At 59.5% G+C, this 56,576-nt stretch carries 52 protein-coding genes and 1 pseudogene (2 of these 53 only partly in view); 22 read left to right on the top strand and 31 right to left on the bottom strand.

Features of this window, described 5'->3' with window-relative positions; translation table 11 throughout:
* The 4 genes from AC1RL4_RS03445 to AC1RL4_RS03430 all read right to left on the bottom strand — a co-directional run.
* Positions 1-626: the 5' portion of an acetyl-CoA C-acyltransferase gene (locus AC1RL4_RS03445; protein WP_028940626.1), read on the bottom strand. Its footprint begins 568 nt before the window's first position; only the first 626 of its 1,194 coding nucleotides appear in the window; it begins with the start codon at positions 624-626; its stop codon lies beyond the left edge, outside the window.
* 12 nt (positions 627-638) lie between these two features.
* Positions 639-1,400 (bottom strand): SDR family NAD(P)-dependent oxidoreductase, encoded by a 762-nt coding sequence (locus AC1RL4_RS03440; RefSeq protein WP_019578846.1) that lies wholly within the window; start codon positions 1,398-1,400, stop codon positions 639-641.
* 16 nt (positions 1,401-1,416) lie between these two features.
* Positions 1,417-3,081 (bottom strand): AMP-binding protein, encoded by a 1,665-nt coding sequence (locus AC1RL4_RS03435; protein WP_019578845.1) that lies wholly within the window; start codon positions 3,079-3,081, stop codon positions 1,417-1,419.
* Positions 3,082-3,248: 167 nt separating this feature from the next.
* Entirely contained in the window at positions 3,249-4,265 is a 1,017-nt protein-coding gene (locus tag AC1RL4_RS03430) for an AraC family transcriptional regulator (protein ID WP_230173647.1), read from the bottom strand.
* Positions 4,266-4,418: 153 nt separating this feature from the next.
* Here AC1RL4_RS03430 and AC1RL4_RS03425 point away from each other — a divergent pair, with 153 nt between their 5' ends.
* From AC1RL4_RS03425 to efeO (AC1RL4_RS03395), 7 genes are all read left to right on the top strand, one after another.
* Entirely contained in the window at positions 4,419-6,122 is a 1,704-nt protein-coding gene (locus AC1RL4_RS03425; RefSeq protein ID WP_230173645.1) for a molecular chaperone HscC, read from the top strand.
* A complete protein-coding gene (locus AC1RL4_RS03420; protein ID WP_230173643.1) occupies positions 6,119-7,828 on the top strand; it encodes a J domain-containing protein in 1,710 nt (569 codons plus the stop codon). Before AC1RL4_RS03425 ends, AC1RL4_RS03420 begins: the two co-directional genes overlap by 4 nt.
* Entirely contained in the window at positions 7,825-8,832 is a 1,008-nt protein-coding gene (locus AC1RL4_RS03415) for a YiiG family protein (RefSeq protein ID WP_230173641.1), read from the top strand. The genes AC1RL4_RS03420 and AC1RL4_RS03415 overlap by 4 nt, the downstream gene beginning before the upstream one ends.
* A 117-nt stretch (positions 8,833-8,949) precedes the next feature.
* Positions 8,950-9,795 (top strand): iron uptake transporter permease EfeU, encoded by an 846-nt coding sequence (gene efeU / locus AC1RL4_RS03410; protein ID WP_230173638.1) that lies wholly within the window; start codon positions 8,950-8,952, stop codon positions 9,793-9,795.
* Between the two features lie 8 nt (positions 9,796-9,803).
* The gene (gene efeO / locus AC1RL4_RS03405; RefSeq protein ID WP_230173630.1) at positions 9,804-11,003 is read left to right on the top strand and encodes an iron uptake system protein EfeO; all 1,200 of its coding nucleotides are present in this window, start codon (positions 9,804-9,806) and stop codon (positions 11,001-11,003) included.
* 18 nt (positions 11,004-11,021) lie between these two features.
* Complete coding sequence (gene efeB / locus AC1RL4_RS03400) at positions 11,022-12,320, top strand: iron uptake transporter deferrochelatase/peroxidase subunit (protein ID WP_230173628.1); 1,299 nt, start codon at positions 11,022-11,024, stop codon at positions 12,318-12,320.
* A 26-nt stretch (positions 12,321-12,346) separates the two neighbouring features.
* Complete coding sequence (efeO, locus tag AC1RL4_RS03395) at positions 12,347-13,171, top strand: iron uptake system protein EfeO (protein WP_028940634.1); 825 nt, start codon at positions 12,347-12,349, stop codon at positions 13,169-13,171.
* A gap of 89 nt (positions 13,172-13,260) precedes the next feature.
* Here efeO (AC1RL4_RS03395) and pssA read toward each other — a convergent pair whose 3' ends face one another.
* On the bottom strand, positions 13,261-14,604 hold the full coding sequence (gene pssA, locus AC1RL4_RS03390) for a CDP-diacylglycerol--serine O-phosphatidyltransferase (protein WP_019649652.1): 1,344 nt from the start codon (positions 14,602-14,604) through the stop codon (positions 13,261-13,263).
* Between the two features lie 228 nt (positions 14,605-14,832).
* Here pssA and AC1RL4_RS03385 point away from each other — a divergent pair, with 228 nt between their 5' ends.
* The 3 genes from AC1RL4_RS03385 (at position 14,833) to AC1RL4_RS03375 (ending at position 16,842) form a co-directional block, all read left to right on the top strand.
* Positions 14,833-15,396 (top strand): TetR/AcrR family transcriptional regulator, encoded by a 564-nt coding sequence (locus AC1RL4_RS03385; protein WP_019578835.1) that lies wholly within the window; start codon positions 14,833-14,835, stop codon positions 15,394-15,396.
* Positions 15,397-15,452: 56 nt separating this feature from the next.
* Complete coding sequence (locus AC1RL4_RS03380; protein ID WP_028940636.1) at positions 15,453-15,929, top strand: nuclear transport factor 2 family protein; 477 nt, start codon at positions 15,453-15,455, stop codon at positions 15,927-15,929.
* Between the two features lie 133 nt (positions 15,930-16,062).
* The gene (locus AC1RL4_RS03375; RefSeq protein ID WP_230173627.1) at positions 16,063-16,842 is read left to right on the top strand and encodes a TSUP family transporter; all 780 of its coding nucleotides are present in this window, start codon (positions 16,063-16,065) and stop codon (positions 16,840-16,842) included.
* Here AC1RL4_RS03375 and nudC read toward each other — a convergent pair.
* The 3 genes from nudC to AC1RL4_RS03360 all read right to left on the bottom strand — a co-directional run bounded on the left by nudC (position 16,810) and on the right by AC1RL4_RS03360 (position 19,449).
* Positions 16,810-17,640, bottom strand: a complete 831-nt coding sequence (nudC, locus tag AC1RL4_RS03370) for an NAD(+) diphosphatase (protein WP_018929118.1) — start codon at positions 17,638-17,640, stop codon at positions 16,810-16,812. The genes AC1RL4_RS03375 and nudC overlap by 33 nt on opposite strands.
* A 6-nt stretch (positions 17,641-17,646) precedes the next feature.
* Positions 17,647-18,459 (bottom strand): crotonase/enoyl-CoA hydratase family protein, encoded by an 813-nt coding sequence (locus AC1RL4_RS03365; RefSeq protein WP_096480248.1) that lies wholly within the window; start codon positions 18,457-18,459, stop codon positions 17,647-17,649.
* 216 nt (positions 18,460-18,675) lie between these two features.
* Entirely contained in the window at positions 18,676-19,449 is a 774-nt protein-coding gene (locus AC1RL4_RS03360) for a class I SAM-dependent methyltransferase (RefSeq protein WP_018929116.1), read from the bottom strand.
* Between the two features lie 298 nt (positions 19,450-19,747).
* Between AC1RL4_RS03360 and pncA the strand changes: the two genes are divergently transcribed.
* Positions 19,748-20,377 carry a bifunctional nicotinamidase/pyrazinamidase gene (pncA, locus tag AC1RL4_RS03355; protein WP_019578833.1) on the top strand — a complete coding sequence of 210 codons (630 nt, stop codon included), beginning with the start codon at positions 19,748-19,750 and terminating at the stop codon, positions 20,375-20,377.
* A gap of 104 nt (positions 20,378-20,481) precedes the next feature.
* Here the strand turns inward: pncA and AC1RL4_RS03350 are convergent, their stop codons facing one another.
* Positions 20,482-21,783 (bottom strand): ATP-binding protein, encoded by a 1,302-nt coding sequence (locus AC1RL4_RS03350; protein ID WP_230173596.1) that lies wholly within the window; start codon positions 21,781-21,783, stop codon positions 20,482-20,484.
* A 3-nt stretch (positions 21,784-21,786) separates the two neighbouring features.
* Positions 21,787-22,488, bottom strand: coding sequence for a response regulator (locus tag AC1RL4_RS03345; RefSeq protein ID WP_007939075.1), 702 nt, complete (start codon positions 22,486-22,488; stop codon positions 21,787-21,789).
* 251 nt (positions 22,489-22,739) lie between these two features.
* Here AC1RL4_RS03345 and AC1RL4_RS03340 point away from each other — a divergent pair, with 251 nt between their 5' ends.
* The 3 genes from AC1RL4_RS03340 to AC1RL4_RS03330 all read left to right on the top strand — a co-directional run bounded on the left by AC1RL4_RS03340 (position 22,740) and on the right by AC1RL4_RS03330 (position 27,754).
* Positions 22,740-23,897 (top strand): efflux RND transporter periplasmic adaptor subunit, encoded by a 1,158-nt coding sequence (locus tag AC1RL4_RS03340; RefSeq protein ID WP_019578831.1) that lies wholly within the window; start codon positions 22,740-22,742, stop codon positions 23,895-23,897.
* A gap of 14 nt (positions 23,898-23,911) precedes the next feature.
* On the top strand, positions 23,912-27,010 hold the full coding sequence (locus AC1RL4_RS03335) for a multidrug efflux RND transporter permease subunit (protein WP_230173594.1): 3,099 nt from the start codon (positions 23,912-23,914) through the stop codon (positions 27,008-27,010).
* Between the two features lie 102 nt (positions 27,011-27,112).
* On the top strand, positions 27,113-27,754 hold the full coding sequence (locus tag AC1RL4_RS03330) for a DUF1345 domain-containing protein (RefSeq protein WP_230173592.1): 642 nt from the start codon (positions 27,113-27,115) through the stop codon (positions 27,752-27,754).
* A gap of 72 nt (positions 27,755-27,826) precedes the next feature.
* Here AC1RL4_RS03330 and AC1RL4_RS03325 read toward each other — a convergent pair whose 3' ends face one another.
* The 3 genes from AC1RL4_RS03325 to AC1RL4_RS03315 all read right to left on the bottom strand — a co-directional run bounded on the left by AC1RL4_RS03325 (position 27,827) and on the right by AC1RL4_RS03315 (position 33,519).
* Complete coding sequence (locus AC1RL4_RS03325; protein ID WP_230173590.1) at positions 27,827-30,373, bottom strand: autotransporter outer membrane beta-barrel domain-containing protein; 2,547 nt, start codon at positions 30,371-30,373, stop codon at positions 27,827-27,829.
* 197 nt (positions 30,374-30,570) lie between these two features.
* Positions 30,571-32,538 carry a hypothetical protein gene (locus AC1RL4_RS03320; protein WP_230173589.1) on the bottom strand — a complete coding sequence of 656 codons (1,968 nt, stop codon included), beginning with the start codon at positions 32,536-32,538 and terminating at the stop codon, positions 30,571-30,573.
* Positions 32,539-32,682: 144 nt separating this feature from the next.
* Positions 32,683-33,519, bottom strand: coding sequence for a hypothetical protein (locus AC1RL4_RS03315; RefSeq protein ID WP_493119090.1), 837 nt, complete (start codon positions 33,517-33,519; stop codon positions 32,683-32,685).
* Between the two features lie 239 nt (positions 33,520-33,758).
* Between AC1RL4_RS03315 and AC1RL4_RS03310 the strand changes: the two genes are divergently transcribed.
* From AC1RL4_RS03310 to AC1RL4_RS03290, 5 genes are all read left to right on the top strand, one after another.
* Positions 33,759-34,784, top strand: coding sequence for a LacI family DNA-binding transcriptional regulator (locus AC1RL4_RS03310; RefSeq protein WP_230173579.1), 1,026 nt, complete (start codon positions 33,759-33,761; stop codon positions 34,782-34,784).
* Between the two features lie 97 nt (positions 34,785-34,881).
* Positions 34,882-35,664, top strand: coding sequence for a sugar phosphate isomerase/epimerase family protein (locus AC1RL4_RS03305; RefSeq protein WP_028940645.1), 783 nt, complete (start codon positions 34,882-34,884; stop codon positions 35,662-35,664).
* Positions 35,657-36,697, top strand: a complete 1,041-nt coding sequence (locus AC1RL4_RS03300; RefSeq protein ID WP_028940646.1) for a sugar kinase — start codon at positions 35,657-35,659, stop codon at positions 36,695-36,697. Before AC1RL4_RS03305 ends, AC1RL4_RS03300 begins: the two co-directional genes overlap by 8 nt.
* A gap of 52 nt (positions 36,698-36,749) precedes the next feature.
* Positions 36,750-38,048, top strand: coding sequence for an MFS transporter (locus tag AC1RL4_RS03295; protein ID WP_230173578.1), 1,299 nt, complete (start codon positions 36,750-36,752; stop codon positions 38,046-38,048).
* Positions 38,049-38,060: 12 nt separating this feature from the next.
* Positions 38,061-39,062 (top strand): 2-hydroxyacid dehydrogenase, encoded by a 1,002-nt coding sequence (locus tag AC1RL4_RS03290; protein WP_019578819.1) that lies wholly within the window; start codon positions 38,061-38,063, stop codon positions 39,060-39,062.
* Between the two features lie 31 nt (positions 39,063-39,093).
* Here AC1RL4_RS03290 and AC1RL4_RS03285 read toward each other — a convergent pair.
* The 5 genes and pseudogenes from AC1RL4_RS03285 to AC1RL4_RS03265 form a co-directional block, all read right to left on the bottom strand.
* A pseudogene (locus AC1RL4_RS03285) lies at positions 39,094-39,261 on the bottom strand (methionine adenosyltransferase); the annotation flags it as partial.
* Positions 39,194-39,496, bottom strand: a complete 303-nt coding sequence (locus AC1RL4_RS03280; protein WP_019578818.1) for a methionine adenosyltransferase — start codon at positions 39,494-39,496, stop codon at positions 39,194-39,196. The pseudogene AC1RL4_RS03285 and the gene AC1RL4_RS03280, both read right to left, overlap by 68 nt.
* Positions 39,497-39,604: 108 nt before the next feature.
* A complete protein-coding gene (locus AC1RL4_RS03275; RefSeq protein ID WP_096480253.1) occupies positions 39,605-40,489 on the bottom strand; it encodes a ribose-phosphate pyrophosphokinase in 885 nt (294 codons plus the stop codon).
* Positions 40,486-42,003 (bottom strand): thymidine phosphorylase family protein, encoded by a 1,518-nt coding sequence (locus AC1RL4_RS03270; RefSeq protein ID WP_096480254.1) that lies wholly within the window; start codon positions 42,001-42,003, stop codon positions 40,486-40,488. Before AC1RL4_RS03270 ends, AC1RL4_RS03275 begins: the two co-directional genes overlap by 4 nt.
* Before the next feature lie 130 nt (positions 42,004-42,133).
* Complete coding sequence (locus tag AC1RL4_RS03265; protein ID WP_429571108.1) at positions 42,134-42,352, bottom strand: DUF2933 domain-containing protein; 219 nt, start codon at positions 42,350-42,352, stop codon at positions 42,134-42,136.
* Here AC1RL4_RS03265 and AC1RL4_RS03260 point away from each other — a divergent pair.
* Complete coding sequence (locus tag AC1RL4_RS03260; RefSeq protein WP_231380569.1) at positions 42,275-42,469, top strand: hypothetical protein; 195 nt, start codon at positions 42,275-42,277, stop codon at positions 42,467-42,469. The genes AC1RL4_RS03265 and AC1RL4_RS03260 overlap by 78 nt on opposite strands.
* On the opposite strand, the gene AC1RL4_RS03255 is transcribed toward AC1RL4_RS03260, so the two are convergent.
* From AC1RL4_RS03255 to AC1RL4_RS03210, 10 genes are all read right to left on the bottom strand, one after another.
* On the bottom strand, positions 42,460-42,678 hold the full coding sequence (locus tag AC1RL4_RS03255) for a hypothetical protein (protein ID WP_019578814.1): 219 nt from the start codon (positions 42,676-42,678) through the stop codon (positions 42,460-42,462). The two genes, AC1RL4_RS03260 and AC1RL4_RS03255, sit on opposite strands and share 10 nt — an antisense overlap.
* Positions 42,675-44,858 carry a heavy metal translocating P-type ATPase gene (locus AC1RL4_RS03250; protein WP_028940649.1) on the bottom strand — a complete coding sequence of 728 codons (2,184 nt, stop codon included), beginning with the start codon at positions 44,856-44,858 and terminating at the stop codon, positions 42,675-42,677. The genes AC1RL4_RS03255 and AC1RL4_RS03250 overlap by 4 nt, the downstream gene beginning before the upstream one ends.
* Positions 44,859-44,883: 25 nt before the next feature.
* The gene (locus tag AC1RL4_RS03245) at positions 44,884-45,153 is read right to left on the bottom strand and encodes a DUF5676 family membrane protein (protein WP_018929095.1); all 270 of its coding nucleotides are present in this window, start codon (positions 45,151-45,153) and stop codon (positions 44,884-44,886) included.
* On the bottom strand, positions 45,150-45,836 hold the full coding sequence (locus AC1RL4_RS03240; RefSeq protein ID WP_019578811.1) for a methyltransferase family protein: 687 nt from the start codon (positions 45,834-45,836) through the stop codon (positions 45,150-45,152). Before AC1RL4_RS03240 ends, AC1RL4_RS03245 begins: the two co-directional genes overlap by 4 nt.
* Positions 45,837-45,933: 97 nt before the next feature.
* Positions 45,934-46,332: a hypothetical protein gene (locus AC1RL4_RS03235; RefSeq protein ID WP_019578810.1), complete on the bottom strand. Its 399-nt coding sequence runs from the start codon at positions 46,330-46,332 to the stop codon at positions 45,934-45,936.
* Between the two features lie 104 nt (positions 46,333-46,436).
* Positions 46,437-46,835 (bottom strand): hypothetical protein, encoded by a 399-nt coding sequence (locus AC1RL4_RS03230; protein WP_028940651.1) that lies wholly within the window; start codon positions 46,833-46,835, stop codon positions 46,437-46,439.
* A gap of 96 nt (positions 46,836-46,931) precedes the next feature.
* Positions 46,932-48,119, bottom strand: a complete 1,188-nt coding sequence (locus AC1RL4_RS03225; protein WP_028940652.1) for a pyridoxal phosphate-dependent aminotransferase — start codon at positions 48,117-48,119, stop codon at positions 46,932-46,934.
* A 40-nt stretch (positions 48,120-48,159) separates the two neighbouring features.
* Entirely contained in the window at positions 48,160-49,785 is a 1,626-nt protein-coding gene (locus AC1RL4_RS03220) for a methyl-accepting chemotaxis protein (RefSeq protein ID WP_138867494.1), read from the bottom strand.
* 359 nt (positions 49,786-50,144) lie between these two features.
* A complete protein-coding gene (locus AC1RL4_RS03215; protein ID WP_230173576.1) occupies positions 50,145-51,287 on the bottom strand; it encodes a glycerate kinase in 1,143 nt (380 codons plus the stop codon).
* Between the two features lie 266 nt (positions 51,288-51,553).
* A complete protein-coding gene (locus AC1RL4_RS03210; RefSeq protein WP_096480259.1) occupies positions 51,554-52,681 on the bottom strand; it encodes a sugar diacid recognition domain-containing protein in 1,128 nt (375 codons plus the stop codon).
* A 169-nt stretch (positions 52,682-52,850) separates the two neighbouring features.
* Between AC1RL4_RS03210 and AC1RL4_RS03205 the strand changes: the two genes are divergently transcribed.
* Positions 52,851-54,161 (top strand): MFS transporter, encoded by a 1,311-nt coding sequence (locus tag AC1RL4_RS03205; protein ID WP_230173574.1) that lies wholly within the window; start codon positions 52,851-52,853, stop codon positions 54,159-54,161.
* Positions 54,162-54,402: 241 nt separating this feature from the next.
* Here the strand turns inward: AC1RL4_RS03205 and AC1RL4_RS03200 are convergent, their stop codons facing one another.
* The 3 genes from AC1RL4_RS03200 to AC1RL4_RS03190 form a co-directional block, all read right to left on the bottom strand.
* Entirely contained in the window at positions 54,403-54,762 is a 360-nt protein-coding gene (locus AC1RL4_RS03200; protein ID WP_028940658.1) for a DUF6124 family protein, read from the bottom strand.
* Positions 54,763-55,114: 352 nt separating this feature from the next.
* Positions 55,115-55,489 carry a VOC family protein gene (locus tag AC1RL4_RS03195; protein ID WP_230173573.1) on the bottom strand — a complete coding sequence of 125 codons (375 nt, stop codon included), beginning with the start codon at positions 55,487-55,489 and terminating at the stop codon, positions 55,115-55,117.
* Entirely contained in the window at positions 55,486-56,202 is a 717-nt protein-coding gene (locus AC1RL4_RS03190) for an SDR family oxidoreductase (RefSeq protein WP_028940660.1), read from the bottom strand. Before AC1RL4_RS03190 ends, AC1RL4_RS03195 begins: the two co-directional genes overlap by 4 nt.
* Positions 56,203-56,302: 100 nt before the next feature.
* Between AC1RL4_RS03190 and AC1RL4_RS03185 the strand changes: the two genes are divergently transcribed.
* Positions 56,303-56,576 carry the 5' portion of a LysR family transcriptional regulator gene (locus AC1RL4_RS03185; protein WP_230173569.1) on the top strand. It continues 626 nt past the right edge of the window, so the window shows 274 of its 900 coding nt (coding positions 1-274); it begins with the start codon at positions 56,303-56,305; the stop codon falls past the right edge of the window.

The raw sequence follows: 56,576 nt of genomic DNA, 5'->3' as shown, positions 1-56,576 counted from the left end.
ACGGTGAGCGGCACGATCTCGGCGTTAAAACTACCTTCCTCGATCGCCTGTTGGGCGCGGGTGGTCGACGCGATGGCAAACGCGTCCTGATCTTCACGGCTGAAGCCATTGGTCTCGGCACAATCCTCGGCAAAGGTGCCCATCAGGCGGCCCTTGTCGTAGGCGTCTTCGAGGCCGTCGAGGAACATGTGATCGAGCACCTGGCCATGGCCCATGCGGTAACCGCTGCGGGCGCGGTCCAGCAGGTACGGCGCGTTGGACATGCTTTCCATGCCGCCAGCGACCACTACGTCGGCGCTGCCGGCGATCAGCATGTCGTGGGCCAGGATCGTCGCTTCCATGCCCGAGCCGCACATTTTGTTCAGCGTCGTGCAGCGGGTCGATTTATCCAGCCCGGCGCCCAGTGCCGCTTGCCGCGCCGGGGCCTGGCCGAGGCCGGCGGAGAGCACGCAGCCGAACAGCACTTCTTCGACGGATTCAGGGGCGATACCGGCGCGTTCGACCGCGGCACGAATCGCTGCGGCGCCCAGCTGTGGCGCGGTCAGGCTTTTCAGTTCGCCCTGGAAACCGCCCATTGGGGTGCGGACGGCGCTGACGATAACAATCGGATCGTTGGATTGTGTCATGACAAATTCTCCTTATTTGGCGGCCATGCGCAAGGCACCGTCGAGACGGATCACCTCGCCGTTGAGCATGCTGTTTTCTATGATATGCCTGGCCAGCGCGGCGTACTCGCTCGGCTTGCCCAGGCGTGGCGGAAACGGCACCCCAGCAGCCAGTGAATCACGTACTTCCGGGGTCATGCCGGCCATCATCGGCGTTTCGAAAATGCCCGGTGCGATGGTCATCACGCGGATGCCGAAGCGCGCCAGTTCACGGGCGGCAGGCAAGGTCAGGCTGGCAATCGCGCCTTTGGACGCCGAATACGCGGCCTGGCCGATCTGGCCGTCGAAGGCCGCCACCGATGCGGTGTTGATGATCACCCCGCGCTCGCCGTCTGCATCGGCTTCGGTCTCGGCAATCGCCGCAGCAGCCAGGCGCAGCATGTTGAAACTGCCGATCAGGTTGACGTTGATCACCTGGCTGAAACTGGACAAGGCATGGGGGCCGGTCTTGCCAAGGATCTTCTCGCCACGGACGATACCGGCGCAATTGACCAGGCCATTGAGGCCGCCAAACGCTTTGACCGTCGCCTGCACCGCCGCTTCTGCCGCCGCTTCATTGCTGATGTCGGCTACCACGCTTTGCGCGCCGAGACGTGCAGCCTGCGCCGCGACGGCTTCGGCATTCATGTCCACCAGCATCACCTTGGCACCGGCCGCCACCAGCATTTCAGCGGTGGCGGCACCGAGGCCGGAAGCACCGCCGGTGACGAGAAAAACCTTGTTTTCGATCTGCATCATTGTTTCCTTGGATTCAAGCTGAAACGTTCTTCGCGGCGGCCTCTTGAGCCTTGGCGATTTCCTGGTTGCGCAAGATAAAGCGCTGCAATTTGCCGCTTGGGGTTTTCGGCAATTCGCTGACAAATTCGATTTCACGGGGGTACGAGTGCGCCGCCAGACGCTTGCGCACGTGTTGCCGCAGCTCTTCGGCCAGCGCAGGTTCGGCACGGTATTGCGGGCTGAGCACGACGAAGGCTTTGACCAGTTCGGTGCGCTCCGGGTCGGGCTTGCCGATCACCGCCGCCTCGACCACCGCCGGGTGTTCGATCAGCGCGCTTTCCACGTCGAACGGGCCGACGCGGTAGCCCGAGGTGGTAATCACGTCGTCGCTGCGGCCGACGAAGCTGATGCTGCCGTCCGGGTTCCACTCGACGGTGTCGCCGCTCAGGTAATAATTGCCGACGAACGCTTTGGTCGGTACGCCTTCGTAACCGCCGAACCAGCACATCGGCGACTGGGTGCGGTCGATGGCCAGGATTCCTGGCTGGCCGACGCCGAGTTCTTTGTATTCGTCATCCAGCACCACGATGCGGTGGCCCGGCGAGGCAAAACCGGCGGCGCCCATGTGGATCGGATGTTCCAGGCCGTGGTGATTGCACAGGACCATGCCCAGTTCGGTCTGGCCGTAATGGTCGTGAATCACCACGCCGAGGTTGTCGGCGAACCAGCGGATCACTTCCGGATTCAGCGGCTCGCCGGCGCTGCTGACGATGCGCAGCTTGCCCTTGATCGAACGGGCGAACTCATCGCCACCGGCAATCAGCAAGCGGTAGGCGGTCGGTGAGCCAGTGAGGTTGGTAATCCCGTATTTGTTGATCACCCGGCAGGTGCTTTCGAGGGTGAACGGGCCATCGTAAAAGGTGATCGGATGCCCCATCGCCATCGGCCCGGTGACACCGAAATAAATGCCGTAGGCCCAACCCGGATCGGCAACGTTCCAGAAGGCGTCTTCGGGGCGCAGGTCCACTGCGTCACGGGTGTAGCTCTGGAAGGCGACAATGGCTTTGAGCGGCACCGACAGCGCTTTCGACGGGCCGGTGGTGCCCGAGGTGAACATCAGCAGAAACGGGTCTTCGCCGGTCAGCAACACCGGTTCGCAGACGCTGGAGTAGTTGGCCAGTTCCGCCCAGAAACTGAAGTCGCCGCGCACGATGCCCTGCCCCTTGGTGCCACCGACGGTGACGATGGTCGGGCAGTCGGCCACTTCAGCCAGTTTCGGGCGATTGACCGCATCGGTGACCACCACTTTGGCGCCGGAACTGTTCAGACGGTGTTCGATGGCTTTGGGGCCGAAGGCGGTGAACAGCGGCTGATAAACCGCACCGATGCGCCAGGCGGCGAACACCGTGATCAGCAATTCGAAGTTGCGGGGCAGCAGGCCTGCGACCTTGTCGCCCTTCTTCACGCCCTGGGCCACCAGAAAATTGGCGAAGCGCGCGGCCTTGTCCTGCAAGTCGCTGAAAGTATAGGTCGCGCTGCTACCGTCGCGGCCTTCCCAGAACAGCGCAATGCGCCCCGGCAAGGCATGCCGGTCGCAACACTCGACGCAGGCGTTGAGCGCGGTCAACGACCCTGTGAGCGCGGCATCGACGGTGTGCTGATAATTGAACTGTGACGTAGCAGACAAGTAATCGCGCATTGCCAGAATCCCTCTGTATTTTTATTAGGTTGGGGGAACCGTAATCAACAGGGAAATACTCGCTCTGCGCGGGGAGCGGGACAATGGTCAAAGCTATCAAGTTGCGTGACTGGTTTGGCCAAGGTCACTACCTACCTCATTCCCACGCAGAGCGTGGGAACGATCGATCAACTGGCCTCGTTAAGAATCAAACTCCGATAATGCCCAGGATTGGACCCCGACCACTTGCGAAACGCCTTGTAGAACGAGCTGGCATCGGCAAACCCCAAACGAGTGGCGATTTCAGCGAAGCTGATGGCCGGCTCGGCCAGCCAGACGATGGCCAGTTCCTTGCGCACACTGTCCTTGAGCCCCTGATACGTCTGCCCTTCTTCGGCCAAGCGGCGACGCAACGTTGAGGCCGACATGCACAGTTGCTGCGCCAGTGCTTCGGTTTCCGGCCAGCGCTCGGCGGGCAATTGCCGCAGATCGTGCTTGATCCGGCTGGCCAGGCTCTCAGGGTCGCGGTACTTGACCAGAATGTTCGCCGGCGCATGGGCCAGAAAGCGCTTGAGCTCTTCAGCGCTGCGCTTGATCGGCAAATCCAGGCAATCGGCGGAGAAAATCATCCGCGTGCGTGGCCGGTCAAATCGCAGGTTCTCGGAAAACATCACTCGATAGTCATCGCAAAAATCCGGCTCCGGGCAGCGCAATTCAATGGCCAGGATCGGAATCCGTCGGCCCGCCAGCCAGCAGGCGACGCCGTGCACGATCATCCAGTAAGTGAAATAGGTGAAGGCGCGGCGCGGTTCTTCGTCGTCCTCCAGCAGGACGATTTCCGCCAGGCTTTGCTGGCGAACAAGTTGTGCGGGCAGGCGTTCGAGCATCAACGACAGAAAGCTCAGGCCCGAGGTCAGCCCGGCGGCCAGGCTTGGCTGAACCATGGAGCAGCGACAGAGAAACTCCAGGCTGCCGGACTTGAGCTTGCGCGGGTCCATGCCAAAAAACTCATCGTCCCCACGCCGGGCCAGCAAACGCCACAGGCGCGCATAGGCGGTGGCCGGGACACGGGCGTCGGTGCTGTCCAGCAGCGCCGGATCGATGTCGACCTTGTTCAACACCTCTACGGTGGCGGCGCCCGGGGCGCAACTTTGCAGCAGCGCTTCACGCACCAGTTGAATGGAGATGGTGTCCTTTTCCGACATAAACGTCACTCGGGTGTACTGGTTAATCTGTTGGCCATCTTAGGCAGCACAGAGTAAAAAGCCAGTCTTGCGCGAAACCGGCTCAATTACCCGGTTTTGTGGCCGATAGGCTGTTGCCGGGAATTCCCGAATGGACATGGAGTTGTAAACGTTATGATCGTCGGCATTGATTTGGGCACCACCAATAGCCTGGTTGCCGTTTGGCGCAACGGCGCGCCCGAACTGGTTCCAAACGCCCTGGAGAGTCTGCTGACCCCAAGCGTGGTGGGCCTTGACGACGAGAACCGGGTGCTGGTCGGTCAGGCTGCCAAGGAACGTTTGCAGACTCATCCACACCTGACGGCGGCACTGTTCAAGCGACACATGGGCAGTGCTCATGAACTTCGTCTCGGCACCCGTTCGTTCCGCCCGGAAGAGCTGTCGGCACTGGTGTTGCGCTGTCTGAAGGAAGACGTCGAACGCCGTTATGGCGAAACGGTCACTGAAGCGGTGATCAGCGTACCCGCCTATTTCAACGACGCTCAACGCAAAGCCACGAAAATCGCTGGCGAGTTGGCTGGCCTCAAGGTCGAACGGCTGATCAACGAACCGACAGCCGCGGCCCTCGCTTACGGACTGCATCAGCGCGACAGCGCCAGCTCGTTTCTGGTGTTCGACCTCGGTGGCGGCACCTTCGATGTGTCGATCCTCGAACTGTTCGACGGCGTCATGGAAGTGCGCGCCAGCGCGGGCGACAATTTTCTCGGTGGGGAAGACTTCGACACCGTGCTGGTTCAGGCCTTTGTCACAGCACACGCCAACCATCGCGACATGCCTTCACTGACGGAACCGAATATCGCCCATCGCCTGCGTCGCGAAGCCGAGCGCGTGCGTCATGCCCTTGGCCAGGCCGACAGCGCGACCTTCGTCCTGCGCCATGGCGCCGGTCAATGGGAGCAGACGTTCACCCAGACGCAGTTGGCCGAACTCTACGCGCCGCTGCTCGTGCGCCTGCGCACACCGATCGAAACCGCACTGCGCGACGCACGCATTCGGCCATCGGAGCTGGACGAAGTCCTGCTGGTGGGCGGCACGACCCGCATGCCGATGATCCGGCGGATGGTCGCCGGATTGTTCGGCCGGTTTCCTTCGATTGCGCTTAACCCTGACGAATCGATTGCGCTGGGTGCGGCGGTGCAAGCAGCCCTCAAGGCTCGGGATGCTGCACTCGAAGAGGTGGTATTGACCGACGTTTGCCCATACACCCTTGGCATCGAAACCGCGATCAGCGTGGGCGAAGGCGTGGAATCGGGTCATTACCTGCCCATCATCGAGCGAAACTGTGTGGTCCCCGTGAGCCGGGTCAAAACGGTCTGCACTCTTCGTGATAGTCAACGTATCGTGCTGCTGAAGATCTTTCAGGGCGAAAGTCGTTGGGTAAAAGAAAACATCCACCTGGGTGAAATGGAAATTGAAGTGCCAGTGGCGCGAGCTGGCGAGATCAGCATCGACGTACGCTTCACTTACGATAACAACGGCCTGCTCGAAGCCGAGGCACTGATACAAAGCACCGGCGAGCGCCGGACGCTGGTGATCGAAAATAATCCCGGCGTACTCGCCCCCAAAGAGATCCAGCAACGCCTGGCCGCACTGGCCAACCTCAAGGTTCATCCGCGTGAACAACAGGTCAACAGCCTGCTGACTGCGCGCCTTGAGCGGCTGTATCAGGAAAGCCTCGGCGATTTGCGCCAACGGCTCGATCACATGGCCAACCGCTTCAAGCAAATACTCGACACTCAGGACGAACGAACGATACGCGATCTGCGCCTGCAACTGACGCAACAGCTCGATGAACTGGAACAAGGCCTGTGGCGATGAATTGCTGGGCCATTCTGGGGCTGGAAGCCGATGCCGATTCACGCAGCATCAAACGCCAATACGCAACGCTGCTCAAAGTACACCGTCCGGATGAAGACCCGAGCGGTTTTCAGCGTCTGCGCGAAGCTTACGAGCAGGCGATGGAATGGAGCCGCCGCGAACCGGCGATACCGTCGTTCAGTCAGCGCGAACCCACGGTTGAACTTCAGCCACCTGCACCGTCGTTTGACGCAGGGCCCAGTTTCGAGCTGGAACATATACAGTTCGAGCAGCACGCCGGAGCGCAACGGGCGGAGCAGTTACTGGAAGACGTTACTGTAGACCGACTCGATGAACGTCTGGCGCAGGCACGCGTGTCTCACTGCAGCCGGGAGTTCGAAGATCAGTTGCTGATGATGTGCCTGTCACCGCGCGACGACAGAATGTTGCTGGCAGCCTGGGGACTGGAGCAGTTCAACTGGTTCAGCGCCTGGCAACGCCAGGATCTATCACCGCAAGCGCTTGAGTTGCTGCTTCACGCTTACTGCAATCATGTGGAAAAGTGCTTGCGCGAGTTGCTTGACGCTGGCCAGGCCGACGCATTCATCGAGCGTTTTCTGGCGCTCAAACAAGCCGACTGGTTGCAGCCATTCGAACGCCACGACTGGTTTAATGAAACCTTGGCTCGCTTACTGGTGGATTCGAGCTTTTGGTCTACGCACGTGTTCGAAACGCTGTGTACACATCAGCACTGGGACGCCGCCGCGAACGAAGCCGAAACCGAAGGGCGTTGCCCGCCACCTTATTGGACGGCACTGTTACAGCGCCGAGATAGTCAGGTTTTTATTGAAACCCTGGAACGCCTGGCCGTCCTGAATGATCGTGAGCCCCAGAGCCGCGCAGCACGTTTGTTACTGACGCCGATGACCGACGCCGAGCGAAGCGCCTTCGCACGGCGTTTTTTTGAAGCGGACTGGAATGCCTGCCGCATGCTTAGTGCGAAGCTCCAGCGCCTGGCCCCGGCGCGATGCCGCGAAATGCCAAACGGCGATCCGTATTTCTGGAAGCCCCTCGTTCAGCCCCTCCAGGCCTGGCCCATGTTTGCCGGGTTGTTTGGCGCATCGCTCACTTGGGCAGCCGTCGAATACCTCAGTGATCGATCCGGTATCGGTGCAAGCTTTGCCGCGATGTTGTTCTGGCTGTGCGTGCTGGCTACGCCCGGCGCGGCATTGCTGTGGATCTGGCGCCCGATGGCGGACCGACTCTGGTCATTGGACGTGCGTTTGAGTCGCGCTGTTTCACCTCGATTCAGTTTCAGACGCCCTGCACCGCTGGTGCTGCGCGAGTTGCTGCCCTGCTGGCTGATGGGGGCCTGGGCATGGGCCTGTTGTGGCGCGCCGGCATTTGTCAGCTACATCGTGGTGCTACTGACGCTAGGTGCTTTGAGCCGTGTCGTCTGGCCAGAAACGCTGCACATCAAGCCCCCCAAGGTTCGGCGACCCGCCTTGGGACCCGCACCGTCGATTGCTCTGATGATTGGGGTCATTGGTCTGACGCTCCTGTTTTACATCGTTGCCAGAAGTCAGTTGATGGGGCCGGATCAAGGATTGCAACCTTTTCCCAAACGCAGTTGCAGTGGCCCCCTCGACAGTCGTCAGGAATGCCGGATCGCCCCCACCCGGGAGCAATGGTATGGGCAATCAGGCGCGCAGGAGGGGCAACGATGAACAAACGCGTTAAGGCAATCGCAATTACCGCCGTGCTGACAATCACCTTTCTCGGAATGTTGAGAGAGCATCAAAGCACTCTTCTGACCCCGATTCAGCGCTGGATCCATCAACCCGACCTCGCCGAGCGAGAAAAGTCCATCGCCCTTCGCCCGTTGATTTCCTGCCTCAATTCAGTCGACGGTCGCTGGCGTCATGCATACACCAACTACCTGAAGCGGGACCGCCCAGTCGATCCAACCTTGAAAAAGCGCTTTCCCGAAGACTTCGACCAGATGGTCAGCGTTCGCGAGCAGCTCAACTACCCAAGCGTCCACGATGCTTATGGTTGTCGGTTGAACACGCTGCAAAAGGACAATCTTCAAAAATCGGCACCTGAGTTGCTAGCCTTGCAAAATCGCTTTGAAACGACTCTGACGGCCGCCAACGAAGCTGCCAGGAGCTTCGACTTTTTCAACTCCAAGCCCCTCTATTCAGTCAGCCCTGCGGATAAGGCCGAGCGCGACAATCTGTTTATTCCTCTCGTCAATGACTACCTGAACGCTTCTGACCAACTACGCCGTGAGCTTGATGCCGAGGACCTGGGGTTGCGCAAGGTTCAGCTTGAGCAACTCAAGACCCGGGATCAACTCAAGTACGCGCACATCCTCACCTACATGCTGGAAGCGCGAACCCTCATGCTCAAGCTCGACAACGGTGTTCGCGATCGCACCTTTACCGCCAGTGATCTAAGCGACGCAACACTCCCCCTGCAACAGGCCTGGGACGACGGCAGCCGTTACATGCAAGCCAACTCCGCAACCAGCAACGCCGATTACCCGGAAAACATCTGGAACTATGTGCGCTCGCCCGGTAAGCACTATCTGGATGCCGTTAACAAGCTGCACGACGACTGGGTGGCCAAGGCCTCGCCGCAACAGTTGAGTGATGACTTCGAACGAATCGGCCGTCGCTACGATCAGTTGATCGAGGTCTACAACGATCGGGTGAACTCACTGCTTTAGATGACGCTTTAACAATGCGTTCAGCTTAGGTTCAGGCAAATGTCAATTATTGGCATATGAGAATGAGTTTCATCATGTTACAAATTAGCACCCTATCTAATGACTCCCCGGTGCTGAATGCTCGTTCCTTTTCTGATCATGCTGCGCGAAGGCATCGAAGCCGCGTTGATCGTTGGCATTATCGCCAGTTACCTCAAGCAGACCGGTCGTGGCCAATGGATGCCGGCAGTGTGGGTCGGCGTATTCCTCGCCGCCGCGCTGGCCCTGCTGGTCGGCGGTGGCCTGGAACTGGTCAGTGCTGAATTCCCGCAAAAGCAGCAAGAGCTGTTTGAAGGTGTGGTCGGTTTACTGGCCGTCGGCATTCTCAGCTCCATGGTGTTCTGGATGCGTAAGGTGGCGCGTTCGATCAAGCATTCGCTGCACGTTTCCCTCGATCAGGCGCTGACCGGCTCCAGGCATCAAGTGACCGCGCTGATCGCCATGGTGTTTTTCGCCGTCGCCCGGGAAGGCCTGGAAACGGTGTTCTTCCTGCTCGCCGTGTTCCAGCAAAGCGAAGGCCCGGCCGCACCGCTCGGCGCCCTGCTCGGCCTGGCCCTGGCGATCATCGTCGGCTTCCTGATCTACACCGGCAGCCTGCGCCTGAATCTCTCGGCGTTCTTGCGCTGGACCGGTTTGTTCATCCTGGTGGTGGCCGCCGGGATTCTCGCCAACTCGGTGCAAGCCCTGCATGAAGCCGGCGTGTGGAATCACCTGCAAACCGTGCTCTTCGATATCAGTGCCACGTTGCCGATGGACGGCCCGCTGGGCTCGGTGCTGGCCGGGATGTTCGGTTACCAGGACGCACCGACGGTCAGCACCCTCGGGGCATATCTGACTTATCTGTTGGTGGCACTGGTGATGTTTTTTCTCCCGGCTCCCGTAGCCACGTCTGCGCAAACACCCTCCTCCGTTTCCAGCCAGTAAGGGCCTTCATGTCAACGCCAGTTCCTCCAGTGGCTTCCCCTCCCCGCGCCTTGCGCTGGGCGGTAGCCGGTTCGGTGATCGTGATGATCGCCGCCGGTGGCCTGTTCTACTACGCCTCGAAAATGGCCGCCGCCAAGCGCCAGAGCAACCACGACCAAGTGCTGGTCACCCTTCACCCGCATAGCTGCGAACCGAATGCGCTGACGGTTCCGGCCGGTCGCACCAGTTTCCGTATCGTCAATCGCTCGGACCGTGCCGTCGAATGGGAAATTCTTGACGGCGTGCTGGTGGTCGAAGAGCGCGAGAACATCGCCCCTGGCCTGAGCCAGGTGATCAACGCCAACCTGTTGCCCGGCGACTACGCCATCACCTGCGGCTTGCTGAGCAACCCGCGCGGCACCTTGCATGTCAGCCCGACCGCCGCATCCGATGCGGCGGCCAAGGCGCGTCCATCGATGGTGGCGTTCATTGGCCCGCTGTCGGAATTCCGCGTGTACCTGAGCAGCCAGAGCATCGCATTGATCAAAGCCGTCGCCGCGCTTGAGCAAGCAATCGAGGCCGGCGACCTGAGCCAGGCGCAAGCCTTGTATGTGCCGGCTCGCGCAGCTTATCAACGGTTGGCTCCAGCAGCCCAGCGCCTGGCGGAGCTGGACAACGCGATCAATGCCCGCGCCGATTACTTCGATAAGCGCGAGCAGGATCCGGGCTTCGTCGGCTTCCACCGCCTCGAATACGCGCTGTTCCAACAACGCAACCTCGACGGTCTGACGCCTGTTGCACAACGCCTGAGCATCGATGTCGCCAACCTCAAACAGCAACTGCTGGCCCAGTCGCTGCCGCCGGAACAACTGGTGAGCATGCTGGTGCGCAACCTCAACAGCCTCGCCGAGGTACGCGCCAGTAGCGGCGAAGAAGAACGCTACAGTCACACCGACCTGAACGGTTTCGCCGCCAACCTCGACGCGGCGCGCAAAGTCGTCGACCTGTTGCGGCCATTGCTGAGCAAATCTGCCGCTGAACTACTGGCAAAAATCGACAGCGCGGTCACGGCCTTCGACGCCGAACTCAACGGTCTCAAGGTCAAGGATGGCTACGCCAGCTACGACACTGTCAGCGCCGAACAGCGCAAACGTATCGCCGACAAGGCCAAGGTTCTGGCCGATGCACTCGATGGAATCGATCCCGCCCTTGGCCTTTCCGGCCTGTAAGCAGAAGACCTCAGACAGATGAACGACTCAGAACAGTTTTCAGCACAACGCCGTCGTGTATTGATGGGTATGGGAGCCGCCGGTGTGGCGATAGCCGGTTCGGCCCTGAGTTGTCCGGCCATGGCCGCCAGCCCCGCGCAAGTCACCGAAGCACCCAGCAGCGACAAGACCGAGGACCGCCACGCCTTCCACGGCCCGCACCAGACCGGCATCGTCACCCCGCGCCCAACATCCGGCATGCTGGTGTCGTTCGACGTATTGGCCAACGACCGCGCAGATCTGGGGCGGCTGTTTCGCACGCTCAACGAGCGTATCGCGTTCCTGATGCAAGGCGGTCCGGTGGCCGAGGTCGACCCCAAACTGCCGCCGCTGGATTCGGGGATTCTTGGCCCGGTGGTCACACCGGACAACCTGACCATCACCGTATCGGTGGGCGAGTCGCTGTTCGACGAGCGCTTCGGTCTGGCCGGCGCCAAGCCCAAGCGGCTGATCCGCATGGTCGGTTTCCCCAACGACGCACTGGAGGCCGACTGCTGCCACGGCGACCTGAGCCTGCAGTTCTGCTCCAACACCGCCGACACCAACATCCACGCCCTGCGCGACATCGTAAAAAACCTGCCGGACCTGTTGCTGGTGCGCTGGAAACAGGAAGGCAGCGTACCTCCGCAAGCCCCGACGAAACCCGGTGTGCCGGCGCAAAGCGCACGCAACTTTCTGGGTTTTCGCGACGGCTCGGCCAACCCCGACTCCAACGACGCCAAGGCCATGGACCGCATCGTCTGGGTCCAGCCCGGCAGCGACGAACCGGCCTGGGCGGTCAACGGTAGCTACCAGGCGGTGCGGATCATCCGCAACTTCGTCGAACGCTGGGACCGCACGCCGCTGCAAGAACAGCAAAGCATTATCGGCCGGGTCAAGAGCACCGGAGCACCGATGGATGGTGCGCATGAAACCGAAGTCCCGGATTACGCCAAAGACCCGGAAGGCAAGCTGACCAAACTCGACGCCCATATCCGCCTGGCCAACCCGCGCACCGCCGCAACCCAGGCCAACCTGATCCTGCGCCGGCCGTTCAACTACTCCAACGGCGTGAACAAGAACGGTCAGCTGGACATGGGTTTGCTGTTCATCTGTTACCAGGCGGATTTGCAAAAAGGCTTCATCACCGTGCAGACCCGACTCAATGGCGAGCCGTTGGAGGAATACCTGAAACCGGTTGGCGGCGGGTACTTCTTCACCCTGCCGGGTGTGACCGGCGACAAGGACTTCATCGGCCGCTCGCTGCTCAACGCCACACAACCCAAAGCCTCAGTCTGATCCTTACAACTCCACGGAACCGCCCCATGAAAAAGTCGCCCCTCGCGTTACTGCTGACCCTTGGTTTGCTCAACACCCCGTTTTCGGCTTTCGCGGCGACGGCGCCGCTGGAGTTGGTGGGGCCGATCTCTGATTACAAGATCTACGTCACCGAACAACTGGACGAACTGGCCAACCACACTCAGCAGTTCACCGACGCAGTGAAAAAAGGCGACCTGGCCACCGCGAAAAAGCTCTACGCACCGACCCGCGTCTATTACGAGTCGATCGAACCAATTGCCGAGTTGTTCAGTGACCTCGATGCGTCCATCGACTCGCGGGTCGACGACCACGAAAAAGGCGTGAAGGCCGAAGACTTCACCGGTTTCCACCGCATCGAATACTCATTGTTCTCGGAGAACAGCACCCAGGGCCTGGACGAGCTGGCCGACGGTTTGAATAAAGACGTGAAAGACCTGCAAACCCGCGTCGCCGGCCTGACCTTCCCACCGGAAAAAGTCGTCGGCGGCGCCGCTGCGCTGCTTGAAGAAGTGGCCGCCACCAAAATCTCCGGCGAGGAAGATCGCTACAGCCACACCGACCTCTATGATTTCCAGGGCAACATCGACGGCGCGAAGAAAATCGTCGACCTGTTCCGTCCGCAGATCGAGAAGCAAGACGCGGCATTCATGGCCAAAGTCGACAAGAACTTCGCTACGGTGAACAAGACGTTAGCCAAGTACAAAACTACGGGGGGTGGTTTTGAAACGTATGACAAGGTGAAGGACAGCGACCGCAAAGCGCTGGTCGGGCCGGTGAATACACTGGCTGAGGATTTGTCGATGTTGCGGGGGAAGTTGGGGTTGAACTAGATATCGGCGTTGTCTGTGGAAAGATCGCAGCCTTCGGCGGCGCCCACAGGCGCGGAGCTGCCGAAGGCTGCAATCTTTGCTTTTGAACCCTACAAAATCCGATACAACAACCGCTCAATCCTGACGCGACTCACACGCTTGAGAAACTTGGCCACCCCCGCCGGGTAATCCGGCAGCGTTTGCAGATCCAGGTAACGCTCAATACGGCGGGTATGCTGGAAAATCTCCGCCAGTTCCTTGCCACGCGGCTCCAGCAACTCGCCTTTCGGATCATCAATCAGCAACGCGTTTTCCAGGTCGAGACGGAACGCCCGTGGATTGAGGTTGTTGCCGGTCAGCAAGGTGTAGCGCTGATCGATCCACATGCCCTTGAGGTGATAGGTGTTGTCACCATCCTTCCACAGATGCAGGTTCAGCTTGCCGCTGTCGATGTTGCGCTGATGACGCTTGGCGAAACGTCGCAGGCTGATTTCGTAGAGGTATGGCAGCGCCGCGATCACCTTGAACGGCTCGCTGGGCGGGATGTAGAAATCGTTGGCGGTCTTGTCGCCGACGATGATGTCGATCTTCACGCCGCGAGCCAGGGCCCGATTGATTTCCCGGGTCACCGCCAGCGGCAGGTTGAAGTACGGCGTGCAGATGGTCAGCTGATGCTGCGCACTGGCGATCAGCTCGCAGATGACTCGACTCAACGGGTTGTTCTTGCCCACACCGAGCAACGGACTGACCGATAAACCGCCCTTTGCCGTGCTACCCGCCGTGGTGTCGTACGCCGCGTGCTTGAGACGGCTGCGCAGGTCGCCGATGTCGTGGCGCAGACTGCGGGTGGTCGGCAGGTTCGGCAGGTCGAGGCGATGCACCGCTTTGGAGGTGATCAAACCGTGCTGGATCAGGTGATGCATCGAATCGGCCAGCGCCTGATTCTGCAGCAGGTGATAACGGTCGAAGCGGTACTTGTCGAATTTGTGCAGGTAAACGTTGTTCAGGCTCGCGCCGCTGTAGATCACGCAATCGTCGATCACGAAGCCCTTCAAATGCAGTACGCCGAACAGCTCGCGGGTTTGCACCGGCACGCCGTACACCGGCACTTCGCTTTCGTGGGTGCGGGTGGTTTCCTGATACCAGGCTGAGTTGCCCGGTTGCTTGCCGGCACCGATCAAGCCGCGCTGGGCGCGCAGCCAGTCCACGACCACCACCACGTCCAGTTCCGGACGCGCCAGTTTGGCCGCGTGCAGGGCATCGAGGATTTCCTGGCCGGCCTCATCCTGTTGCAGGTACAGCGCAACGATGTAGATGCGCCGGGTCGCCTGAGCGATTTTTTCCAGCAGGCAACGACGGAACTCGGCAGCGCCAGAGAGGATGGTGACGGCATCGGCGGTCAGCGGAAAACTGCGCAATTTAGGCAGCAGAGAACGTTTGAAAAGCAACGGCATAGGGCTCGCAAAGGGTCGAATCCGAAGAGCCTGAGAGCTTACACCATGGATGGGTTTGGGTCTTGTTACTGTCTGTAAAGACCTCTTCGCGGGCAAGCCTCGCTCCTACGGTTTTTCGTCGTTTGGAACACAAATCCTGTAGGAGCGAGGCTTGCCCGCGAAGGCAATTTCATAGGCGCTACAAATAACTACTTGACCATGAAGAACGATCATTCTACTGTTAGCCCCATGAACGAAATCACTAGCAATGACACACGCGACATCATTCTGGATGTCACCGAAAAGTTGATCTACAAAAGTGGCATCGCTGCCACCGGCATGGATCTTCTGGTGAAAACCGCCGGAGTCTCCAGAAAAAGTATTTACCGCTACTTCGCCAACAAGGAGGAGCTTGTCGTCGCGGCCCTGCAACGCCGCGATGAGCGCTGGATGCACTGGTACCGGAGCGAAGTCGGCAAGGCCCAAACCCCGGCCGAGCGGCTGCTCAACCTGTTTACCGTGCTCAAGGCCTGGTTCGCCTCCGAAGGCTTCCGCGGCTGCGCATTTATCAATACCAGCGGCGAAACCGGCGACCCGCAAGACCCGGTTCGCCTGGTCGCCAAAGACCACAAACAGAAACTGCTCGACTACGTGCGCGAGCTCTGTACCGAATATGGCGCAACAGACCCGGAGACGCTGGCCAGACAGCTGCTGATCCTGATCGACGGTGCCATTACCGTAGCGCTTGTGATGGGTGATCACAGTGCCGCCGATAATGCGCAATGCATGGCGCGAAAGTTATTGGACCTGTAACACTTTAAATAAGCCCGACAACTTGTTTGAACGTTAATTTGATAGGGAGACTTAATATGTCTACTGCCGAAGTTCGTCCGCCATTGCCGCCGTTTACCCGTGAATCGGCCATCGAAAAAGTTCGCCTGGCCGAAGATGGCTGGAACTCCCGTGACCCGGAACGGGTGTCTCTTGCCTACACCCTGGACACCCAGTGGCGTAACCGCGCCGAGTTCGCCCACAACCGCGAAGAAGCCAAAGCTTTCCTGACCCGCAAATGGGTCAAGGAACTGGACTACCGACTGATCAAGGAACTCTGGGCCCATGGCGACAACCGCATCGCCGTGCGTTACGCCTACGAATGGCACGACGATTCGGGCAACTGGTTCCGTTCCTACGGCAACGAGAACTGGGAGTTCGACGAGAACGGCCTGATGTTCAACCGCTACGCCTGCATCAACGACCTGCCGATCAAGGAAAGCGAGCGCAAATTCCACTGGCCACTGGGTCGCCGGCCGGATGATCACCCGGGTCTCTCCGATCTAGGCCTGTAAACACAATCCCCCTGACCGATCGTTCCCGCGCTCCCGCTTGGGAACGATCGGCTGTACCCGGATAACTTTATGGGTAAGATACCGGCCTTTCCCCGCAGCCCTCTTCTGCGCCCTGCCGAATAAGCCCCATTCCATGCCTTTCGAACTCAGCGTTGACCTCACTACCCTGGCCGTTCTGGCTCTCGTCGCTTTCATTGCCGGTTTCATCGACGCCATCGCCGGCGGTGGCGGTCTGTTGACCACCCCGGCGCTGTTGACCGCCGGCCTGCCGCCGCATCTGGTGCTGGGCACCAACAAACTCAGTTCGACCTTCGGCTCGGCCACAGCCAGCTTCACCTTCTACCGGCGCAAGCTGTTTCATCCACGGCAATGGGTGCACGCTATCGTCGGCACGCTGGTTGGCGCACTCACCGGCGCCATCGTCGCTCATTACTTGCCGGCGGAATGGCTGAACAAGATGCTGCCGGTGATCGTGTTCGCTTGCGGCCTGTACCTGTTGTTCGGCGGCACGCCGAAAGCGCCGCTGGACAGCGACGCACCGATCAAGAAAAAGTGGCAGTCGACCCAAGGCTTCGGCCTCGGCTTCTATGACGGCGTGGCCGGCCCGGGAACGGGGGCGTTCTGGACCGTCAGCAGCCTGCTGCTCTACCCCATCGACCTGGTCAAGGCCAGCGGCGTGGCGCGCAGCATGAACTTCGTCAGCAACATTGCGGCGCTGTCGGTGTTCATCTTTTCCGGGCAAGTGGACTGGATCATCGGCCTGAGCATGGGCCTGTCGGTGATGGTCGGCGCCTTCTTCGGCGCGCGCACCGCCATCAGCGGCGGTGCGAAATTCATTCGTCCGGTGTTCATCACGGTGGTGCTCGGCCTGACCGTGCGCCTAGCCTGGCAGCACTGGTTCAGCATGGCCTAAGCGCCGCGCCACGTAGACGTCGATCAGGTAACGGGCAATCGAGCGTGACGCCGGCAGCGGCGGCAGCTCGTGCACGTTGAACCACTGGGCGTCTTCGATCTCGTCTTCCTGACAGACAATCTCGCCACCGGCGTACTCGGCATGAAAACCGAGCATCATCGAATGGGGGAACGGCCAGCACTGACTGCCCATGTACTGGATGTTCTTGACCTCAATCTGCACCTCTTCGCGAACCTCGCGAATCAGGCAGTCTTCGGCCGACTCACCCGGCTCGGCAAACCCCGCCAACGTGCTGTAGACCCCGGTGACAAAACGCGGCGAACGAGCCAGCAGAACCTCGTCGCCACGGGTCACCAGCACAATCATGCTCGGCGAAATACGTGGGTAGCTGCGTAAATCGCAGGGCTCGCAATACATCGCCCGCTCACGCGGCACCTGGATCATCGCCTGCCCGCAATTGCCGCAAAAACGGTGCTCACGGGCCCAAGTACCGATTTGCGCGGCATAGCCCAGAACCTTATAGACGGTGTGATCGCCCTCGAGCATGAACGCCCGCAAGCCTTTCCAGTTACAGCCCGGCACATCGCTGTGACTGCGCAGTTCCAGCAGGTACACCGGTTCGCCATCCAGGTGACCGATGCCGTGCTCGGCAAGAACCGACAAGTCCTGACGCTTGAGCCATTCCCGTGGAAACAGGGCGCCATTGTCATCGAACAAAAAGCCTTCGGGGCTGCGCGCCACGGCCCAGCCGCCGGGTTGATCGGTGTCCAGTACTGCAGTGGTCCAGCGTGAAGTCATGGTTAATCAATCCAGAAATTCGGGTTTCTGTTTGCTCATATGGGCGGCCATGGCCACGCGCAGATCGGTGGACTGCAGCATGGCGGCGTTCCACGTGGCGACGTATTCAAGGCCGTCGTCGATGCGATGGTCGCGCATGTAGCTGATCATCTCTTTGGTGCCGGTGATGGCAATCGGCGACTTGCTGGCGATTTCGCGGGCAATCCCCATCACGCCTTCAAGCAGGCTGGCGGTGTCGCTGTAGACGCGATTGACCAGGCCAATGTTACGCGCTTCTTCGGCGCCAAAGGTGCGACCAGTGTAAGCCAGTTCACGCAGCATGCCGTCACCGATGATCCGCGGCAAGCGTTGCAAAGTGCCAACATCGGCCGCCATGCCGATATCGATTTCCTTGATGGAAAATTGCGCATCCTCAGCCGCGTAACGCATGTCGCAGGCGGAAATCAGGTCGATGGCGCCGCCCAGGCAATAACCCTGCACCGCCGCCAGCACCGGTTTGCGGCAGTTGTCGACGGCGTTGAACGACGCTTGCAGCGCCAGGATCTTGCGCCGCAGCAGGCGCGCATTGCGGCCGACGTCCTTGCCAAGCTCATTGGCCACACCGGCGAGCATCATCAGGTCGATGCCGGAAGAGAAATGCTTGCCGGCGCCACTGAGCACCACCACCCGGACTTCATCGGTATCGTCGATCCACTGGAAAATCTCGATGATCTCGCTCCAGAACGCGGCGTTCATCGAGTTGATCTTGTCCGGACGGTTGATCTGCACATGGGCGATGTTATCGGCCAGTTCGACGCTGAAGGCGGTGTATTGAGACATGGCAGTGATCCTTTACCGGACAGAAAATGAAGCCCGAACTATAACAAGGCATCTGTGTCGGCAGTAAGGCAGCGGTTCGGCCAAATGCGGGACTCGCTTCAGGTTTTTTTAGCGTCTGGACCGGCCCTTTCGCGAGCAAGCCTGCTCCCACAGGGGGTCTTTGGCGCTCACAAATTCCCTGTGTGTGGGCTTACTCGCGAAGGCCGCACCGCCGATCTAACGGCCCTTCACCGCCACAAACGCTACGGTTTCATAAGGCACGGTCACCACATCCCGCCCCCTCAGCGCCGGTTCCCCGGCAATCAATGCCCGCAGTTGTGCATCAACCTTCGCCCGCTCCGCCACCGGCAACGCAGCGATATAACTGATGGAGCGCACCCGATTGAAAATTACATCCTCCAGCGACCCCGTATGACCATGACTGAAATACTGCACCTGCAACGGCCCGAATGCCTGATGTGGAAAGGCTTCGCGCCACGCGCCGGTGTAATAACGCGGTGTGTCGCCTTCCAGCGCGTTGACAATCGCATCCAGTTTTGGCATCCAGCTGACCTTGGCGTCGCGCAGGTTCCACACCAGCCCCAGCTTGCCGCCGGGCTTGAGCACCCGGGCAATCTCGGTCAACGCCTCGGTGCTGGCAAACCAGTGAAAGGCCTGAGCACAGACCACCACGTCCACCGACGCATCCGGCAGCGGGAGGTCGGTGGCGGTGCCGCTCGCTGCCAGTACCTCAGGAAAGGCTTCGCACAGTTTCTCCAGCATCTGCGGCACAGGTTCCACCGCAATCACCTGCGCCCCGGTCGCCACCAACGGCCCGGTGAACTTGCCGGTGCCGGCGCCTAGGTCGAGCACGGTTCTATCGGCGTTCAACTCAAGGGTAACCGTAAGCCAGTCAGCCACTTGGGGTGGATAATCCGGACGACCACGGACATAGGTGTCGGCACCGGTTTTATACCCTGCGGCCGCAGAGGGATGGACCTGATCTTTCATGGCAGTTCTCCAAATGGACAACGAACGCTGTCGAGGATAGCGCCTCGATTTGCGCTTTCCTTGCAATGATTGTCAGAAAAAAATGAATAATTGTTCACACTGCGGTGTTCACCGTCCATCGCCCATGAGGTCCATGACCGTTGTCTATTGGGCGAGCATGGAACACGCCTTGATGCTGATCGGGCATAACCCGGCGGCAGCACTGGAGGGCCCGGCGAAGTTATTGAGAAGCCGGCTTAGCACTCCAGCGAACTTGTCACTATGCTTGCACCCGACTTTCCAAGGAGGAACCTACCCCATGCCAATTTCTTCACGCGCTGCCTTACTGGTCATCGACGTACAAAACGACTTCATTCCCGGCGGTCAATTGCCGGTGCCGGAGGGTGACCTGATTGTGCCCCTGATTAATCGTCTGGGTCGCCAGTTCAAACAGGTCATCATTGCCCAGGACTGGCACCCGCCCGGCCACGCCTCGTTCGCTTCCAGCCACCCAGGGCACAAGCCTTACGACGTGATTCAGTTGCCTTACGGTGAACAGACCCTTTGGCCGGAGCATTGTGTTCGCGCCACGCCCGGCGCCGAGTTCCACCCGGAGCTGGACCTGCCCCACGCCCAATTGATCATCCGCAAGGGCTGCAACCCGGACATCGACAGTTATTCGGCGTTTCTGGAGGCGGATCGAACCACGACCACCGGTTTGGCCGGGTACCTGAAAGAACGCGGCATCGACACGGTTTACATGGTCGGGCTGGCACTGGATTTCTGCGTGATGTTTTCTGCGCTGGATGCGCGGGCGGCGGGGTTCAATGCGTTTGTGGTGATGGATGCTTGCCGCGCGATTGATCTGGAAGGGTCGCTGGCGGCGGCGATTGAGCGGATGCAGGTGGCGGGGGTCGGGTTGATTGAGTCAGCCGAATTGCTCGACTGAACTGTTGAACGTTTCCCCGCCTGGTTCGTAGCAGCTGCCGGGCTTGCGAGGACTGCGCACTCGAACGCAGCCTCGCAAGCTCGGCAGCTGCTACAAAGAATGCGTCAGGCTGAGGTGGGCAGCCACAAACGGAACCGTGCGCCGCCCAATGGTGATGCCTGCGCGGTCAGCGTGCCGCCCTGCGCTTCAAGCGCTCGGCGGCTGATTGCCAGCCCCAGGCCAAACCCGCCCGTGGCGCGATCCCGACTGCGATCCAGCCGATAAAACGGCTCGAAAATCCGCTCCCGCTCTTCATCGGGAATGCCAATACCATCGTCGTCCACCCAGATCTCACAGCCTTTGGCGCACACCTGCACACCAATCTGAATCCGCTTCTCGCAATAACGCATGGCGTTGCGCAGCAGGTTCTGGATCGCCCGGGCGGTCAATCGCGGGTCCAGCGAGAAGCGTTCGAGCTGACCGTGCAGCAGCACATCAATGACGATTTCCGGTGACTCAAGCTCTTCATCGACGCTGCCCAAAATACTGTCGATGAATTCATCCAGCGACACCTCGACCTGTTCCGGTAGCCGAGCCGGGTTTTGCAATCGGCTGTAGGACAGCAATTCCAGCACCAGCTCATCCAGTTCGCGAATGTGCGCGACCAGGCCTTGCAGGCGTTCTCGGCTGGTGGCCGGCAAGTCGTCGGACAGCGCCAGGGCCAGGCCGAAATCCAGCCGCGTCAACGGCGTGCGCAATTCGTGGGACACGGCGTTGAGCAAGTCGCGCTGCTGGTTAAGCAGGTTTTCGATGTCGCCGGCCATGGTGTCGAACACGTTGGCCAGGCTGCCGATGTTGGAGCTGGGGGAAATCTGCGTACGCTCGCTCAGGTGGCCCTTGCCGAAGCGTTCGGCGGTGCTTTTGAGACGTTCCAGGTCGCGCCAGTGCGGGCGCAGCCACAACAACAGGCAGGCCAGCATCGTCGCACCGATCAGCACGTTGATGCTCCAGTACAACCAACTGACATCCGTGGGGTCCGGTGGCACGACCATCTCCACCACCATCTGCTCGTTCAACGGTGTCACCGCCAGGGTGCGCCAGCCCCAGTCGCCGATGCGTACCACGTTCTCCCCGCGCTGCAAGCGTTCGCGCTCATCCAGGGTAAATTCGGCATCGTCGTTGCGGGCCAAAATGATGTGCAGCGGCTGGAACTCCTTGTCCATCCCCGCCGCCAGCGCCGGCCACTGCTCGACAGGCACCGTACGAAACTGTTTGACGATCAGCGTTTGCAAACCTCGGGAGTAATCGAGGTTGTAGGTCACAAAACGCTCATGGAAGACCTTGATCACCAGGTCCGGCACCAGGTAGATCGCCGCGCTGAACGAAACGATGGTCACCAGATACAGACGAAACAGGATTCTGAACATGATTCAGCATTCCCACTCGGAGCGGCTGAACAGGTAGCCCTTGCCCCACACGGTCTTGATCTTGCGCGCCTCGCCGGCGTGGTCGTCGAACTTGCGTCGCAGTTTGGAGATGGCCACATCCACCGAGCGGTCGGTGCCGTTGAATTCGATACCGCGCAGGCGTTGCAGAATCTGGTCGCGGCTCAGCACTTCGCCGGCATGCCGGGCCAGCACCACCAGCAGGTTGTATTCGCCGCTGGACAACTCGACCAGTTGCTCGCGCCAGGTCACGGTGCGCTCGGACAGGTCGATGCACAGGTTGCCCATGAGAATTCGGTCATTAGCGGTCTGCGGTTCGCTGAGGCTGCTGCGACGCAACAGCGTGCGTACGCGGGCCAGCAACACACGGGGCTCGCAGGGTTTGGTGACGTAGTCGTCGGCGCCCATTTCCAGGCCCAGCACCTGATCGTGACTGTCGTCACGGGCGGTGAGCATCAGGATCGGCAATGTCGCCGAATCGGCCCGCAGCAAGCGGCAGACCTGCAAGCCGTCGAGCCCCGGTAGCATCAGATCGAGAATCACCAGGTCCGGCGGACTGACCCGCGCGCGTTCGCGTACATGATCGCCGCGGCTGATCACGCTGACGGAATAACCGTTGCGTTCCAGGTAGCTGGCAATCAGTTCCGAGAGCGCGGTGTCGTCTTCGACCAGGAGGATGTTGGGCATGGGTGTTTCCAGAAAGTGCTGTGGCGAACTTCAGGGCCTCTTCGCGGGCAAGCCTCGCTCCTACTGTAGGAGCGAGGCTTGCCCGCGAAGGCGGCCTGACAGGCGCAATAAAATTCAAGGCCTGAAGGATATACGCCCTCATGCACACGCGAGCAAAACCCTTACACAATTTCACACAGCACCAACAAAGCTTCACCGCTACCCTCATCGACTCCCCGTAGGATGCGGGTAGTCATTATTGGGGTATTTCCATGTCAAAGAACCTGCTTGCCACGCTCAGCCTGATTGCCCTGGCGTTGACGCTGAGCGCTTGTGACCAGTCTTCGACCGCCGAAGAATCGGCACCACTGGCCACGGTGCGCATCGAAACCATCGAAGCTCGCCCTCTGTCAATCAGCAACGAACTGAGCGGGCGGATTGCCGCGCCACGGATCGCCGAAGTGCGTGCCCGGGTTGCCGGCGTGGTGTTGCAGCGGGTCTTCCGCGAAGGCAGCGACGTGAAAAAAGGCGACGTTCTGTTCCGTATCGACCCGGCCCCCTTCAAGGCCGACCTGGACAGCGCCGAAGCCGCGCTGCGCAAGGCCGAAGCCAACGCGTTCCAGGCCAGATTGCAGGAGCAGCGTTACGCCCAGTTGATCGAAGGCAACGCCATCAGCGCTCAGGACTACGACAATGCCCGCGCCAACGCCCGGCAGACCGCCGCCGATGTCGCCGCCAACAAAGCCGCGGTGGAGAGGGCGAAACTGAACCTCGGTTATGCCACCGTCACCGCACCGATTTCCGGGCGCATCGGCCGCGCGCTGGTGACTGAAGGCGCGCTGGTAGGCCAGAACGAAACCACGCCGCTGGCACTGATTCAGCAGTTGAACCCGATCCACGCCGACCTGACGCAATCGACCCGCGAACTCAACGACCTGCGTCGGGCCTTCCGCTCTGGCCAGTTAAAGGAAGTGGGCCAAGGTCAGGCCAAAGCCACGCTGATCCAGGACGACGGCAGCCTTTATCCGTTACCTGGCAAGTTGTTGTTCACCGACATCACCGTCGACCCGGGCACCGGTCAGATCATTCTGCGCAGCGAATTCCCTAACCCCGACCTCGACTTGTTGCCGGGCAGTTTCGTTCGCGTGCGTCTGGAACAGGCATTCAATCAGCAAGGCATCAGCGTGCCGCAACGGGCCATCCAGCGTGACAGCGCCGGTGTCGCCCAAGTGCTATTGCTCGACGCCGAGCAGCGGGTCGGCCAGCAACCGGTAGAGCTGGGCGCGGTGCAGAGCGATCGCTGGATCGTCACCCGCGGCCTCAAGCCCGGCGACCGCATCGTCACTGAAGGCCTGCAACACGCGCGCCCCGGTGAAAAAGTCCAGATCGACAACACCCCTCTTCCACTTGCCCAGGTCTCTGGTCAGTAAGCAGGACGCTTTTTATGCCGCAGTTCTTTATCGACCGCCCGGTGTTCGCCTGGGTGGTTGCCTTGTTCATCCTGCTGGCCGGTGCGTTGGCCATTGGGCAGTTACCCGTGGCGCAATACCCGAACGTTGCGCCGCCGAAAGTCGAAATCTACGCCACCTACCCCGGCGCTTCGGCGCAGACCGTGGACGAAAGCGTGGTCAGCCTGATCGAGGAAGAACTCAACGGCGCCGACCATCTGCTGTACTTCGAATCCCAAAGCAGCCTCGGCAGCGCCACCATCACCGCGACCTTCCAGCCGGGAACCAACCCGGAGATGGCGCAAGTGGACGTGCAAAACCGCCTCAAGGTGGTGGAGTCGCGCCTACCTCAAGCGGTCACCCAGCAGGGTTTGCAGGTGGAGAAAGTCTCCGCCGGTTTCCTGCTTCTGATCACCCTCACCTCCAGCGACGGCAAGCTCGACGACGTGGCGCTCAGTGATTACCTGGCGCGCAACGTGATGAACGAGATCAAGCGTCTGGATGGCGTCGGCAAGGCCCAGTTGTACGGCGCCGAACGGGCGATGCGGATCTGGATCGACCCACAGAAGCTGATCGGTTTCAACCTGACCCCGGCTGACGTCAATGCCGCCATCGTTGCGCAGAACGCTCAGGTTTCCGCGGGCAGTATCGGCGACTTACCGACCCGCACCACCCAGGAAATCACCGCAACCATTCTGGTCAAAGGCCAGTTGTCGACGCCTGAAGAATTCGCCGACATCGTGCTCAAGGCTAATCCTGACGGCTCCACCGTACGCATCCGTGATGTGGCGCGGGTCGAGATCGGCAGCCAGGAGTATCAGTTCTCCACACGCCTGAACGGCAAACCGTCCACCGCCGTCAGTGTGCAACTGTCGCCGGGCGCCAATGCCCTGAGCACCGCAACGCTGGTGCGGGCGAAAATGGACGAACTGGCGCGCTATTTCCCGGCCGGTGTCGAATACAAGATCCCGTACGACACTTCGCCCTTCGTCAAAGTCTCGATCACCAAAGTGGTGTACACCCTTGGCGAGGCAATGGTGCTGGTGTTTGCGGTGATGTTCCTGTTCCTGCAGAACATCCGCTACACGCTGATCCCGACGCTGGTGGTACCTGTGGCGTTGATGGGCACGTTTGCGACCATGCTCGCGCTGGGCTTCTCGATCAACGTGCTGACCATGTTCGGCATGGTGCTGGCCATCGGCATCCTGGTGGACGACGCGATTGTGGTGGTGGAGAACGTCGAACGAATCATGGCCACCGAAGGCCTGTCGCCCAAGGAAGCGACGCGCAAGGCAATGAAGCAGATCACCGGCGCGATCATCGGCATCACCCTGGTGCTGGTGGCGGTATTCATTCCGATGGCGTTCATGCAGGGCTCTGTCGGGGTGATTTACCAACAGTTCTCGCTGTCCATGGCCACGTCGATCCTGTTCTCGGCGTTCCTCGCCCTGACATTGACCCCAGCCTTGTGTGCGACGCTGCTCAAGCCGATTGCCAAGGGCGAACATCACGCCAAGGGCGGTTTCTTTGGCTGGTTCAACCGTGGATTCGAGCGTTTGACCGAGCGTTATCAAGGTTGGGTCGCTTATGCGCTGAAACGTACAGGCCGTTATCTGCTGATCTACGGCGTATTGCTGATCGGTCTGGGGCTGTGTTTCAGTCGCCTGCCCTCCTCGTTCCTGCCGGTGGAAGACCAGGGTTACACCATCACCGACATTCAACTGCCACCGGGTGCGAGCAAGAATCGCACGATCAATGTGGTGGAGCAGATCGAAGCACACAACGCTACCGAACCGGGCGTCGGCGACAGCACGGTGATTCTCGGTTTCAGCTTTTCCGGTAGCGGGCAGAATGCTGCGCTGGCGTTCACCACGCTCAAGGACTGGTCGGATCGTGGCAGCGATGATTCCGCTAGTTCGATTGCCGACAGGGCCAACGCAGCCCTCAGTCAGATCAAGGACGCCATGGCTTTCTCGGTGCTGCCGCCGCCGGTTGACGGTCTCGGCACCTCCAGCGGTTTCGAGTTCCGCCTTCAGGATCGCGGCGGCCTCGGCCACGCCACGCTGATGCAGGCGCGCAGCGAATTGCTCGCCGCCGCCGAGAAGAGCCCGATCCTGATGAACGTGCGCGAAAGCGCCTTGGCCGAAGCGCCGCAGGTGCAACTGATCGTGGACCGCAAGCAAGCCAATGCCTTGGGCATCTCCTTTGCCGACATCGGCAACGTACTGTCCACCGCCGTGGGTTCGGCCTACATCAACGACTTCCCCAACCAGGGACGGATGCAACGGGTGGTGGTCCAGGCCGAAGGCGATCAACGCAGTCAGGTCGCCGATCTGCTGAAGATTAACGTGCGCAACAACGCCGAGAAAATGGTGCCGTTGTCGGCCTTCGTCCGCGCCAACTGGACCCAGGGCCCGGCGCAGTTGACCCGATACAACGGCTACCCGGCCATCAGCATTTCCGGCGAGCCTTCGCCCGGCCACAGCACCGGTGAAGCGATGGCGGAAATCGAACGGCTGGTGGCGCAAGGCCCGGCAGGGTTGGGTCAGGAGTGGACCGGGTTGTCGCTGCAGGAACGTTTGTCCGGCAGTCAGGCGCCAATTCTGCTCGGGCTATCGCTGCTGATCGTGTTCCTGTGCCTGGCGGCGTTGTACGAGAGCTGGTCGATTCCAACGTCGGTGTTGCTGGTGGTGCCGCTGGGCGTCCTCGGTGCGGTACTGGCCGTGACGCTACGCGGAATGCCCAACGACGTGTTCTTCAAGGTCGGGTTGATCACCATCATCGGCCTGTCGGCGAAGAACGCGATCCTGATCATCGAGTTCGCCAAAAGCCTTTATGACGAAGGCCACGATCTGGTCGATGCCACCCTGCAAGCGGCGCGCCTGCGACTGCGGCCGATTGTGATGACGTCGCTGGCATTCATCCTCGGCGTAGTGCCGTTGGCGATTGCTACCGGGGCCAGTTCCGCAAGCCAGCAGGCGATCGGCACCGGGGTGATTGGCGGGATGATCACAGCGACGCTGGCAGTGGTGTTTGTGCCGGTGTTTTTTGTGGTAGTGATGAAGCTGGTGCGCAAGCGTCATCAGAATGTCTAACCAACAACACACCCCCTCGCGCCTACAGGGGGTGTGTCGTTGTGGTCACAATGGACTGCGCTGGGCTATGGTGTTTGCAAAGCCCTGACGCATCGAGCCTCCATGCCCCTACTCGCCCGCACCCACCCTCGTCTGTCCGCCGCTGCCGCATTCGGTGTCGCGGTGGGCATACTGGCTCCGGCCGATTCGGTCCTCGGCAAAATCCTCATCGGCTGGAATGCCGGGGTCTGGACGTATCTGGCCCTGATCATCTGGCTGACGATGCGCTCCAAAGCCGACGACGTGAAACGCATTGCCGAAGTCGAGGACGAAAACGCCGGGCTGGTGCTGTTCACCGTGAGCATGGCTGCACTGGCCAGCCTCGCTGCCATCACCCTCCAACTAGCGGGCAGCAAAGATCTGGACACCTATCACCGGCTGTTGCACTACGGCTTCACCGGGTTGACCGTGATCGGCTCATGGCTGTTGATCGGGGTGATCTTCAGCGTGCATTACGCCCGGTTGTATTACACTTGGGAAGGCAAGGAACCTGCGCTGCGATTTGCCGAAGGGCTGACAACCCCCAATTACTGGGACTTCCTGTACTTCTCGTTCACCATCGGTGTGGCGGTGCAGACGGCGGATGTCGGCGTGGCCACGCGGGAATTGCGTAAGATCGTGCTGGCGCAATCGTTGATCGGGTTTGTGTTCAACACGGTAATTCTCGGGTTTTCAATCAATATCGCGGCGGGTCTGTTTGGCTGATGGCCGTAAAAAAAAAGATGCCCCGACAGTGTCGGGGCATCTTTATAGGTCATGTCATTGAAGCAACGTTCATCAGAAGAAATAGCTCACTCTCAAACTGCCGCTCCAGTCCTGACTGACAGTGTTGCCTTTACTGCCACCGACCTGGCCGGAAACCTGCCAGTTGCGTTGAGCCGGTGTCCACTTCACACCTGCGCCGTACTCAATTGAGCTACTGGCGCGATCATCATCGAAACTGTCGTCGTTGATTTTAACCTCGTTGGTTTTCACAAACTCGTGGTTAACCCCCGCCGACAGACTTGGCTCCAGCAGACTGCCATTTTCGAGGCTGATCACACGTCCGCCTCTGACGCCCACATTGCCCTGCAAAGAACGCATGGTGTCGGCTTTAACTTCAAGGCCATTGTCCAAACGATAACTGTCACTTTGAGTCACGCCGGTCGAAACCCGCACCTGGGGTTCGACGAAATAGTTGTTCTTGAGGCGAATATGTTTGCCCACCGCCACCGAACCGCTGGCGCCCAAGGCCGTGTAATCACCCTTGGCCCGAGTGCCATCACTCATGGTGACTTTGGCCTTGTTGTCGAACTGGTTGATCTTGGCCATGACATTGACGAACACGCCGCTTTCAACATCGAACGTGCTGCCGTAAACACCGGCGTTCACACTCTCGACAGTCGCGCTGGAACCGTATTTGAGATCCATTTTGGTATGGCTAGACCCGACGAACCCGCCCAATACCCACGAGCGACCGCCAAGATCCACCAATGTATCGGCGCCGCCGGTGATGCCGGTCTGGTTTTGCGTGTAGCCATCGCCATAGGCGTTATCGACGCTGTATTGATTGCCGTAAGTGCGAACCCACACACTGTTTCTCAGCTTTGTGGTGTCGCTATCGCTGGCCGCCCGCATCGAAGCCTCGGGCCGGGCACTGAGCCCGCGATCACCGATCTGATCATTGAGCATGTTCATTTCGGCATTCAACAAACTGCGCGCGCTGCCAGCCAGCGCCAAAGCGGTATTGCTTGAGGTACTGACCGTTTCCTTGTCCGGATTCAGGTACAAGCCTTGACCTTCCTTCGTTAGCCTGTAGACAAATGTGCCGGCGTCCACGGTGTCGCGACTACCCAACGAGAAGCTCGCGTCACCGGATGCAATGTTACCGACCTTCACCGGTTCGGCAGTGACCGGTGTGGTGCCGGTGGCGGAGATTCGCAGTTGATGTTGTCCGCTGGCGTTGCCAGTGACGTTCAGGAAATCAGTGTTGCCATTGCCCAGGTCGGTGCCCATCACAAAGGTGCCGTTACCGGAAAGCTCGCCCACATTCAGTTGCTGAAACTGCTCGTTCGTGCCCATGCGAACCACGCCGTTATTCAACGCCAGACGTTGCACGCTGCCGTCACCGGTCATGACCCATTGCGCTGAGTTATTGATATTCACATTGGCGGAGTTATTGATTTGACCGGTCAGTACCGAGCCGTTGTCCAGCAGTACGCTGCCATTGGTGTCAGTGAGCACGTCTCCGGTCATGCTGCTGCCGTTGTTCAACGACAAGCTGAAGACGTTGTCGATGTTGCCGTTAACCACCGATCCATTGTCGAGACTGACCGTGGTTCCAGTGCCGGCGACCGCCTGCACGTCACCGTTCAAGGTGCTGCGTGTATCAAGCCTGGTTTGGGTCACGTTCTGTAAATTGCCGTTCAGCGTCGAGGCGTTTTGCAATGTGACCCTCGCTGTGCTGCCGGACTCAACGATAATATTGCCCGCCAAGTCACTTCGATCCGCTTTGAAATTGACCGCGGCACCATCGTTGACTTCGAGCATCGTGCCATTGGCTCCGATCAGTCGGGAGCCGTTGAGTACATCTATGTTTGCCGTGATTCCCGCACGATCCTGAAAACCCACAACAATGGCCGAACCGGATTTTCCTTCGAGGGTTGAACCATCCAGCGTCACCGTGGATGTTCTGGCGAGATCAACTATTTCTCGCCCGACCTGCAACCCGTTCAGCCCTCCAACAATGGTGCTGCCAGTCGCATTTAGGTCGGCGTGACTCAATCGAACGCCGTAACTGGTTACATCAGTGGCTTCTATCGATGAATTCAAAACGTTCAGTCGACTGAAACCGGTCAAAAGAGCGCCACCATTTAACGCCGTGACAGAGCTGTTGTTCGTCAACGTGGCGGTAGAACCAATTTGCCCTGCATTATTCCTGATGAGTTGCAGGCCGATATCGTCACTGGTCACCGTGCTGTTCGTCAGGTTTGCTGTGCTATCGCTCAGCATGATGGCAAAGCCTCCACCAATACGATCAATTGACGCGTTCGTGACATTGAACGTTGAATTGAGCCTGCCATTAAGGCGCTGTGCGCCTCCACCAGTGGCATTGAATATTGCACTTTCAGCGTCGATGATCAGCGCCTGGGCGCCGTTGGAGATGAGCGTAGAACCCGCGTTCAGCGTCCAATCCTCCGGGGGCAAGGAGTTGTCAATGGTGTGGGTCCCGCCCACAGGAACGATACCGCCATGCGCAGATGCGCCGAGAAACATTAACGATGAGAGCGCCGATAATGCGTAACCTTTGACGATTTTTTTTGAACACGAAGAAAACTTGGACATATGGGGCTCTTACATTGAGTTGTCGGCAATATCGGATGAAGCGCGATTTGAGCGCCGGGAGACTACAGACCATCCCCACTCTTATATGTAGGAATAGTCCCTTTCCGAGTCGGATATTCCTTCATGACTCGTAAGAACAACCGCAACCTGACTCACTTAGTCTCCTTGTGAGCCAGGCACGGTCATTTCGTCATGGATTATGCGGTGCCATCGCAGAACAGGCTGCTGGTGTTACGGACGTTAACCCTGTGCAGCACTTCCGGTGATTTGTACAGAGTTCCCGCAATCCTGGTTTCATACCATACATACACGTAGCTATAGTCAGGTGTACCAGGTGGTGGTACGATCGGGCCTTGCAGTGTCTTTATATACGTAAAGTTCACATCAAAGATAGTTTGCGCCGTGGCACTAACTGTTTTTGTCTCCGCGTGCGGAACACCAATGGGAGTGGTCATTGCAATGTCTTCATAGCCATCAGCATGAATAGTTATTGATTGACCCGCTGGCAAGGAACTTTGCCCTTGCGGTACTGCCACTCGCCATAGACGATCGCCCCCCACCGTATCAAAGCTTGGGCAACTGACGACATGGTCGATATTGTAGGTTCTCGCGACATGCTCAAGAAGTTTGACTTCATTTGCTTCAAAGTTGACTTGAGTCGGAATTTTTTGCACAACGGTAGCGTCAACGTCCAGATAGCGGATTTCGCAGTAAGCTTCCTTGATGCCGGCACCATGATCGGCAACTTTTGCGAAGTCTACTTTGATAAATGTTTCAGTATCAGTCGGTTCGATTTTTTCATCCCCCATAAACTCTTTGTCGTAATAAAAACCGACCATTGCAGTTCTGGCGAGAGGATCACCAACATCCATTCCCCACATCTTGAATGTGAACGTAACTTGTTTGCCGAAATCACCCGGCACAAGATGATTTAGGGTGCCGGTGTCGCCAGTAACCTCGACCGGGGGCAGGTTTTCACTGTTTAGATCCGGCGCTGGCAGCAAACCAATCGGCGGATAATCAGCGTTCATATAGACTATTGTTACTTGGTTCGAGTCCTGGGTTGGCGCCGTTCCATCTTTGTAGGTGTAAGTCAGTTTCCCGGCCAACTCTCCGAGAGTTGTACCGTAAGCGGCTTCATAGGCATCGAATGTCAAATCGAATTCCAGGCCACCCGAAGCAGCCAATGCCTTGCTGCCAACCACTTCATTTTCAAGCTTCACTTCAATCATCGCGCCCACAGCAGCATTGGTTGGCCGCTGCAAGATGATCTTCACATTCCTGGGAACCGGGTTGAAATGCTTAAGAGTCAACGTGGTATTTCCGTCCGTTCCTGTATCAGGAACTGTGAGGGGGAAAAATACCACTGCAGGCGGTTGACGAACCTCAAGATCTCTCCTGGGCGTTGAGTCGATACTTCTAAATCCCGCGACATCAGTAATAGTGTTGAGCTGATAAAGTGTCGTGTTACCCAAGGCGCGTAAAGCGGCGACACTGACAACAAACTCGTCATTCGCATCCAGTTTCCCCTCATAAATCGGGGTTTGGGATGTGGAGGCTAAAGCTCTCGAGCTCAAATAAAAATGATGAGTATCATCGGCATGTCGAAAAGGATAAGTGGTGACCACCTTGCAACGCAGACCGCCCGGGTTCGAGTTGAACCAAGCCCCATCAAGAACCCCAGAGGGCGGCGCATTCACATAGGTAACGGGTGGAACAACCCCTCTACTTGAGGGGGTCTTCGTAGCATAGGGCCCACGATACCTGGCCCGCAAAAGAGTCGGCGCTGTAGAGTGGTCTTCGTTGCCATCGCCATCGAAAACCTTGAACTGAACAGAATATTCAGTTGCAGCCTCAGGCGTAGTCTGCTCAGGAATGTCTGCTTTATTCAGGCGATATATTAAAGGTACGGCGACGCCTTCTAGACTTTTTGAGTCCAGCGGTTTTGTGGTCCCGTCGGGCAAGATCAATTCGAGTGTTGCACTACCGCCACCCGCCGCATTGTTCAAACCATCAAGTTCGACTTCAATATACCCCCTGTCGTCATCAATTTTTTTTATGCGACCATTTACGGCCAGATTTTTAACCACGGGTGGATCAGAAAGTATTCCGCCATCAATATTTGAACTTCTTGCACCAGTTGGGATTTTCTCTTCAATGGTCATTTCACACGCTCCATGATAAAAACAGACAGACTGCTTTTTACAAACACTTGCAAAAACAACTAAAAACTTTCCAGCCCCTCAACGACCGAATAAACTTCCCGCCCAATTGACAAACCCCGCCAACCAAACTATATCCAGAAACATTCAAGCATCGTAATAACAGGGCAGCGATTCACCGGAAATAACACGATCAATCTTGATCAGTGCTGGCTCGGACTCTGCGATCAACTTTGCCGCTCGATAGAAGCGGTAAATCACGATTGCCGAGGCATTATTTTCCAATGGTTTTATATGTTTGAAAGGAATCAACATATTGAAGCCTTGCGAGTTATCCTCTGTGCTCAGACTCTTTGAGAAACTACCATATGCTCCTTCAACTTCTCCAACACCATTCAAACTAAGATATCCCCGCCACGTCACTACGCATAAATCGCCTGACCTACCGATCAACTGAGGCAAAATGTGTATCCATCCCCCGCCGCTGAGTGCGGGACGAGTCAAGCAATTCCAATACCCCCAGAGAGTGGCATTGAGAAAATTCGCTTCAGGCAGTTTTTGAACAGGCAACTGCGTATGATCGATGGTCAACTTTCTCGGAGGCGCGATGTCCGGGTTAGAGTCCGCGTCATTCACCAAATAAGAAATCCAGGCGACCCCATCTTTACTCAATAATGCAGCGCTTAGCGGAATTTCGATTTCAAGTAAATTTATCGGATTATATAAATTGTCGTGAATTGTATTTTTAACTCCATCCTGCTCGAAAAACACCTGCAAGCGGTCTGGGTTGTTAGGATCCACTGAGTATTCCGCCCATCTTGGGACTCTGCCAATCGTTCCCTTATGCAGTTGTGGAAGAGGAATATTTCCGTCTACATCAACCGGATCGACGCCATCCACCTTGATGATTTCTGCTAGAACACCATCTCCTATTGACGTGAAGGATCCAATGGAAGATGTGTTTTCATCCGCGGGCAATGACATTTATTCCTGACCTCGTCATCGTACTTTCGCAAGGGAAATCGATTAACGCAAAAAGCCACTCGTTGGGAGAATTAAACGTTCGATTTCCTAGTCTGCCTACTGTCAAATCTGATAGTTCTGGCGACCACCTGTCGGATACACAGGTTCTTCACTCTCGCTACCGAACGAACCTTCACTTGACGCCAACAAAGAAATTGGTGTCTCCTGAAACCGGTTTCAGACAATAAGAAGACTCAGCCATGAACGACTTCTCCGCCGCCCAACGCAGCCGCGTCACCATGCTCGACGTCGCCGAACACGCCGGCGTCTCCAAGGCCAGCGTCTCGCGCTTCATCGGCGATGACCGCGCCCTGCTCTCCGATGCCACGGCCCTGCGCATCGAGCAGGCCATTGCCGAACTGGGCTACCGGCCGAACCAGATGGCCCGCGGCCTGAAACGCGGGCGCACCCGGCTGATCGGCATGCTGGTGGCCGATATCCGGAACCCTTATTCGATTGCCGTGATGCATGGCGTGGAAACCGCCTGCCGTCGGCACGGCTACAGCCTGGTGGTGTGCAACACCGATCGCGATGACGAGCAGGAGCGTCAGCACCTGGCGTTGCTGCGCTCGTACAACATTGAAGGCTTGATCGTGAATACCCTCGGCCATCACCGCGACGAATTGCGCGAGTTGCATCGGGAAATGCCGATGGTGCTGGTGGATCGCAAAGTCGAGCAGCTTGAGAGTGATCTGGTGGGGCTGGACAATCCCGCTGCCGTCGAGATCGCCATGGCCCATCTTGAAGAACGCGGTTATCGCGATGTGCTGATGGTGACGGAGCCGTTTGACGGCACCAGTTCGCGGATCGAGCGGGTCAGCAGTTTCAAAGCGCAGATACAGCAACGCCCTGCTTTAACGGGCATGGTAGTTGAAACCGGCAGCGAACTGACCTCGCAGCTGAAAACCTTCCTGAACACTCCCGGCCCTGGCCCGAAAGCGCTGTTTTGCGCCAACGGTATCGCCGCGCTGGCCGGCACCCATGCGTTGCGTGAATTGCAGTGCAATCTGTTCGAGGATGTCGGGCTGATCGCCCTGGATGATCTGGATTGGTATCCGTTGGTGGGCAGCGGGATTACCGCCCTCGCCCAGCCAACCGAGGACATTGGCGCGAGTGCGTTTGAGTGCTTGCTCAAGCGTTTGCGTGGTGATGACGGGCCGGTGCGGACCCTGGATTTTCCGGCGCGGTTGATCGTGCGTGGGTCGACTCTTGGGCATTTTCGGTGACTGAAAGAACGGCACATCGATCACTGATATTTCTTTGAGCATTTTTTTTGAACATTTTCTTTGAACAAAAATGAAACCGGTTTCAGAGGTGATAACAATGAACAAACCACCCGTTTCCATCAGCCTGTCCAGCTACGGCGCCGAGCTTGTGCGCCAACGCGGCCAAGGCAGTTTTGTCGAGGTTCTGGCCGCTGCCGGTGCCACGCACATTGAATGGCGCGAAGAGCTGCTGACCCTTGAAGACCCCGCGCAATTGGCCGATGCCACGCAATACCGGGGCCTGGAAAGCGTGTATTCCTCGCCGCTGGAGTTGTGGCTGGCCGGGCAATCGGCGCCCAACCCGGAACTGCTCTCGACCCTGCAACGCGCCGAGGCATTCGGCTCACAATGGCTGAAAGTCTCCCTGGGTTATTTCACCGACAACAACGACCTGCAAACACTGGCGCATGTGTTGCAACAGAGCCCGGTGCAGCTTTTGGTGGAAAACGACCAGACCTTGCACGGCGGCCGCATCGAACCGTTCCAGCGCTTCTTCGCCGACGTCGAGCAGCACAAGTTGCCGATCAAAATGACCTTCGATATCGGCAACTGGCAATGGCAGGATCAGTCCGCCGCCAGCGCCGCGCGAATGCTCGGTCGACATGTCGGCTACGTGCACTGCAAAGCAGTGGCGCGTCGGGTCGACGGCAAACTGGTGGCGGTACCACCGGCGGCCAGTGACTTGCATCTGTGGCAACAATTGTTGCGGCACATGCCCCATAACGTGATGCGCGCGGTGGAATATCCGCTGCAAGGCGATGACCTGGTGCAGTTGACCACCGAGCACGTCGCCACCCTCGCCCGCCTCGGTCAACCCCGCCTGGAGCCTGCGCATGTCTGAGATCGATATTCTGTCGTTCGGCGAAACCATGGCGATGTTCGTTGCCGAGCAAAACGGTGAACTGGCCGACGTCGGCCACTTCCACAAGCGCATTGCCGGTGCCGACAGCAACGTCGCCATTGGCCTGTCGCGACTGGGGTTTAACGTCACCTGGCTGAGCCGGGTGGGCGCGGACTCGCTCGGCAAGTTCGTTATCGATACGCTGGAGAACGAAGGCCTGGATTGCAGCCATGTCGACATCGACCCGGCACACCCCACCGGGTTTCAGCTCAAGTCCCGCACCGATGATGGCAGCGATCCGGTGGTCGAGTATTTCCGTCGTGGCTCGGCGGCCAGTCATTTGTCGGTGCAGTCGATTTCCCCGTCGCTGCTCAACGCCCGGCACTTGCATGCCACCGGCATTCCTCCAGCGCTATCCGCGTCGGCCCGGGCAATGTCCTTCGAACTGATGACCCGCATGCGCGAAGCCGGGCGCAGCGTGTCGTTCGACCCCAACCTGCGGCCGAGCCTGTGGGCCAGCGAACAGCAGATGATCAGCGAGATCAACCGCCTCGCCGCCCTCGCCCATTGGGTGCTGCCGGGGTTGAGCGAAGGACGGTTGCTCACCGGATTTGAAGACCCTGCCGACATCGCGGCGTTTTACCTCGACCAGGGCGCCGAAGCCGTGGCGATCAAGCTTGGCCCGCAAGGCGCCTATTACCGAACCCATCAGGATGAAGGTTTCGTTGCAGGCGTGCCCGTGGCAACGGTGGTCGATACGGTCGGTGCCGGTGACGGGTTCGCCGTTGGCCTGATCAGCGCCCTGCTGGAAAACCACAGCGTTGCCCAAGCCGTGCAACGTGCCAACTGGATCGGTAGCCGCGCGGTGCAGAGCCGTGGGGATATGGAAGGCTTGCCCACCCGGGCCGAAATGGATGCTGAATTTGAGGACGCCGTTCGCGGGCAAGCCTCGCTCCTACAGGGTTCGGGGTGTACGCCCGTAGGAGCGAGGCTTGCCCGCGAAGGGGCCCTCACTATTACCGTAAAAATTTGAATCAGACTCCGTTACCTGCTGCGACAAAAACAACAAGCTCAGGAGCATCACTATGAAAACCGCAACACTGGCCACCCGCCGCTGGTGGTACATCATGCCCATCGTATTCATCACCTATAGCCTTGCGTATCTGGACCGCGCCAACTACGGGTTCGCCGCCGCCTCCGGGATGGCCAAGGACCTGATGATCACCCCGGGGTTGTCTTCCATGCTCGGCGCACTGTTCTTCCTCGGCTATTTCTTCTTCCAGATTCCAGGCGCGATCTACGCCCAGAAGCACAGCGTGAAAAAGCTGATTTTCGTCAGCCTGATTCTCTGGGGTGCGCTGGCGACCTTGACCGGGATCGTCTCCAACGCCTACTGGCTGATCGTCATTCGTTTCATGCTCGGAGTGGTCGAAGCGGCGGTGATGCCGGCGATGCTGGTGTACCTGTGCCACTGGTTCACCCGTGCCGAACGCTCGCGCGCCAACACCTTCCTCATCCTCGGCAACCCGGTGACGATGCTGTGGATGTCGGTGGTCTCGGGCTACCTGATCCAGCATTTCAGCTGGCGCTGGATGTTCATCATCGAAGGCTTGCCGGCAGTGTTGTGGGCGTTTATCTGGTGGCGTCTGGCTGATGACCGTCCGGCCCAGGCCAAGTGGCTGAACGACCAGGAAAAGCAGGACCTGGAAAGTGCCCTGGCCGCCGAACAGGTCGGCATCAAAGCGGTGAAAAACTACGCCGAAGCCTTCCGTTCGCCAAAAGTCATCATCCTCGCCTTGCAGTTCTTCTGCTGGAGCATCGGCGTCTACGGTTTCGTGCTGTGGCTGCCATCGATCCTCAAGGCCGGCGCGCAAATGGACATGATCGAAGCGGGCTGGCTGTCGGCGCTGCCGTACCTGGCGGCAGTGATCGGCATGCTGCTGGTGTCCTGGGGCTCGGACAAGTTGCAGAAGCGCAAACGCTTCGTCTGGCCTCCGCTGCTGATCGCCTCGATTGCGTTCTACGGCTCCTACGCGCTGGGCGCGGAGCATTTCTGGTGGTCCTACACCCTGCTGGTGATTGCCGGTGCCTGCATGTACGCCCCGTACGGGCCGTTCTTCGCCATCGTTCCAGAAATCCTCCCGGCCAACGTGGCCGGTGGAGCCATGGCGTTGATCAACAGCATGGGCGCGCTCGGTTCGTTTGGCGGCTCTTATCTGGTCGGTTACCTGAACAGCTCCACCGGATCGCCCGGTGCGTCTTATCTGCTGATGAGCGGCGCGTTGCTGGTGTCGGTGGTGCTGACGATTTTCCTCAAGCCCGGCGCCAGTGACCGGGTCGTGGCCAAAGCCGCCGCGCCCCGGCCGGTGGCGGCTCATTCCTGAATGGATGTTGATATGAAAAAGCAGGTTGTGCTGTACAAGAAACTCTCGCCGCTGCTGATGGCTCGCTTGCATGAGCAGACCGAGGTGACGCTGATCGACAGCCTCGACGCCGAAGGCCTGGCCAAGCTGCGCCAGGCCCTGCCCCGCGCCCAAGGGTTGCTTGGCGCCAGTCTGAAACTCGATGCCGGGTTGCTGGACCTGGCACCGAACCTGGAAGCGATTGCCAGTGTGTCCGTCGGGGTCGACAACTACGACATCGACTACCTGACCGAACGGCGGATACTGCTCAGCAACACCCCCGATGTGTTGACCGAGACCACCGCCGACACCGGTTTCGCGCTGATCCTGGCCACCGCCCGACGCGTGGTGGAACTGGCGAACATGGTTCGCGCCGGCCAGTGGAACCGCAACATTGGCCCGGCGCATTTCGGCAGCGATGTGCATGGCAAGACGCTGGGCATCATCGGCATGGGGCGGATTGGCGAGGCGTTGGCGCAGCGTGGGCATTTCGGTTTTGGCATGCCGGTTGTGTATCACAGCCATTCGCCGAAACCGGCGGTGGAGCAGCGCTTCAATGCGCAATACCGTAGCCTGACCGAGTTGTTGCAGCAGTCCGATTTCATTTGCCTGACCTTGCCACTGACCGCTGAAACCGAAAAGCTGATCGGCGCCAGGGAGTTCGCCTTGATGCGCCCGCAGAGCATCTTCATCAATATTTCACGGGGCAAGGTGGTGGACGAAGCGGCGTTGATCGAGGCGTTGCAGCAGAACCGGATTCGCGCTGCCGGGCTGGATGTGTTCGAGCGCGAACCGCTGCGCCATGACTCGCCGTTGTTGCAGTTGAACAATGTGGTGGCGACGCCGCATATCGGTTCGGCGACCCATGAGACGCGGGAGGCGATGGCGACTTGTGCGGTCGAAAATTTGTTGGCGGCGTTGGCGGGTGAGCGGCCGGTGAATCTGGTGAATGGGCAGGCGTGGAGAGGTCAAGCGGCATGCTACGGCAAGGTGTGATCAGGCCGTTCATGCGGTTACCGCGTCCGACTTGGCCGTCGTCCCCCTGCTCTGCGCTCAACCCGGTGACGGTCAGGTAAATCCCGTCTACGCCGATCGCGATCGTATCATCGAGTGTATTGACGGCTAGATCACAGGGGCTCGCCAGGATCGCGCGTAAATGCTCCGTGATTGACTGTTTGACCGCGAAATAGTCCACCACCAAAGTGCGGCTGGCTCTGGCCGCCGATCAACAAGGCCTTGTCGACGTTGTAATGCTGAATGCGTCCATAGGCTTGCAGGTACGCGCGGTTGAGCGCCAACGACACGGCTTGCGCGACACCATCGCACAGGCTGTCCGGATGACCGATCCCCTTGTGTTCACACATTTCGACTTCGCTCATCCGGTGCAAGCGTTCGCAGGCAGTAATGACGAACCGGGTCCTGTCGCTCATGTTCCTCTCCGCGTTATCTTCCGATCGATCGCGTCTACTCAGTACCTCGTGCACGGCGGCGCTGTTTGCGATCAGTCCGTGAGTGCCCGTGATGAGTGAGTACGGAAGTCATGGGGCAAGCTCCTTGATGGCTTGTGCAAGCAGTGTCGACAGATCGATGGCGTTGCTGGCGTGCCGGATGCTATTGCTGGTGAAGACCTGAATGCCGGCCGCTTGCAGGTCGCGTTGGGCGTGTTCTGCATACACTCCGTGCACCGCCAAGGCCACCGGTGGGCGCATGCCTGCTCGTTGCAGGTGCCCGGCGGTTTCGAGCAGGGTATGCCCCGTCGAAATGATGTCGTCGATCAACACCGGGGTGTGTTCTCGCCAACGCTGGATATCGGGCACGGAGACCGCGACCTCCCGATCGCCGAGTCGCATTTTCTGCAGCACGATGAATGGTGCTTTCGCCAGCCGGGCGACCTCCGATACCCATTGCTCGCTTTCGCTGTCCGGACCGATCAACAAAGGTCGGGCGATCTTGCCGGGGACCCAGGCTGCCAGGGCCGGCGCGGCATGTACGACTCGATGCGGTACCGGGTATAGGGTGCCTAGATCATGGATACGATGCAGGTGCGGATCCACCGTCACCAACCAGTCGATGTGCGGAGCCAACAGAGCAGCGAACAGACGCGCGCTGACAGCCTCACCCGGATGAAAACGCTGGTCCTGGCGCATATAGGCCAAGTAGGGAGCAACCAGGCCCACAGAGCGAGTACCCATCTCGCGCAGGGTTTCCATAAGGAAGCACAGCGGTATGAACCGTTTGTCCGGACCGTGCAGGCTGCACAAAATCACCGCGTCACGGCCCTGCACGTCGCTCAACACACGCACGTAGCTTTCCTCGTCGGGAAACTGCCTCAATTGGCAGACGGCAGGTTGCAACCTCGCAGCCGCCGCCAGCCCGGTCTGTAAAGCCAGATTGCCGTCGAGACAAAACAGCAGGGGATTCATGGCGCATCCTCCTCGATGAAGAAGAGTTCCGGGTGCTGCTGTGCATACTCCAGCGCATAGGCCAGTTCGCCCGGGCTTTCGGCATGCACGGTATAGAGCGGCTGATCGGCCTCGACCCGTTCTCCGAGCGCCGTACCGAGTACCAGCCCGGCCGCCGGGGCCGCTGGTGCCCCGGCCAATTTCCCGATGCGCGACAGTACGCGGTTGTCGATGCGACACACACGACCTTCACGGCCGGCCAGGACCGGGTGCCTATAGCGCGCCTGCGGTGGCTCTCGCAGTCCGCCCTGGGCGTTCGCGATGGCCTGGAATTTTCGCCAGGCACTACCGCTCGCCAAGGTTGTGGCGGCGAGCGCATAGCCACTATCGGCCGGCGCCTTGCCGGCCATTTCCAGTAACAGACCGGCGAGGTCGAGGGTACGCTCACGCAAGTCCGGCGGCGCCTGCGCATCGCCGCGCAGCACCGCCAGCACATCGTGCGCTTCCAATGCCGGACCGATACCCCGCCCAACAGGGCCATCACCGTTCGAGACATGCACCTTGACGTTGAGGCCAAGCCGACCGCCGACCTCGACCAACAGCGTTTGCAGTTTTATCGCCGCCGGCAGATCGCGTACTTTCGCGGTGGCGCCGACCGGGATATCGATCAACACATGACTGGCACCGGCCGCCAGTTTCTTCGACAACACCGAGGCCACCAACTGGCCTTGGCTGTCCAAGTCCAGGGCTCGTTCGACCCGGATCATGACATCATCGGTCGGGCTCAGTTGCACGGCCGCGCCCCACACGACACAACCGTTTTCTTGCTCCACGACCTTGCGCATCGCCGGCAAATCGAGAGCGACCGGGGCCAGGGTCTCCATGGTATCGGCTGTACCCGCTGGCGAGGTAATGGCGCGGGAGGAAGTCTTGGGTATGCAAAGGCCGTTGGCCGCGACGATGGCCACCACGATGGGCGTGGTCCGATTCCCCGGCAGCCCACCGACGCAGTGCTTGTCCAGCACCGGTGACCGGTCCCAGTGCAGACGCTCGCCGGTTTCAACCATGGCTTCGGTCAGATAGCGGATCTCGGTGAGCGACAGTTGGTTACCGGTACAGCCGGTTAGAAAGGCCGCCAGCTCCACATCGCTGAATCGGCCGGCATCGATGTCATTCACGATCGCGGTCAGCGCCTCCCGCGACAGCGCACTTCCATAGATCTTCCCGCGCACGGCGCTCATCGACTCTACCGGCGCCGGGTGACGCACGGCAACGCTTTCACCCTCCTGAGCACCGAGCAGCCGACAGGCCGATTCCGATAGCCCAACCTCACCGCCGGCTATCCACCGTCCATCCACCACCATCAGCGTCGCGATGACGCGACGCGTGCCTTTGACCAGTTCAATACGTGACAAGGCGGAAAAACCTTCCGAGCGGCAGACGTGACAATCCCGTGGCATGAACGCCACCGGCTGCTGGTGGGTATCAATGCCGAGCCGGCGGACGCGTAACTCAAGCACACTGCGTATCGGCATGAGCAAACTCCTTTCGGCGCCTTGGCGCAGTAAGTCGATTCGCTGAAGAAGCCACTATCCAGGACTTGTTCACCATACTACTGCCCTCACTGCACGCAGGCAGGGTCTCATGCGATATACGGCACGGCACTCATAGGTCTGGGCGTTGCGTCGCGCCGTCCGGCTGACTACCGGATTCGGGCGCATGGCCTGCGTGATCGTCGCGGTGCTGATGGCCGCAGCAGCCACCGTGCGCGTCATGCTCACCGCGATTGGCCTGTTCGTGACCGCCATGCCCACCGTGTCCACGATGCATGAACAAATGCATGAGCGGACAGGCCAGCAACAGCAGGAATGGCAAGTAGGGAATGACGTGGGCCCGGTGCTCGGTCAACAGGAAGTACCCGGCGATGGCAAGAAAGCCGAGGAAGAACCCGTTGACACGGCCGGCGCTGCGATGGGGAACATAATGGCGTCTCATAACTGATTCCTCCTGTGGGGTTTGCGACGGGCCTCGGCCATGTCCTTATCGAATTGGCGGACGCCGCGAAAAAGTTGCACCCCGACCAAGACCGGGCATAGCAGGAATATCGCTGCTATGGCCAACGATTTGCCCGTCAGCCCCAGCAGGTAAATCGCCGTTGCAATACCCGCGACACTGGTCAGAAGGCAGATAATCAAAACTTCGCGTTTCATGATGTGGCCTCCTGGCTTAAACCAACACGGGCACGTTTAAGCAGTGCGGAGTTGGCAACCACCGACAGGGAGCTGAGTGCCATGGCGGCGGCAGCGATGATGGGGTTAAGCACACCAAAGGCCGCGATTGGAATGCCGATACTGTTGTAGATGAATGCCCAGAACAGGTTTTGTTTAATCTTGACCATGGTTGCGCGCGACAGCTTGATCGCGGTCACCACGTCACGCACATCGTTCTTGAGCAGGATGATGCCGCCGGTTTCCTTGGCTACATCGGAACCCGAGCCGATGGCGATGCCGATGTCTGCGGTGGCCAGGGCAGGCGCATCGTTGACACCATCGCCAACCATGGCCACGACCTGCCCTTCGCTTTGCAATTGACGGATCACTGCGACCTTGTCGCTCGGTAAAACCTCGGCAATCACTCGCTCGATGCCCACCTGGCGTGCGACTGCTTCGGCAGTACGGTGGTTGTCACCGCTCAGCAGCACGACCTTGATGCCGCTGGCCAGCAACGCCGCAACAGCCTCGGCCGCTTCAGGTTTAATGGTATCGGCCACAGCAATCACACCGAGCAAACGGTCATCGACTCCGACCAGCATGGCGGTCTTGCCATCGGCTTCCAGACGGATGAGGTGCTCCTCGGCAGCCTCGGTCGAAATGCCTTGGCGGGCGAATAAACGCCGGTTGCCCAGCCAGAGGGTGCGATTGTCGATCTTGCCTTCGATGCCGTGACCGGCGATCCCTTTGATGTCGCTCGCTTTCGGCAGGCTGATATCGCGATGCCGGGCGGCGCGCACAATCGCGGCACCAAGCGGATGTTCCGAACCGGACTCCACAGCAGCGGCGAGCATCAAAACCTCGTGTTCCGACGCTGCGCCTAGCGAAATCACATCGGTTACGTTGGGTTCGCCTCGGGTAATGGTGCCGGTTTTGTCGAACACCACCGTACTCAGTTTTTCTGCCCGCTCCAGCACTTCGCCGCCGCGAATCAGGATGCCGTTATCAGCCCCCTTGCCAACACCGACCATTAACGCGGCGGGCGTCGCCACGCCCAGGGCGCAGGGGCAGGAAATGATCAGCACCGCGATAAAGGCCAACAGCCCTTGCGGAAAACTCCCCGCAACAGACCAGCCGATCAGGGCCAGTATCGCGACTGTCACCACCGCTGGCACAAAATAGCCCGTGACCTGATCGGCCAACCGCTGGATCTGTGCCGTGCTGGTCTGTGCTTCCTCAACCATCCTGATGATCTGCGCCAGTGCGGTATCGGCACCGATCCTGCTCGCCTTGAAAGTGAGCACCCCACTGCCATTGAGCGTGCCTCCGATCACCGGGCTGCCCGGGTGTTTGTCGACCGGCATCGACTCACCGGTCAGCATGGACTCATCCACCGTAGACTGACCTTCACTGACATCGCCATCGGTGGGGATTTTCTCGCCAGGCTTGACCACCAGAAACTCCCCGGCCATGACGTTTTCAGCAGGCAAGTCGACCTCTTGCCCGTCACGAATCACATGCGCAATCGCAGGCTTGAGATCAAGTAAGCGCCGTACCGCCGCCGAGGATTTTTTCTTGATGATCTCCTCCATGTACCTGCCAAGCAGTACGAAGGCGATGATGACCGCCGACACCTCGAAATAGACGTCGCGCTCGGCTACCTTGACCGGCAGGACATCCGGGAAGAACAACACCGCGACACTGTAGAAATAGGCGACCGATGTGCCGAGGGCGATCAGAAAATCCATGTTGATGCTACGGGTGCGAATGGCATTCCACGCCCCCTTATAGAAACTCCAGCCGCCGATGAACTGCACCGGTGTTACCAGCAGGAATAGCCAGATACCCCACGTGAACCAAGGGAGTGCCGGGATCGGCACCCAAGTCAGCAAGGTGGCACCCGCGGCCAGCGCGATGAAGGCGCCCGCACGCAGCAGCGCCAAGGCCAATACACCGGTCAGGGCGATAGTCACGCGGGTTTTCATCGCCTTCAGTTCATTTTCTGGCGACTCGAAGATGCGCACGCAACTATCGCTGCAAAAGTAATAGGTGCGCCCGCCACGTTCTCGTGACAACGCCATGGTCATATCAACCATCATCCCGCAGATCGGGTCTTTCGCCATTTTCCCTGATGCAAGCGCCTGCTGGTGTTGGCTGTGCTGCATGTGTGATTCGCTCATCACGGCCTCCTACTCGAAGCAGCTATCAAGGCCTGCCATGAAGCTTGGCGGACAGCCACGCAAACAAGGTACCGACCAACGCGCCCCATACACTCAAGACCAGCAGCGGTCCGACGAAAGTCGCCACACTGTAGTCTTGCGGAGCTTGAAGACGACTGAAGTCGAGTCCATGGAACAAGGCACTGAGGAAAGCAATACCCTGCGCCGGCCATAGCGCATAGAGCAACGCACAGATGGTGTAGGAAATGGCCATGGTCAGGGCCAGAGAAATGCCGGTTTTCCAGGGAGCGTTCATGATTGTTTTCCTGAGCCTGGAGGGCTACCAGTAGGAGTGTTGGGGCTGTGGGGGGCTGACCAGGGCAGGAATGCCGGAGTCTGTTCACAGTAAGTTCGGTAGGCATCACCGAAGTGCGCAAGCATCTCCTGCTCTTCTCGCTTCGCCAGCCTGGCGTAGACCAACAGGAGAATTGGAAACATTGCCAGGGTGATCAATGTCGGCCATTGCAACAAAAAGCCAAACATGATCAGCACAAAGCCAGCGTACTGCGGGTGACGGATCCGTGAATACGGTCCGTCGAGCGCCAGTTGGCCAGTGCTTTGGGCCTTGTAGAGCACACGCCAGGCGGCCGCCAATAACCAGAAGCCTCCAGCGATCAGCAGGTTGCTGACAATGTGGAATGGACCCCAGTGTGGATTGACCTTCCACCCCATCATTACTTCGAGCAAATGCCCAGCGTCGTGCGAAAGGAAGTCGATGCCAGGGAAGTGACGAGTGAGCCAGGGCATCAACAGGTAGATCGTCAGCGGGAAACCGTACATTTCGGTAAACAGAGCCACCAGGAACGCCGAGAACATACCGAATGAGCGCCAATCGCGGCTCGTCCTGGGCCGGGTGAAACTGAAGGCAAACAGGATAAACACCAATGAGTTGATGATAACCAGCGACCAAAGACCGTAGGCCGATTCTGTATGGTTCATGGTGGGTGCTCCTCAACAACAAACATCAGAGGGGTGCTGGCTGCATTCACCCCTCCAGCGCCAGAGCCATGTCATTTGCAGCAGCTCTACCGCACATTCACTTTTTCATCGGCATTTCCATCATGGACGACTGCTGCTCCATCATCTGCATCATCATGTCCATCATCCCTTTGCCTTCACTGTCCTTAGCTCCCATACAACCCATCGCACCCTGCTCCTTACTCATCATGGCCATGCTGTCCTGCATCGCTTTCATGCCTTCTTGCAAGGCGGACTGGCGCTCAGCCGGCGTTTCAGCCGCTGCTGCTTTGTCATGTGCAGCCTGCATTTTCTGCATTTGCTCGGTCATGGCTTTGGTCATGGTCGTCGATGCCGGGGCGGTGCTCACGGTTGCGTCGGCTGGCGCGTCGGCCGGGTGATGCGCATCCTCGGCAGAGACCATGAATGCACGGCTGGCCAAGACGGCAGCCAGAACCCATTTCGAATGCACTTGCATGATGAACTCCTGAGATTGTGAGGGGATAAGCAGGAATAACCGAGTCGCGAAACAGCGACGCAGCAGGACAGAGCAACCCGTGCTCTGCCACTCTGAGACAGGGGTTAATCGTTGAAACGGACGAAAGTAAGACGTACAGGGCTTTCGGGTGGCGCGGGACGTTTCAGTACAAGAGCGGCGAAGGAGGATTTTTGCTCAGGATCAAACACCATAATCAGGACTGCCGCCGTTAGCAGTAACAGGGCAGCCCAGTGGACAGGATCCGCTGCTGGCATCTGCAATGCAGGTTTTATCGCCGTGGCAGTGTCCTCACAGTTTTGAAGGCAACCATTGGCGTGGAGCGCATGCCCCTCCAGCAGATGCTGTTCGACATTGTGTGGCGCGGCCAAATTGTGAATCGGCTGTACCAGACACCCCTGGATTGCCATCACGGTCACAGCAACCCCCCATACGGCGAGGATCAGGCGCAGTAGGCGTTGGCGGTGCCGGCGGAACCAGGACATGAAGTACAACCTCGACTTGTTACGTCGTATTGATTTTCAGTCTAGCCAGCAAAGCAATGCAGAAGTTGATCAATATCAAATTAGTCGATGGCGCGATCAGGCCCGTCGCATCTGCAGCAAATCCGCCGCACAGGACGCAATTCGCCGACACGCTTCCGCCAGCTTCACCTGGTCCACCACCAGCCCGATGCGTATGTGCCCCGCCGCACTCGGCCCGAAGGCTTCGCCGGCCAGCACCGACACGCCATAACCTTCCAGCAGCCGCTCGGCAAAATCCTGGGCGCCGAGCCCGGTCTGGCGCACATCGAGCATCACAAACATCCCGCCATCGGGCTTGATCGGCCGGATACCGGGGCAACCGCTCAACCTCGCGCACACCAGATCGCGTCGCTGGCGATACTCCTCACGCATCAGCGCCACTTCCGGCAAATCCTTATCAAGTGCTGCTTGCGCGGCTTTCTGAACGAAATCCGGAATGCCGAACAGCATGCACAACGACAGATGCATCACATGATCGGCCAGAGGTTTCGGGCCGATCATCCAGCCTACCCGCCAGCCAGTCATGGCATGGGATTTGGACAAACTGTTGAGGGTCGCGGTGCGCTCGGCCATACCCGGCAGGCTGGCCGGGCTGATGTGCTCGCCCTCATACAACAGGTCGCTATAGACCTCATCGCTGATCAGCCAGAGGTCATGCTGCACACAGAGCGCCGCCAGTTCCTGCCAGCTTTTCAAGGAAAGGCTGGCACCGGACGGATTGTTCGGACTGTTGAGCAGAATGACCCGGGTTTTAGCGGTGATCAGCGCCGCGACATCCGCCGGCTCGACCCGAAAGCCGTTCTCCGGACGCACCGCCACAGGCACCACGCTCGCCCCGCAGGCACCGAACACGCCTTCATAAGTGACGTACATCGGTTCGGCGATGATCACTTCATCACCCGGATCGAGCAGGCACTGGGCAACCGAATACACCGCGCACTGCGCACCGGGCAGTACGATCACATGATCGGCGTCCACCTCCTGGCCGCAGCGCTGCTGATGACGGCTGGCGATGCTGCTGCGCAATGTACGGGTGCCGCGCACATCCGAGTAATGGGTGTCGCCGGCCAACAGGCTGTCGATGGCCGCGTGGACGATCGGCAGCGGTGTATCGAAATCCGGATCGCCGACCGACAGCAGCAGCACGTCGACGCCCTGCTCGCGCAATTCCAGCGCTCGATCGTGAATCTTCCAGGCTGCCGCTCCGTCACCGTCGATTCGTTGGGTCAAGGCTGAATAGCGCATGTACTTCTCCTAACGCGCGAGTTCCAGTTTCAACCCTATCTCAAATCACGAAACGCGCCACCATTGCGTTCAAATCTACCGCCAGTCGTGACAGTTCATGGGTGGCGGCGCTGGTCTGGTTGGCACCGGCGGCCGACTGGGTGGCCAGGTCGCGGATGTTCACCAGGTTGCGGTCGACTTCACGGGACACCTGAGCCTGTTCTTCCGAGGCGCTGGCGATCACCAGGTTGCGTTCATTGATCAGCTGAATCGATGAAGTGATCTGTTCCAGGGCGACACCCGCCGCACGGGCCATTTCCAGGGTGCTTTGGGTGCGCTGATTGCTTTGCTGCATCGACGACACCGCTTCACCGGTGCCGTTCTGAATACCGGCCACCATTTTCTCGATTTCCTGGGTCGATTGCGCAGTGCGATGGGCCAGCGCCCGGACCTCGTCCGCCACCACCGCAAAGCCACGTCCGGCCTCCCCGGCACGGGCCGCTTCGATGGCAGCGTTGAGGGCCAGCAGGTTGGTCTGCTCGGCGATGGCGCGGATCACGTCCAGCACTTTGCCGATGTCGCGGCCCTGAGTGGCCAGCCCCTCGATCATCAGTGCAGTGTTTTGCACGTCGTGGGTCATGGTCTGGATCGCGTCGACGGTTTCCACCACCCGGTCACGACCTTCACGGGCGGCCTGGGTGGACTGGTTCGAGGCTTCGGACGTCGATACCGCGTTGCGTGCCACTTCTTCCACGGCGGCGGTCATTTCGTTGACGGCGGTGGCGGCCTGTTCAATTTCGTTGTTCTGTTGTTGCAGGCCACGGGACGCTTCTTGGGTCACGGTGCTGAGTTCTTCGGCGGCGGCGCCCAGTTGCGTCGCGGAGCCGGCGATCTGTTCGATGGTCTTGCGCAGGTTCGTCTGCATGGTGGCCAAGGCGCCGAGTAAACGCGCCGGTTCGTCGTTGCCATCGACTTCGATGACCTTGCTCAGGTTGCCGCTGGCAATGGTTTCGGCCGCGAGCACCGCACGGTTCAGCGGCGTGACGATACTGCGGGTCAACAGCCAGGCCAGCAGCACGGTCATCAGGGCAGCGACCGCCGAGACCACGATGATGCCATTGGTGGCAAAGGCAAACTGCTCTTTGGCCTGGGCATCGGCCGCAGCCGCGCCAGCCTTGTTGATGGCAATCAACTTGTTCAACTGCTCGCCCATCTGATCGGTGCCATCCTTGATCCGGGTGTTGATCAGGTTGAGCATTTCATCCAGTTTGTTCTGCCGCGAAAGCTCCATCATCTCGCGCACCGCTTGCAGGTATTTGTCCAGCGTGGCCGAGAATGTCTTGAATAACGCCGCTTCCTCATCGCCGGCCGGCAATGCCCCATAAGCAGCCTGTGCCTGCTTGACCTTGTCCACCAGTATCCCGATTCGGGTTTCTGCTTCTTGCAGGCTCGCGGGCTCACGGTTCACCAGAACCCGGAACGAGAGAATTCGCAGACGCAGCACGTTTTCGGTCATGACACCCAGGAAGCCGACGCTGGGTAGCTGATTGCTTTCCATATCCACAGAGGCCTGTCGGATGATCGACATGCGATTCGCCGCAAACACACCCAGCACGATGACCAGCAAGGCGATGAAAGCGAAACCGAGGAAAGCTCGAGGCGCGATTTTCAGATTACGCAGTGACATAGGATGATCTCGGTAATTGAGGCGGCGAGCATCCTTGCCATGATCACTGGCGGGCGGGCGATGGCGCGCACCTTTCAGTTTGGCGCCACTGTTGTAATTGGTTTGTGTACGCCTATTGGCTGTATCGGCCGGGGTTTAGGATTTTTGCAGGGGTCTGGAGAAATATTTTTCAAGGGCGGCAGAGTGTTTCAGCGGTGAAACAGATGTTGCGCGGAGGTCGGCTTTGCGCAGTAGCCTTTGTGGCGAGGGAGCTTGCTCCCGCTGGGCTGCGTAGCGGCCCCAAAAAATTTACGGCTGCTGCGCAACCGAGCGGGAGCAAGCTCCCTCGCCACAGAGATTTCTTTTTACTGAAGACAGTGTCAGGCCTTGCGGGCGGCCACCCGCCACACCCGCGCGATATCACTGGCGCGCTCACGCAACAATCGCGGCGCCTCGGCGCAGGCCTGTTCCAGGGTCATCGGCCCGCTCGCCAATGCAAAAGCCGCATCGATGCCATGCTCGTACAGAGCCTGATACCCCTCGCCCAAGGTGCCGGCGATGACGATGACCGGCACGCCCTGCTGCCGGGCAATGCGCGCCACGCCAAACGGGGTTTTGCCGCGCAACGTCTGGGCATCGAAACGACCTTCGCCGGTGATCACCAGGTCGGCGTCGTTGACCGCCTCGGCCAGCCCCACCAGTTCGGCGACCACTTCCACACCGGCCTGGAATTGCGCGCCGAGAAACGCCTTCGCGGCAAACCCCAGACCGCCCGCCGCGCCACTGCCCGGTTCATCGCGCACGTCCTTGTCCAGTGCTTGCGCGCAGAGCTCGGCAAAGTGCTCGAGAGCGAGGTCCAGCTGCTGGACTTGCTCGGGCGACGCGCCTTTCTGCGGGCCGAAAATCGCTGACGCACCGTGAGGGCCGCACAGTGGATTATTGACGTCAGCGGCGATGTCGAAACGCACCTCGGCCAGGCGCGGGTCGACATCACTCAGGTCAAGACGAGCCAGTTGCGCCAGGGCCAGACCACCCGGCGCCAGGGTTTGGCCCTGGGCATCCAGCAGTTTCACCCCCAAGGCCTGCATCGCCCCGGCGCCGCCGTCATTCGTGGCACTGCCACCAATCGCCAGAATCACTCGTTGCGCCCCGGCATCGAGCGCAGCGCGGATCAATTCGCCGGTGCCGAAGGTGCTGCTGGTGCAGGCATCGCGCAGGTTCGTCGGCACCAGTTGCAGGCCACTGGCCTCGGCCATTTCGATGATCGCGGTGTGGCTCTGCGGCAACCAGCCCCAGGCGGCATCGACCGTGGCGCCCAACGGCCCACGAACACGGGTGCGGCGCAGTTCTCCGTCGCACGCGGCCAGAATCGACTCGACCGTGCCTTCGCCACCATCAGCCATCGGGCACTTGAGCAATTGCGCGTCTGGCCAGACCTGCGCCAATCCCAACGCGATGGCGTCGGCCACACCTTGGGCACTCAGGCTGTCCTTGAACGAATCGGGGGCAATGACGATTTTCATGCGAATTCTCCAGTTCCAATGCGTCCATGCTGCCAGCAGGCCTGAACAATAACGCCGGTCCGCTGCACAAGCGGTCGTGAGGATTATTGTTCAATTTCACAAAACCCTTGCCTACCCCGCTCGTCGTAGCAGCTGCCGAGCCTGCGAGGCTGCGTTCGGCGACGCAGTCGTCGTAAATTCTATAAATATGGTTTACCAGACACACCGCGCCGCATGATCTTGCGACGACTGCGTCGCCGAACGCAGCCTCGCAGGCTCGGCAGCTGCTACATGGTGGTCGGCAGTTCGGTTTGGGGCAGGAGCTGGACGCCGAGGTAGAGCGCGAGCATTCCGTCCAGCTTCAGCGGATCGACGCCGCTGAGTTCGGCGATTCGCTCCATGCGGTAGCGCAAACTGTTGCGGTGGATGCCCAAGGCATCGGCGCAGGCCTGGCTCTGGCCGTCGTGTTCGCACCAACTGCGCAGGGTCGCCAGCAGTTGCCCGTTGCCGTCCTTGGCGATGACTTTACGCAGCGGCCGCAGCAGTTCATCCAGCGCATCATCGTCGCGGTGCCGCCAGAGCATCACCGGTAGCCGATAACGGTTCAGGATCAGCAAGCGCGAATGCGGCAACACATCGCGCCCGTAGGCCAGCAAATCGCCGACCCGTCGATAGCAGCGACGCAACCCCGACAAGCCGTCGGCCTGCCCGCCCACGGCAATGCGCAAAATGTTCCAGCCCAGGCCATCGAGCTTTTCCAGCAATCGTTCGTTCTCGACCGCAGGCGTCGCCGGGCGGCACCAGAGCAACGAAGATTTGGCTGAGCTCACGCACCAACTGTCCGGGTAGCGCGACATCAGCCAGGCGCTGAGCGCTTCGACGGTCTGGCTCGGGCCGTGTTCGATGCCCAACTCGAACAGATACGGCACCCGTGTCAGCTGTGGCTTGAGCCCCAGTTGCTGCGCTTCGTCCAGCAACCGTGGCGAATCCCCTGCTTCGCTCAACAGCAATGCCAGCAGATCGTCGCAACGTTGGCGCCGCCATTGCTGCTCGGCCTGCTGATTGCGCTGGGCCACCAGCATCTCGGCGGTCATGCGCACCAGTTCGGCGTAGGTGCGTAATTGCTCCGGTTCACCGGTGATGCCCAGCACACCAATCAAGCGCTGATCGAGCAACAGCGGCAGATTAATGCCCGGCTGCACGCCTTTGAGATGAATCGCCGTTTGCGCGTCGATCTCCACCACGCGCCCATTGGCCAGCACCAGTTGCGCGCCTTCGTGACGGGTGTTGATGCGCTCCGGCTCGCCGCTGCCAAGAATCAGCCCCTGACTGTCCATGACATTGACGTTGTACGGCAGGATGGCCATCGCCCGGTCGACGATGTCCTGGGCCAGGTCGTGATCGAGTTCGAACATAGCGGGGATCCTTGAAAGCGTGATGGGACGGGTTGTTCACCCGCACAGGCCAGGGTTGCAAACCCTGTGCTCAGGCACAAAGACAACCACCCAAGGGGTGGCCGAGACTCACTGGGCGATCAACGTTACCCTTGCGTCGCAAAAAATCATAATAAAGAGAGAGCCCGCCATGTCACAGAGCGCCACCGCTACCCTGGCCAACGCTGACGACAAGAACGCCGTCTACAAACGCATTACCTTGCGTTTGATCCCCTTCATCTTCATCTGCTACCTGTTCAACTACCTCGACCGGGTGAACGTCGGGTTTGCCAAACTGCAGATGCTCGACGCACTGAAATTCAGCGAAACCGTGTACGGCCTCGGTGCCGGGATCTTCTTCATCGGCTACGTCCTGTGCGGCGTGCCGAGCAACCTGGCCCTGACCAAGTTCGGCCCACGACGCTGGATCGCGTTGATGATGATGACTTGGGGCACGCTCTCGACGTGCCTGCTGTTCGTCTCCACCCCGACCGAGTTCTACACCCTGCGCCTGTTCACCGGCGCCGCCGAAGCCGGGTTCTTCCCGGGCGTGGTGCTTTACCTCTCGCAGTGGTTCCCGACGTTCCGTCGTGGCCGCATCATGGCGCTGTTCATGTCAGCGATCCCGGTGTCAGGTCTGCTGGGCAGCCCGTTTTCCGGCTGGATTCTCAACCACTTCGGCGCGGGCCAGGCCGGTTTGGCCGGCTGGCAGTGGATGTTCCTGCTGCAAGGCATCCCGACGGTGATTCTCGGCGCCCTCGCCTATTTTTTGCTTAGCGACAGTTACGCCAACGCTAAGTGGCTGGCCCCGTACGAGCGTTCCGTGCTTGAAGCCGACCACGCAGAAGACCTGGCCAGTAAACCGAAAACCACCACCGACTCCTTGCGGGCAGTGTTCAAGAACCCGGCGATCTGGGCCTTTGGATTGATCTACTTCTGCATCCAGAGCGGTGTTTACGCGATTAACTTCTGGCTGCCGTCGATCATCAAGAACCTGGGTTTCAGCGATAACCTGGTGATTGGCTGGTTGAGCGCGATTCCGTACCTGCTGGCGGCGGTGTTCATGTTGATGGTGGGCCGCTCGGCGGACCTGCGCAAAGAACGTCGCTGGCATTTGGTGGTGCCGATGCTGATGGGCGCGGTCGGTCTGTTGATCGCCGTGAACTTCGCGACCACCCCGGCCATTGCGATCCTCGGCCTGACCCTCGCCACCATGGGCGCCCTCACCGGCTTGCCGATGTTCTGGCCGGTACCGACGGCGATGCTCAGCGCCGGCGCGGCGGCCGGTGGCTTGGCGTTGATCAACTCCATGGGGCAGATGGCGGGTTTCCTTAGCCCGTATCTGGTGGGTTGGGTCAAGGACAGCACCGGGTCGACCGATGCGGCGTTATACCTGCTGGCGGGTGTGATTGTGTGCGGCAGCTTGCTGGCGCTGCGCATGACCCGGACGTTGCGGGTTTAAGGTTCAGCGAAAACAAAACGGCCCGTTCGGGCCGTTCTTCATTTCATGGATACACCACTGCTTTCGTGGCGAGGGGGCTTGCCCCCGTTGGGTTGCGAAGCGACCCCAAAACCTGTAACCACGGTGTATCAGAGAAATCGCATACACCGGATTGACGACTGCTGCGCAGCCGAGCGGGACGGTGCGGCGATCCGACAAGCCCCCTCGCCACAACAAGCCCCCCCTCGCCACAATGGATCACTCAGTTCTGAGGATCGAGGTTGTCCAGCACCCGGTTGACGGCCAGTTCCCCAAGCATGACCACCGATTGAATCCCCAACATCATGTTGCGATGGGGCATGTCCATCAGCCCGGCGAATTCAGTGAGCATCATGCTCGCTGACGCCAGGGATTCGCAGGCGTTGACCAGCAGGGTTTCGTTATCGACCTTTTCACCGACATGGTAAATGGTGCTGGGTTTGCGCTTGGTGGCTTTGGGTGTGGGTGGTTTGAGGTAATGATCGAGGGCGCGCTCGGCGGCTTCGTTGAGTTTTTTGGAATCGGGAGTTTCGTAGGGGGAAACGTCGTCCGCTTCTGGTGGATTTGGCGTTGGTTTGAACATAGTAGTAACTCCTGCACCATTAAAAAGAAGGAGCCATCACTCTCGCTACCAAACGAAGGGTGGTGGCCATGCACAGGTTGGTAGACCGGGAGGTGCAAGAAAACCGGCGCGCCCGAAGGCGCCCTGCGCATGGCCACCATAAAGCCGAGACGAAAAAACGCCTCAATTGATGATGCTCTGCACTTTGCACAACCCGGGCTACCAAACCCGATCGCTGTTTTTCAGCGACAGGGAAAACGATACAGCCCGGGCTCAAGGCGCACTAGCCGGCGGATTCTGGCGCAGTCGTAGGCAGCGGCGCAAGAACATGTAGCCTCAGTGAGTATCTGGAAATGTCTTTTAAACATCGCCGTTAAACACCCACCAGACTTCCTGCTTTGGCATCCAGCTCAATCACCAACCCACCCGGCATCTGCACGAAAATCTGCCAGATCCCGTCTTCCGGCACCTGCGCCACCTGATACGGCAAACCGCTGGCCTGCACCCGTCGCAACACCGTGGCAGCCTCCTCATCGGTGCGAAAGGCAATGTGGCTCAACGCCGTCTCATCGAACGTCGGCTGTTCGATCACATGCACCAGCGCCTGCGCATCCTGATACAACCAGCGTCCGGGGAACGGGAATGGCGGGCGGCGTCCCGGCGCCAATCCCAACAACGAACCGAAGGCCTCCTGCAACGGTTGCCCGTCGGGGGTGTTGAAGGCCAGATGATCAAAGTGCCAATTCATAGCAACCCTCCTCCGTCGACGTCGATGACGGTGCCGCTGATAAAGCCGTTTTCCATGGCCAGAATAAACGCTGCCGCCAGATCTTGCGGGGTGCCGACCCGGCCCACCGGCAATGCGGCGGCGGTACGGGCAAACATCGCGGCGCGTTGCGTTTCATCCATACCGGAGTAAGCCTCGGTGTCGGTCACGCCGGGACTTATGACGTTGACCCGGCGCGGTGCCAGTTCCTTGGCCAGTTGCTTGCCCAAGGCCTCCAGCGCCGCATTCAAGGTGGTTTTGATGAACTGCCCGGCGACGAATTTGCGTGACAACAGACCCGAGGTCAGCGTGATGCTGCCACGCGCGCTCAGGTATGGCAGCGCGACCTGGATCGCCCGCAGCGTGCCCCAGAATTTGACGTCGAAGGCCTGTTGAGCGTGCTGCAAATCGCTGTCGACCAGCGGTTTGGCACTCACACTCGGACCGGCCGTGATCACCAGATGATCGAAAGGGCCGATGCGCTCGAACAGCTGTCGCAACGACGCTTCATCGGTGACGTCCGCCGCTTCGTGTCGAATCTTTGCATCATGGTCGACCGCTGGCTGGCGGCGACTCACCGCGACCACACGGGCCTCACGCTCGGCTGCGGCCCGGGCGACGGCTGCGCCTATTCCGCTGCTGCCACCGATCACCACTACAGTCTGATTGAGCAAGGAAGCGTTGAGTTGTGTCATGAGCCGATCTCCGGTCGAGTTAGGGAGATTCAATCTTCTCCGGTTGCCAATCGAAGAAAAATCCCGGTAAATCAGAAGGATCTTTAAAGGATTTTTACCAATGAGCTCGATTCTCGATCTGGAGATCTTCGTTCGCACCGCCGACTCCGGCAGCATTTCCGCCGCCGCCCGCGCCCTGGAACTGACCCCGGCGGCGGCCAGCATCGCCCTCAAACGCCTGGAAACTCGCCTCGGCATCCGCTTGCTGGCCCGTTCCACACGAAGCATGCGCCTGACCGAAGAAGGCCGGCGTTATCTGGAAAGTGTGCGACTGGCGCTCGCCGCGCTGGCCGAAGGTGAGCAGGCGCTCAAGCAACAAACCCAAGGCTTGAGCG

Source organism: Pseudomonas sp. GW822-FHT07A10 (assembly GCF_058798795.1).
The sequence above is the reverse complement of the archived record's forward strand: the minus strand, read 5'-3'. Positions and strand labels throughout refer to the sequence as shown.

Excerpts from the sequence above, each read along its gene's own strand:
- AC1RL4_RS03330 (WP_230173592.1), top strand. The coding sequence starts at position 27,113 with ATGCCCCTACTCGCCCGCACCCACCCTCGTCTGTCCGCCGCTGCCGCA.
- AC1RL4_RS03270 (WP_096480254.1), bottom strand. The coding sequence starts at position 42,003 with ATGCCGATACGCAGTGTGCTTGAGTTACGCGTCCGCCGGCTCGGCATT.
- AC1RL4_RS03235 (WP_019578810.1), bottom strand. The coding sequence starts at position 46,332 with ATGCAAGTGCATTCGAAATGGGTTCTGGCTGCCGTCTTGGCCAGCCGT.
- AC1RL4_RS03315 (WP_493119090.1), bottom strand. The coding sequence starts at position 33,519 with ATGTCATTGCCCGCGGATGAAAACACATCTTCCATTGGATCCTTCACG.
- AC1RL4_RS03190 (WP_028940660.1), bottom strand. The coding sequence starts at position 56,202 with ATGACACAACTCAACGCTTCCTTGCTCAATCAGACTGTAGTGGTGATC.
- AC1RL4_RS03425 (WP_230173645.1), top strand. The coding sequence starts at position 4,419 with ATGATCGTCGGCATTGATTTGGGCACCACCAATAGCCTGGTTGCCGTT.
- efeB (WP_230173628.1), top strand. The coding sequence starts at position 11,022 with ATGAACGACTCAGAACAGTTTTCAGCACAACGCCGTCGTGTATTGATG.
- AC1RL4_RS03320 (WP_230173589.1), bottom strand. The coding sequence starts at position 32,538 with ATGACCATTGAAGAGAAAATCCCAACTGGTGCAAGAAGTTCAAATATT.
- AC1RL4_RS03310 (WP_230173579.1), top strand. The coding sequence starts at position 33,759 with ATGAACGACTTCTCCGCCGCCCAACGCAGCCGCGTCACCATGCTCGAC.
- AC1RL4_RS03195 (WP_230173573.1), bottom strand. The coding sequence starts at position 55,489 with ATGAATTGGCACTTTGATCATCTGGCCTTCAACACCCCCGACGGGCAA.
- AC1RL4_RS03305 (WP_028940645.1), top strand. The coding sequence starts at position 34,882 with ATGAACAAACCACCCGTTTCCATCAGCCTGTCCAGCTACGGCGCCGAG.
- AC1RL4_RS03225 (WP_028940652.1), bottom strand. The coding sequence starts at position 48,119 with ATGCGCTATTCAGCCTTGACCCAACGAATCGACGGTGACGGAGCGGCA.
- AC1RL4_RS03325 (WP_230173590.1), bottom strand. The coding sequence starts at position 30,373 with ATGTCCAAGTTTTCTTCGTGTTCAAAAAAAATCGTCAAAGGTTACGCA.
- AC1RL4_RS03245 (WP_018929095.1), bottom strand. The coding sequence starts at position 45,153 with ATGAACGCTCCCTGGAAAACCGGCATTTCTCTGGCCCTGACCATGGCC.
- AC1RL4_RS03415 (WP_230173641.1), top strand. The coding sequence starts at position 7,825 with ATGAACAAACGCGTTAAGGCAATCGCAATTACCGCCGTGCTGACAATC.
- AC1RL4_RS03435 (WP_019578845.1), bottom strand. The coding sequence starts at position 3,081 with ATGCGCGATTACTTGTCTGCTACGTCACAGTTCAATTATCAGCACACC.
- AC1RL4_RS03295 (WP_230173578.1), top strand. The coding sequence starts at position 36,750 with ATGAAAACCGCAACACTGGCCACCCGCCGCTGGTGGTACATCATGCCC.
- nudC (WP_018929118.1), bottom strand. The coding sequence starts at position 17,640 with ATGACTTCACGCTGGACCACTGCAGTACTGGACACCGATCAACCCGGC.
- AC1RL4_RS03255 (WP_019578814.1), bottom strand. The coding sequence starts at position 42,678 with ATGAAACGCGAAGTTTTGATTATCTGCCTTCTGACCAGTGTCGCGGGT.
- AC1RL4_RS03250 (WP_028940649.1), bottom strand. The coding sequence starts at position 44,858 with ATGAGCGAATCACACATGCAGCACAGCCAACACCAGCAGGCGCTTGCA.
- AC1RL4_RS03385 (WP_019578835.1), top strand. The coding sequence starts at position 14,833 with ATGAACGAAATCACTAGCAATGACACACGCGACATCATTCTGGATGTC.
- pncA (WP_019578833.1), top strand. The coding sequence starts at position 19,748 with ATGCCAATTTCTTCACGCGCTGCCTTACTGGTCATCGACGTACAAAAC.
- AC1RL4_RS03380 (WP_028940636.1), top strand. The coding sequence starts at position 15,453 with ATGTCTACTGCCGAAGTTCGTCCGCCATTGCCGCCGTTTACCCGTGAA.
- efeO (WP_230173630.1), top strand. The coding sequence starts at position 9,804 with ATGTCAACGCCAGTTCCTCCAGTGGCTTCCCCTCCCCGCGCCTTGCGC.
- AC1RL4_RS03260 (WP_231380569.1), top strand. The coding sequence starts at position 42,275 with ATGCCCACCGTGTCCACGATGCATGAACAAATGCATGAGCGGACAGGC.
- AC1RL4_RS03230 (WP_028940651.1), bottom strand. The coding sequence starts at position 46,835 with ATGTCCTGGTTCCGCCGGCACCGCCAACGCCTACTGCGCCTGATCCTC.
- AC1RL4_RS03220 (WP_138867494.1), bottom strand. The coding sequence starts at position 49,785 with ATGTCACTGCGTAATCTGAAAATCGCGCCTCGAGCTTTCCTCGGTTTC.
- AC1RL4_RS03350 (WP_230173596.1), bottom strand. The coding sequence starts at position 21,783 with ATGTTCAGAATCCTGTTTCGTCTGTATCTGGTGACCATCGTTTCGTTC.
- AC1RL4_RS03335 (WP_230173594.1), top strand. The coding sequence starts at position 23,912 with ATGCCGCAGTTCTTTATCGACCGCCCGGTGTTCGCCTGGGTGGTTGCC.
- AC1RL4_RS03430 (WP_230173647.1), bottom strand. The coding sequence starts at position 4,265 with ATGTCGGAAAAGGACACCATCTCCATTCAACTGGTGCGTGAAGCGCTG.
- AC1RL4_RS03210 (WP_096480259.1), bottom strand. The coding sequence starts at position 52,681 with ATGTTCGAACTCGATCACGACCTGGCCCAGGACATCGTCGACCGGGCG.
- pssA (WP_019649652.1), bottom strand. The coding sequence starts at position 14,604 with ATGCCGTTGCTTTTCAAACGTTCTCTGCTGCCTAAATTGCGCAGTTTT.
- AC1RL4_RS03290 (WP_019578819.1), top strand. The coding sequence starts at position 38,061 with ATGAAAAAGCAGGTTGTGCTGTACAAGAAACTCTCGCCGCTGCTGATG.
- AC1RL4_RS03240 (WP_019578811.1), bottom strand. The coding sequence starts at position 45,836 with ATGAACCATACAGAATCGGCCTACGGTCTTTGGTCGCTGGTTATCATC.
- AC1RL4_RS03280 (WP_019578818.1), bottom strand. The coding sequence starts at position 39,496 with ATGAGCGACAGGACCCGGTTCGTCATTACTGCCTGCGAACGCTTGCAC.
- AC1RL4_RS03205 (WP_230173574.1), top strand. The coding sequence starts at position 52,851 with ATGTCACAGAGCGCCACCGCTACCCTGGCCAACGCTGACGACAAGAAC.
- AC1RL4_RS03275 (WP_096480253.1), bottom strand. The coding sequence starts at position 40,489 with ATGAATCCCCTGCTGTTTTGTCTCGACGGCAATCTGGCTTTACAGACC.
- AC1RL4_RS03440 (WP_019578846.1), bottom strand. The coding sequence starts at position 1,400 with ATGCAGATCGAAAACAAGGTTTTTCTCGTCACCGGCGGTGCTTCCGGC.
- AC1RL4_RS03420 (WP_230173643.1), top strand. The coding sequence starts at position 6,119 with ATGAATTGCTGGGCCATTCTGGGGCTGGAAGCCGATGCCGATTCACGC.
- efeU (WP_230173638.1), top strand. The coding sequence starts at position 8,950 with ATGCTCGTTCCTTTTCTGATCATGCTGCGCGAAGGCATCGAAGCCGCG.
- efeO (WP_028940634.1), top strand. The coding sequence starts at position 12,347 with ATGAAAAAGTCGCCCCTCGCGTTACTGCTGACCCTTGGTTTGCTCAAC.
- AC1RL4_RS03340 (WP_019578831.1), top strand. The coding sequence starts at position 22,740 with ATGTCAAAGAACCTGCTTGCCACGCTCAGCCTGATTGCCCTGGCGTTG.
- AC1RL4_RS03200 (WP_028940658.1), bottom strand. The coding sequence starts at position 54,762 with ATGTTCAAACCAACGCCAAATCCACCAGAAGCGGACGACGTTTCCCCC.
- AC1RL4_RS03375 (WP_230173627.1), top strand. The coding sequence starts at position 16,063 with ATGCCTTTCGAACTCAGCGTTGACCTCACTACCCTGGCCGTTCTGGCT.
- AC1RL4_RS03360 (WP_018929116.1), bottom strand. The coding sequence starts at position 19,449 with ATGAAAGATCAGGTCCATCCCTCTGCGGCCGCAGGGTATAAAACCGGT.
- AC1RL4_RS03215 (WP_230173576.1), bottom strand. The coding sequence starts at position 51,287 with ATGAAAATCGTCATTGCCCCCGATTCGTTCAAGGACAGCCTGAGTGCC.
- AC1RL4_RS03365 (WP_096480248.1), bottom strand. The coding sequence starts at position 18,459 with ATGTCTCAATACACCGCCTTCAGCGTCGAACTGGCCGATAACATCGCC.
- AC1RL4_RS03300 (WP_028940646.1), top strand. The coding sequence starts at position 35,657 with ATGTCTGAGATCGATATTCTGTCGTTCGGCGAAACCATGGCGATGTTC.
- AC1RL4_RS03345 (WP_007939075.1), bottom strand. The coding sequence starts at position 22,488 with ATGCCCAACATCCTCCTGGTCGAAGACGACACCGCGCTCTCGGAACTG.